63 protein-coding genes and 3 tRNA genes (1 of these 66 running past the window's edge) are annotated in these 54,551 nt (G+C 67.6%); 31 read left to right on the plus strand and 35 right to left on the minus strand.

Features of this window, described 5'->3' with window-relative positions; translation table 11 throughout:
* Window positions 1–131 precede the first annotated feature (131 nt).
* Complete coding sequence (gene rpmG, locus ABH927_RS03770; RefSeq protein WP_203881979.1) at window positions 132–296, minus strand: 50S ribosomal protein L33; 165 nt, start codon at window positions 294–296, stop codon at window positions 132–134.
* 79 nt (window positions 297–375) lie between these two features.
* Window positions 376–449, minus strand: a tRNA-Met gene (locus ABH927_RS03775).
* Between the two features lie 294 nt (window positions 450–743).
* Between ABH927_RS03775 and ABH927_RS03780 the strand changes: the two genes are divergently transcribed.
* Window positions 744–1,805 (plus strand): MerR family transcriptional regulator, encoded by a 1,062-nt coding sequence (locus tag ABH927_RS03780; RefSeq protein ID WP_370018067.1) that lies wholly within the window; start codon window positions 744–746, stop codon window positions 1,803–1,805.
* Here ABH927_RS03780 and ABH927_RS03785 read toward each other — a convergent pair.
* Complete coding sequence (locus ABH927_RS03785) at window positions 1,802–2,035, minus strand: hypothetical protein (protein ID WP_370018069.1); 234 nt, start codon at window positions 2,033–2,035, stop codon at window positions 1,802–1,804. The two genes, ABH927_RS03780 and ABH927_RS03785, sit on opposite strands and share 4 nt — an antisense overlap.
* 78 nt (window positions 2,036–2,113) lie before the next feature.
* On the opposite strand from ABH927_RS03785, the gene ABH927_RS03790 reads away from it, so the two are divergent.
* From ABH927_RS03790 to ABH927_RS03800, 3 genes are read left to right on the plus strand one after another with little or no spacing between them, the layout of a single operon-like run.
* A complete protein-coding gene (locus ABH927_RS03790; RefSeq protein ID WP_370018071.1) occupies window positions 2,114–2,491 on the plus strand; it encodes a DUF2089 domain-containing protein in 378 nt (125 codons plus the stop codon).
* Window positions 2,491–2,748, plus strand: a complete 258-nt coding sequence (locus ABH927_RS03795) for a hypothetical protein (RefSeq protein WP_370018073.1) — start codon at window positions 2,491–2,493, stop codon at window positions 2,746–2,748. Before ABH927_RS03790 ends, ABH927_RS03795 begins: the two co-directional genes overlap by 1 nt.
* Before the next feature lie 11 nt (window positions 2,749–2,759).
* A complete protein-coding gene (locus ABH927_RS03800) occupies window positions 2,760–3,182 on the plus strand; it encodes an SHOCT-like domain-containing protein (protein ID WP_370018075.1) in 423 nt (140 codons plus the stop codon).
* 217 nt (window positions 3,183–3,399) lie between these two features.
* Here ABH927_RS03800 and ltrA read toward each other — a convergent pair whose 3' ends face one another.
* Both ltrA and ABH927_RS03810 read right to left on the minus strand, forming a co-directional pair.
* Window positions 3,400–4,662, minus strand: a complete 1,263-nt coding sequence (ltrA, locus tag ABH927_RS03805) for a group II intron reverse transcriptase/maturase (RefSeq protein ID WP_370018077.1) — start codon at window positions 4,660–4,662, stop codon at window positions 3,400–3,402.
* 614 nt (window positions 4,663–5,276) lie between these two features.
* The gene (locus tag ABH927_RS03810) at window positions 5,277–6,011 is read right to left on the minus strand and encodes a helix-turn-helix domain-containing protein (protein WP_370018079.1); all 735 of its coding nucleotides are present in this window, start codon (window positions 6,009–6,011) and stop codon (window positions 5,277–5,279) included.
* 238 nt (window positions 6,012–6,249) lie between these two features.
* Between ABH927_RS03810 and ABH927_RS03815 the strand changes: the two genes are divergently transcribed.
* The 4 genes from ABH927_RS03815 (at window position 6,250) to ABH927_RS03830 (ending at window position 9,476) form a co-directional block, all read left to right on the plus strand.
* Entirely contained in the window at window positions 6,250–6,915 is a 666-nt protein-coding gene (locus tag ABH927_RS03815; protein ID WP_370018081.1) for a DUF4097 family beta strand repeat-containing protein, read from the plus strand.
* A gap of 25 nt (window positions 6,916–6,940) precedes the next feature.
* On the plus strand, window positions 6,941–7,879 hold the full coding sequence (locus ABH927_RS03820; protein ID WP_370018083.1) for an ATP-binding cassette domain-containing protein: 939 nt from the start codon (window positions 6,941–6,943) through the stop codon (window positions 7,877–7,879).
* Window positions 7,876–8,649, plus strand: a complete 774-nt coding sequence (locus ABH927_RS03825; RefSeq protein WP_370018085.1) for an ABC transporter permease — start codon at window positions 7,876–7,878, stop codon at window positions 8,647–8,649. Before ABH927_RS03820 ends, ABH927_RS03825 begins: the two co-directional genes overlap by 4 nt.
* 389 nt (window positions 8,650–9,038) lie before the next feature.
* Window positions 9,039–9,476: an enediyne antibiotic chromoprotein gene (locus ABH927_RS03830; protein ID WP_370018087.1), complete on the plus strand. Its 438-nt coding sequence runs from the start codon at window positions 9,039–9,041 to the stop codon at window positions 9,474–9,476.
* Window positions 9,477–9,909: 433 nt separating this feature from the next.
* Here the strand turns inward: ABH927_RS03830 and ABH927_RS03835 are convergent.
* Together ABH927_RS03835 and ABH927_RS03840 are read right to left on the minus strand one after the other, a co-directional pair.
* Window positions 9,910–9,982, minus strand: a tRNA-Thr gene (locus ABH927_RS03835).
* Window positions 9,983–10,085: 103 nt separating this feature from the next.
* Window positions 10,086–10,550, minus strand: coding sequence for a hypothetical protein (locus ABH927_RS03840; protein WP_370018089.1), 465 nt, complete (start codon window positions 10,548–10,550; stop codon window positions 10,086–10,088).
* A 423-nt stretch (window positions 10,551–10,973) separates the two neighbouring features.
* Between ABH927_RS03840 and ABH927_RS03845 the strand changes: the two genes are divergently transcribed.
* On the plus strand, window positions 10,974–11,642 hold the full coding sequence (locus ABH927_RS03845; protein WP_370018091.1) for a hemerythrin domain-containing protein: 669 nt from the start codon (window positions 10,974–10,976) through the stop codon (window positions 11,640–11,642).
* Window positions 11,643–11,675: 33 nt separating this feature from the next.
* Here the strand turns inward: ABH927_RS03845 and ABH927_RS03850 are convergent, their stop codons facing one another.
* From ABH927_RS03850 to ABH927_RS03880, 7 genes are all read right to left on the minus strand, one after another.
* On the minus strand, window positions 11,676–13,334 hold the full coding sequence (locus ABH927_RS03850) for a hypothetical protein (protein ID WP_370018093.1): 1,659 nt from the start codon (window positions 13,332–13,334) through the stop codon (window positions 11,676–11,678).
* Window positions 13,286–13,774 carry an ATP-binding protein gene (locus ABH927_RS03855; protein WP_370018095.1) on the minus strand — a complete coding sequence of 163 codons (489 nt, stop codon included), beginning with the start codon at window positions 13,772–13,774 and terminating at the stop codon, window positions 13,286–13,288. The genes ABH927_RS03850 and ABH927_RS03855 overlap by 49 nt, the downstream gene beginning before the upstream one ends.
* Window positions 13,771–14,601, minus strand: coding sequence for a BTAD domain-containing putative transcriptional regulator (locus ABH927_RS03860; protein ID WP_370018097.1), 831 nt, complete (start codon window positions 14,599–14,601; stop codon window positions 13,771–13,773). Before ABH927_RS03860 ends, ABH927_RS03855 begins: the two co-directional genes overlap by 4 nt.
* A gap of 55 nt (window positions 14,602–14,656) precedes the next feature.
* Window positions 14,657–15,172 carry a C40 family peptidase gene (locus tag ABH927_RS03865; RefSeq protein ID WP_370018099.1) on the minus strand — a complete coding sequence of 172 codons (516 nt, stop codon included), beginning with the start codon at window positions 15,170–15,172 and terminating at the stop codon, window positions 14,657–14,659.
* Window positions 15,173–15,261: 89 nt separating this feature from the next.
* Window positions 15,262–16,374: an AAA family ATPase gene (locus ABH927_RS03870; protein ID WP_370018101.1), complete on the minus strand. Its 1,113-nt coding sequence runs from the start codon at window positions 16,372–16,374 to the stop codon at window positions 15,262–15,264.
* Complete coding sequence (gene pnuC / locus ABH927_RS03875) at window positions 16,371–17,036, minus strand: nicotinamide riboside transporter PnuC (protein WP_370018103.1); 666 nt, start codon at window positions 17,034–17,036, stop codon at window positions 16,371–16,373. The genes ABH927_RS03870 and pnuC overlap by 4 nt, the downstream gene beginning before the upstream one ends.
* A 150-nt stretch (window positions 17,037–17,186) precedes the next feature.
* Window positions 17,187–17,435, minus strand: a complete 249-nt coding sequence (locus tag ABH927_RS03880) for a hypothetical protein (protein WP_370018105.1) — start codon at window positions 17,433–17,435, stop codon at window positions 17,187–17,189.
* A gap of 283 nt (window positions 17,436–17,718) precedes the next feature.
* Between ABH927_RS03880 and ABH927_RS03885 the strand changes: the two genes are divergently transcribed.
* Window positions 17,719–18,240 (plus strand): DUF2087 domain-containing protein, encoded by a 522-nt coding sequence (locus ABH927_RS03885; protein WP_370018107.1) that lies wholly within the window; start codon window positions 17,719–17,721, stop codon window positions 18,238–18,240.
* A 547-nt stretch (window positions 18,241–18,787) separates the two neighbouring features.
* Window positions 18,788–19,021, plus strand: coding sequence for a hypothetical protein (locus tag ABH927_RS03890; protein ID WP_370018109.1), 234 nt, complete (start codon window positions 18,788–18,790; stop codon window positions 19,019–19,021).
* A 153-nt stretch (window positions 19,022–19,174) separates the two neighbouring features.
* Here the strand turns inward: ABH927_RS03890 and ABH927_RS03895 are convergent, their stop codons facing one another.
* Both ABH927_RS03895 and ABH927_RS03900 read right to left on the minus strand, forming a co-directional pair.
* Window positions 19,175–19,507: a YnfA family protein gene (locus ABH927_RS03895; RefSeq protein ID WP_370018111.1), complete on the minus strand. Its 333-nt coding sequence runs from the start codon at window positions 19,505–19,507 to the stop codon at window positions 19,175–19,177.
* 72 nt (window positions 19,508–19,579) lie between these two features.
* Window positions 19,580–20,041: an ArsI/CadI family heavy metal resistance metalloenzyme gene (locus ABH927_RS03900; RefSeq protein WP_370018113.1), complete on the minus strand. Its 462-nt coding sequence runs from the start codon at window positions 20,039–20,041 to the stop codon at window positions 19,580–19,582.
* A gap of 124 nt (window positions 20,042–20,165) precedes the next feature.
* Here ABH927_RS03900 and ABH927_RS03905 point away from each other — a divergent pair, with 124 nt between their 5' ends.
* The 4 genes from ABH927_RS03905 to ABH927_RS03920 are packed head-to-tail and all read left to right on the plus strand — an operon-like array spanning window position 20,166 to window position 22,272.
* Entirely contained in the window at window positions 20,166–20,555 is a 390-nt protein-coding gene (locus ABH927_RS03905) for an ArsR/SmtB family transcription factor (protein WP_370018115.1), read from the plus strand.
* Window positions 20,552–21,298 carry an aquaporin gene (locus ABH927_RS03910; RefSeq protein WP_370018117.1) on the plus strand — a complete coding sequence of 249 codons (747 nt, stop codon included), beginning with the start codon at window positions 20,552–20,554 and terminating at the stop codon, window positions 21,296–21,298. The genes ABH927_RS03905 and ABH927_RS03910 overlap by 4 nt, the downstream gene beginning before the upstream one ends.
* Window positions 21,299–21,328: 30 nt before the next feature.
* Complete coding sequence (locus ABH927_RS03915) at window positions 21,329–21,742, plus strand: arsenate reductase ArsC (RefSeq protein ID WP_370018118.1); 414 nt, start codon at window positions 21,329–21,331, stop codon at window positions 21,740–21,742.
* Entirely contained in the window at window positions 21,739–22,272 is a 534-nt protein-coding gene (locus tag ABH927_RS03920) for an N-acetyltransferase family protein (RefSeq protein WP_370018120.1), read from the plus strand. The genes ABH927_RS03915 and ABH927_RS03920 overlap by 4 nt, the downstream gene beginning before the upstream one ends.
* Window positions 22,273–22,635: 363 nt before the next feature.
* On the opposite strand, the gene ABH927_RS03925 is transcribed toward ABH927_RS03920, so the two are convergent.
* The 3 genes from ABH927_RS03925 to ABH927_RS03935 form a co-directional block, all read right to left on the minus strand.
* On the minus strand, window positions 22,636–23,253 hold the full coding sequence (locus ABH927_RS03925) for a DUF6461 domain-containing protein (RefSeq protein WP_370018122.1): 618 nt from the start codon (window positions 23,251–23,253) through the stop codon (window positions 22,636–22,638).
* A gap of 501 nt (window positions 23,254–23,754) precedes the next feature.
* The gene (locus ABH927_RS03930; protein ID WP_370018123.1) at window positions 23,755–24,108 is read right to left on the minus strand and encodes a signal peptidase I; all 354 of its coding nucleotides are present in this window, start codon (window positions 24,106–24,108) and stop codon (window positions 23,755–23,757) included.
* 229 nt (window positions 24,109–24,337) lie between these two features.
* Window positions 24,338–24,670 (minus strand): hypothetical protein, encoded by a 333-nt coding sequence (locus ABH927_RS03935; RefSeq protein ID WP_370018124.1) that lies wholly within the window; start codon window positions 24,668–24,670, stop codon window positions 24,338–24,340.
* 219 nt (window positions 24,671–24,889) lie between these two features.
* Here ABH927_RS03935 and ABH927_RS03940 point away from each other — a divergent pair, with 219 nt between their 5' ends.
* Window positions 24,890–25,264 carry a hypothetical protein gene (locus ABH927_RS03940; RefSeq protein WP_370018126.1) on the plus strand — a complete coding sequence of 125 codons (375 nt, stop codon included), beginning with the start codon at window positions 24,890–24,892 and terminating at the stop codon, window positions 25,262–25,264.
* A gap of 135 nt (window positions 25,265–25,399) precedes the next feature.
* Here the strand turns inward: ABH927_RS03940 and ABH927_RS03945 are convergent.
* Window positions 25,400–25,481 (minus strand) — tRNA-Tyr (locus tag ABH927_RS03945).
* A gap of 140 nt (window positions 25,482–25,621) precedes the next feature.
* Between ABH927_RS03945 and ABH927_RS03950 the strand changes: the two genes are divergently transcribed.
* The 7 genes from ABH927_RS03950 (at window position 25,622) to ABH927_RS03980 (ending at window position 31,366) form a co-directional block, all read left to right on the plus strand.
* Complete coding sequence (locus ABH927_RS03950) at window positions 25,622–26,098, plus strand: GNAT family N-acetyltransferase (protein ID WP_370018127.1); 477 nt, start codon at window positions 25,622–25,624, stop codon at window positions 26,096–26,098.
* A 52-nt stretch (window positions 26,099–26,150) separates the two neighbouring features.
* Window positions 26,151–26,642 carry a YajQ family cyclic di-GMP-binding protein gene (locus tag ABH927_RS03955; RefSeq protein WP_370018129.1) on the plus strand — a complete coding sequence of 164 codons (492 nt, stop codon included), beginning with the start codon at window positions 26,151–26,153 and terminating at the stop codon, window positions 26,640–26,642.
* 366 nt (window positions 26,643–27,008) lie between these two features.
* On the plus strand, window positions 27,009–27,848 hold the full coding sequence (locus ABH927_RS03960) for a transporter substrate-binding domain-containing protein (RefSeq protein WP_370018130.1): 840 nt from the start codon (window positions 27,009–27,011) through the stop codon (window positions 27,846–27,848).
* A complete protein-coding gene (locus tag ABH927_RS03965; RefSeq protein ID WP_370018132.1) occupies window positions 27,845–28,678 on the plus strand; it encodes an amino acid ABC transporter permease in 834 nt (277 codons plus the stop codon). The genes ABH927_RS03960 and ABH927_RS03965 overlap by 4 nt, the downstream gene beginning before the upstream one ends.
* Complete coding sequence (locus tag ABH927_RS03970) at window positions 28,675–29,415, plus strand: amino acid ABC transporter ATP-binding protein (RefSeq protein ID WP_370018134.1); 741 nt, start codon at window positions 28,675–28,677, stop codon at window positions 29,413–29,415. The genes ABH927_RS03965 and ABH927_RS03970 overlap by 4 nt, the downstream gene beginning before the upstream one ends.
* Window positions 29,416–29,733: 318 nt before the next feature.
* A complete protein-coding gene (locus tag ABH927_RS03975; RefSeq protein ID WP_370018136.1) occupies window positions 29,734–30,771 on the plus strand; it encodes a hypothetical protein in 1,038 nt (345 codons plus the stop codon).
* Between the two features lie 19 nt (window positions 30,772–30,790).
* The gene (locus tag ABH927_RS03980) at window positions 30,791–31,366 is read left to right on the plus strand and encodes a pyridoxamine 5'-phosphate oxidase family protein (protein WP_370018137.1); all 576 of its coding nucleotides are present in this window, start codon (window positions 30,791–30,793) and stop codon (window positions 31,364–31,366) included.
* A gap of 11 nt (window positions 31,367–31,377) precedes the next feature.
* Here ABH927_RS03980 and htpX read toward each other — a convergent pair whose 3' ends face one another.
* The 7 genes from htpX to ABH927_RS04015 form a co-directional block, all read right to left on the minus strand.
* Window positions 31,378–32,226 carry a zinc metalloprotease HtpX gene (htpX, locus tag ABH927_RS03985; protein WP_370018139.1) on the minus strand — a complete coding sequence of 283 codons (849 nt, stop codon included), beginning with the start codon at window positions 32,224–32,226 and terminating at the stop codon, window positions 31,378–31,380.
* An 84-nt stretch (window positions 32,227–32,310) separates the two neighbouring features.
* Window positions 32,311–34,155, minus strand: coding sequence for an NADH-quinone oxidoreductase subunit N (locus ABH927_RS03990; RefSeq protein WP_370018141.1), 1,845 nt, complete (start codon window positions 34,153–34,155; stop codon window positions 32,311–32,313).
* Window positions 34,152–35,693, minus strand: coding sequence for a NuoM family protein (locus tag ABH927_RS03995; protein ID WP_370018143.1), 1,542 nt, complete (start codon window positions 35,691–35,693; stop codon window positions 34,152–34,154). The genes ABH927_RS03990 and ABH927_RS03995 overlap by 4 nt, the downstream gene beginning before the upstream one ends.
* Entirely contained in the window at window positions 35,690–37,633 is a 1,944-nt protein-coding gene (locus ABH927_RS04000) for an NADH-quinone oxidoreductase subunit L (RefSeq protein ID WP_370018144.1), read from the minus strand. The genes ABH927_RS03995 and ABH927_RS04000 overlap by 4 nt, the downstream gene beginning before the upstream one ends.
* A complete protein-coding gene (gene nuoK / locus ABH927_RS04005; protein WP_370018146.1) occupies window positions 37,630–37,959 on the minus strand; it encodes an NADH-quinone oxidoreductase subunit NuoK in 330 nt (109 codons plus the stop codon). The genes ABH927_RS04000 and nuoK overlap by 4 nt, the downstream gene beginning before the upstream one ends.
* Window positions 37,960–38,004: 45 nt before the next feature.
* Window positions 38,005–38,544 carry an NADH-quinone oxidoreductase subunit J gene (locus tag ABH927_RS04010; protein ID WP_370018148.1) on the minus strand — a complete coding sequence of 180 codons (540 nt, stop codon included), beginning with the start codon at window positions 38,542–38,544 and terminating at the stop codon, window positions 38,005–38,007.
* Entirely contained in the window at window positions 38,541–39,311 is a 771-nt protein-coding gene (locus ABH927_RS04015; protein WP_370018396.1) for a 4Fe-4S binding protein, read from the minus strand. The genes ABH927_RS04010 and ABH927_RS04015 overlap by 4 nt, the downstream gene beginning before the upstream one ends.
* A gap of 785 nt (window positions 39,312–40,096) precedes the next feature.
* Here ABH927_RS04015 and ABH927_RS04020 point away from each other — a divergent pair.
* The 3 genes from ABH927_RS04020 to ABH927_RS04030 are packed head-to-tail and all read left to right on the plus strand — an operon-like array spanning window position 40,097 to window position 42,765.
* Window positions 40,097–40,357 (plus strand): hypothetical protein, encoded by a 261-nt coding sequence (locus ABH927_RS04020; protein WP_370018150.1) that lies wholly within the window; start codon window positions 40,097–40,099, stop codon window positions 40,355–40,357.
* Window positions 40,358–40,381: 24 nt separating this feature from the next.
* Window positions 40,382–42,433: a hypothetical protein gene (locus ABH927_RS04025; protein WP_370018151.1), complete on the plus strand. Its 2,052-nt coding sequence runs from the start codon at window positions 40,382–40,384 to the stop codon at window positions 42,431–42,433.
* Complete coding sequence (locus ABH927_RS04030; RefSeq protein WP_370018152.1) at window positions 42,430–42,765, plus strand: hypothetical protein; 336 nt, start codon at window positions 42,430–42,432, stop codon at window positions 42,763–42,765. The genes ABH927_RS04025 and ABH927_RS04030 overlap by 4 nt, the downstream gene beginning before the upstream one ends.
* 26 nt (window positions 42,766–42,791) lie before the next feature.
* On the opposite strand, the gene ABH927_RS04035 is transcribed toward ABH927_RS04030, so the two are convergent.
* Window positions 42,792–43,004: a hypothetical protein gene (locus ABH927_RS04035; RefSeq protein ID WP_370018153.1), complete on the minus strand. Its 213-nt coding sequence runs from the start codon at window positions 43,002–43,004 to the stop codon at window positions 42,792–42,794.
* Between the two features lie 101 nt (window positions 43,005–43,105).
* Here ABH927_RS04035 and ABH927_RS04040 point away from each other — a divergent pair, with 101 nt between their 5' ends.
* Window positions 43,106–43,387, plus strand: coding sequence for a GntR family transcriptional regulator (locus ABH927_RS04040; RefSeq protein ID WP_370018398.1), 282 nt, complete (start codon window positions 43,106–43,108; stop codon window positions 43,385–43,387).
* A 91-nt stretch (window positions 43,388–43,478) separates the two neighbouring features.
* Here ABH927_RS04040 and ABH927_RS04045 read toward each other — a convergent pair whose 3' ends face one another.
* The 5 genes from ABH927_RS04045 to ABH927_RS04065 form a co-directional block, all read right to left on the minus strand.
* The gene (locus tag ABH927_RS04045; protein ID WP_370018154.1) at window positions 43,479–44,249 is read right to left on the minus strand and encodes a hypothetical protein; all 771 of its coding nucleotides are present in this window, start codon (window positions 44,247–44,249) and stop codon (window positions 43,479–43,481) included.
* A 340-nt stretch (window positions 44,250–44,589) separates the two neighbouring features.
* Entirely contained in the window at window positions 44,590–45,543 is a 954-nt protein-coding gene (gene nuoH / locus ABH927_RS04050) for an NADH-quinone oxidoreductase subunit NuoH (protein WP_370018156.1), read from the minus strand.
* Window positions 45,536–46,108 (minus strand): NADH-quinone oxidoreductase subunit C, encoded by a 573-nt coding sequence (locus ABH927_RS04055; protein ID WP_370018157.1) that lies wholly within the window; start codon window positions 46,106–46,108, stop codon window positions 45,536–45,538. Before ABH927_RS04055 ends, nuoH begins: the two co-directional genes overlap by 8 nt.
* Window positions 46,105–46,644, minus strand: coding sequence for an NADH-quinone oxidoreductase subunit B (locus tag ABH927_RS04060; protein ID WP_370018400.1), 540 nt, complete (start codon window positions 46,642–46,644; stop codon window positions 46,105–46,107). The genes ABH927_RS04055 and ABH927_RS04060 overlap by 4 nt, the downstream gene beginning before the upstream one ends.
* Window positions 46,645–46,729: 85 nt before the next feature.
* A complete protein-coding gene (locus ABH927_RS04065) occupies window positions 46,730–47,101 on the minus strand; it encodes an NADH-quinone oxidoreductase subunit A (protein ID WP_370018158.1) in 372 nt (123 codons plus the stop codon).
* Window positions 47,102–47,265: 164 nt separating this feature from the next.
* Here ABH927_RS04065 and ABH927_RS04070 point away from each other — a divergent pair, with 164 nt between their 5' ends.
* The 4 genes from ABH927_RS04070 to ABH927_RS04085 all read left to right on the plus strand — a co-directional run bounded on the left by ABH927_RS04070 (window position 47,266) and on the right by ABH927_RS04085 (window position 52,245).
* Window positions 47,266–47,343: a putative leader peptide gene (locus tag ABH927_RS04070; protein WP_370018401.1), complete on the plus strand. Its 78-nt coding sequence runs from the start codon at window positions 47,266–47,268 to the stop codon at window positions 47,341–47,343.
* Between the two features lie 184 nt (window positions 47,344–47,527).
* Window positions 47,528–49,372 carry a 2-oxoacid:acceptor oxidoreductase subunit alpha gene (locus ABH927_RS04075; protein ID WP_370018160.1) on the plus strand — a complete coding sequence of 615 codons (1,845 nt, stop codon included), beginning with the start codon at window positions 47,528–47,530 and terminating at the stop codon, window positions 49,370–49,372.
* Entirely contained in the window at window positions 49,365–50,429 is a 1,065-nt protein-coding gene (locus ABH927_RS04080) for a 2-oxoacid:ferredoxin oxidoreductase subunit beta (RefSeq protein ID WP_370018161.1), read from the plus strand. The genes ABH927_RS04075 and ABH927_RS04080 overlap by 8 nt, the downstream gene beginning before the upstream one ends.
* Before the next feature lie 271 nt (window positions 50,430–50,700).
* On the plus strand, window positions 50,701–52,245 hold the full coding sequence (locus ABH927_RS04085; RefSeq protein ID WP_370018162.1) for an MBL fold metallo-hydrolase: 1,545 nt from the start codon (window positions 50,701–50,703) through the stop codon (window positions 52,243–52,245).
* 231 nt (window positions 52,246–52,476) lie between these two features.
* Here ABH927_RS04085 and ABH927_RS04090 read toward each other — a convergent pair whose 3' ends face one another.
* Together ABH927_RS04090 and ABH927_RS04095 are read right to left on the minus strand one after the other, a co-directional pair.
* Window positions 52,477–53,067 carry a dTDP-4-dehydrorhamnose 3,5-epimerase family protein gene (locus ABH927_RS04090; protein ID WP_370018403.1) on the minus strand — a complete coding sequence of 197 codons (591 nt, stop codon included), beginning with the start codon at window positions 53,065–53,067 and terminating at the stop codon, window positions 52,477–52,479.
* A 10-nt stretch (window positions 53,068–53,077) separates the two neighbouring features.
* Window positions 53,078–54,551, minus strand: partial view of a DUF4082 domain-containing protein gene (locus ABH927_RS04095; protein WP_370018163.1) — the 3' portion only. The gene runs 224 nt beyond the window's last position; the window shows 1,474 of its 1,698 coding nt (coding positions 225–1,698); its start codon lies beyond the right edge, outside the window; it ends in the stop codon at window positions 53,078–53,080.

Consider the following 54,551-nt stretch of genomic DNA (forward strand, 5'->3'; position numbering starts at 1 on the left):
CCGTCCAAGGAACGCCGCCACAGCCCGAGACAGGGCTTAGCGGGTCTCGCGGTGCGCCTGATGGCACTTACCCAATTCGAGAGGGCACAGCGGGCAGTACTTCAGAAGTGCCGCCCAGCCGGAGACGGCGCTTAGCGCGTCTCGCGGTGCGCCTGGTGGCACTTACAGTTCGGGCAGTACTTCTTCAGCTCAAGCCGATCCGGGTCGTTGCGCCGGTTCTTCCGCGTGATGTAGTTGCGGTGCTTGCACTCCTGGCAGGCCAGCGTGATCTTCGGCCTAACGTCTGTGGCAGCCACGTGGGAGTGCCTTTCTACGTCTGGGACTACTGGACAACCCAGGCCCGGTCACCTACGAGGAGAGACCTGGCGAGGGTAGTAGCGGAGGCCGGACTTGAACCGGCGACACAGCGATTATGAGCCGCTTGCTCTGCCTGACTGAGCTACTCCGCCTGGACCGGGAAAAACAGGGACCGGCCACGCAAGGATACCCGACCTGTACGGCTCTCGCGCACACGCGCGCAGCCATGATCGAGCTCGGGTATCGCGGTGAGGAAACCCCACCACACCGAAAGCCCCACCCGAACGGCTCGGACAGGACTTCCGCGTCTCATCGTAACGCAGGGCAATCCATGCTCCCACCGTGATTTCCGTACCTTAGGAAGCCCGGGCAGCGCGCGGCATGGAGGACGAGACTGCCAAGCCCCACAAGGCGGCATGCCCCGGAACAGGCGAGGACAATCACCCGTGCTGGTGATCTGCCCAGGTCAGGCCGCCGAGCGCGATGTCATCCCCGAGGGGATCGAGGTGGTCACGCGGATGCGGCTTGAGCCTCCAGTAGGGGGAGGCGCGAGGGTGGGGGGCATGGACGGCGACGCGCTCTACTCGATCGGCGATCTGGCCCGGCGGACCGGGCTGACGGTCAAGACCATCCGGTTCTACTCCGATCGCGGGATCGTGCCGCCGACTCACCGCAGCCCGGCCGGCTACCGCCTCTACGACATCGACGCCGTCGCACGCCTGGACCTCGTGCGGACGCTCCGCGACCTCCAACTCGACCTTCCCACCATCCGGAAGGTCGTGGACCGGGAGATTTCGCTCCCTGAGGTCGCCGCGGCGCACGCGGAAGCACTGGCGGCGCAGATCCGGACGCTGCGACTGCGGCGAGCGGTGCTGACGGCGGTGGCCAGGCGCGGCTCCACCCCTGAGGAGATGGATCTCATGCACAGGCTGGCGAAGCTCTCCGAGGACGAACGGCGACGTCTCATCGGCGATTTCCTCGACGCCGCCTTCAGCGGCCTCGACCCCAACGCCGGATTCGCAGGCATCAGGCGCTCGATGACCCCCGAACTGCCCGACAGCCCCGAGACCGAGCAGGTAGAGGCGTGGGTGGAGTTGGCCGGGCTGTCCCAGGACCCGGATTTTCGTGCCGCCATTCGCCGTACGGCTGAGCAGCACGCGGCCGAGCGCGCCCAAGGCGGAGCCGGGGGGCTGCGCCGCGACGCCGCCGCGGTCGTCCGTGACCTGGCCGGCCCGGCCCTGGTGGGCGGCATCGACCCGGCCTCCGCCCAGGCGGATCCGGTAGTCGAGGCGGTCACGGCTCAATACGCGGACCTCTCCGGCCGCCCCGCCGACGCCGACCTTCGACGTCGGCTGCTGACCCTGCTTGAGACCGCGAACGATCCTCGCCGAGAGCGGTACCTCGAACTGCTCGCAGTGATCAACGGCTGGCCGGCCCCGGACAGCCTGGCGCCGGTGTTCGACTGGTTCATCCAGGCGTTGCGTGCCCGAATCCCGGGGACGGCCTAGCGACGTGCCCGGCCGCGCGGCAGCCGCCCGACCGTCGAGGGCGACAGCCCCGACCGCTTGGCCATCGGCGCGCGGGACCAGTGCGTCCCGTCCACCGGCGTGGACTCCAGGGTGTCCACCACGACCTGCTCGACCCGCTCGTCGCTGACCGTCGGGTGCTGCTGCCCGGCTCCGCGCAGGCCGGCACCAGCCGAGCCCGCCACGCGAGCGTCGAGATCCCTGCCGCGCACCGCACAAGGAAGTGCAGGTTTAATAAAATTAAGATCGACTTCTTGAAAGTTCAGGTGCGCCCGGGTATAACTTTAGATATGACAGAGCAGGCGATGGACTGGCAGGAACTCACGAACCTGACCCGGGGCCAGCCGTTCGTCGTCGAGCGGGTGCGCCTCGCAGGCAGCGGCGTCGCGATCGAGGGCGAGTTCGAGCTACCGCAACTGGCTCAGCTCAACGTCGAGGATCAGGTCTTCGTCACGGCGTTCGTGCGGTGCCACGGTTCCATCAAGGAGATGGAGCGGATCTTCGGGGTGAGCTACCCGACGATCAAATCACGACTGAACCGGATCACGCAGATGCTCGACTTCGTCGAGACCGATCCGGCGCCGTCGCGGGCCGACATCATCGATCGGTTGCGCCGCGGCGAGATCACCGCACAGCAGGCATTGTCCGAATTGGAGAGTCGTACGTGATGCCGCAGTTGTTGACCGTACGGGTCAAACGCCCGGACGGTCATCCCATCCGGATCTGGGTCCCGGTACTCCCCGTAGTGCTCGTGTTCTCACCGGTCGTGGTCCTGGCCGTACTGGTGGCGGCCGTGGCCTGCCTCGTGTACCACGTCAGTGTGGTGCGGGCACTCGGCACCGGTTGGCTCATCGTCTCCGCGTTGCCCGGCACCCGGGTCGACGTCGAGCAGGGTCGTACGGCCGTGCTCGTAACTATCCGATAGGAGAGGTTCCGATGAACGAACAGCGCAAGGACATCCTCGACATGCTGGCCGAGGGCAAGATCACCGCAGAGGAGGCGGAGCAGCTCATCACCGCGCTCGAACGGGATCAGCCGCCGGCGGCGTCGAGCCTCGACGCCCGGCCGAAGGGCAAGGCGAAGTACCTGCGGGTGATGGTGGACACCCTTGAGAACGGCGAGCCGGGGCGGGTCAACGTGCGGGTGCCGCTGCAGCTGCTGCGGGCCGGCGTACGGCTGGCGGCCCTGATCCCGGCGCAGGCACTGGGTCAGGCCAACGCCGAGCTGAACAAGTCGGGCGTGCCGTTCGACCTGACACAGCTCAAGCCCGAACAGCTCGAGGCGCTCGTGGAGCACCTCGACGAGATGACCGTGGAGGTCGACCAGCCCGATGCCAAAGTGCGTGTCTTCTGCGAGTAGGCGCCGTCCGTTGGACGGACCCCCGAGAGGGTGCTGGAACACCCTCCCGAGGCCGCGCCCGCTACAGCAGAGCACGGTTGAACTGCCGACCTGAAGTTTAGCCGCTCATCGGCGCGTAGCGGGGGTGCCACCGGTTGGGTCGCCCCGGACGTCTCAGTCCGGGCTCCCACAGAACCGTGCGTAACAATCTCTCGTTACACGGCTCTTGTCGTTCTGGTCACCAGACTGTCGGGACCGTGTTCACCCAGACCCAGTGGGCGAAGAATCTCGGCCGCGACTTCACGACCGTCTCCCACTGGGCTTGGGCCCTCTTGCGGGCCCGTAGCCGCTTGTACTTGTTGCGCGACCACCGCATCAGGTAGGCGTTGATGCGGGCCAGGAGGAGATACAGCGCGGAGCGGTAGAACGCTCCGTAGTACTGCATCCATCCCCGCACGACCGGGTTGATCCGCCGTGCGAGGTCGTGTTCAGAGGATCCAGTGCGGTGGTGGAGCCGCCAGGCCCGCACCGTCGCACTCATCTGTTTCAAGGCATTCTTGCTGACCGCCGGGTTGAAGCCGCAACGCATCTTCCCGGTCTCGGTCCGCACCCCTCGCGGCCGGAAGGTGAACCCAAGAAACGTGAACGACGTGTGCTCATACGAGCCGCGCCGTCTGTCGTCCTTGCAGTACACGATCCGGGTCTTGTCCGGGTGCAGGTCGAGCCCGACCTCGGCCATACGTTCCTTGATCGCCGCCAGTACCCGTTCGGCCTGCCCCAGGCTGGAGCGGTGCACGACCGCGTCATCGGCGTAGCGCTCGAACACCACGCCCGGGAACTCCCGGGCGATCCAGGCGTCGAACGCATAGTGCAGGAACAGGTTCGCCAGGACGGGAGAGATCGCCGATCCCTGCGGGGTTCCGCGATCTCGCTCTCGCAAGGTCCCGTCGGGCAGCGCCATCGGTGCGGCGAGCCACCGTTTCACATACAGCACCACCCACGGCAGGTCGGTGTGCGCCTGGACCGCCTTGACGATCAGGTCCCATGGCACGGAGTCGAAGAACTTGCGGATGTCGAACTCGACCACCCAGTCGTACTTCCAGCACCGCTGCCGACAGGCCCCGACCGCGTCCAACGCCGAGCGGCCCGGCCGATAGCCATAGGAGTCCGGATGGAAGATCGGCTCGACCTTCGCCTCCAGCACCCCGGCCACCACCGTCTGCGCGATCCGGTCGGCCACAGTGGGCACGCCGAGCGTTCTCGTGCCCCCACCGTGTGCCTTGGGGATCTCCACAGCTTGGACCGGTGGGGGAAAGTATGCCCCCGAGGACATCCGATTCCAGATCTTGTACAGGTTGTCCTTCAGATCCTTCTCGAAAACCTCGACCGACATACCGTCCACCCCGGCCGCGCCCTTGTTCGCCTTGACCTTCTCCCACGCCTCCAGGACAGTCCGCTTCGAGATATCGAACGGCTTGCCCGGTGCTTTCAACTCGTCCACACGACTCCTCCCGGACACCGTCCGGTTGATCGGGCAAACGGGTCACGAACGACCCGGCCCCTTCGCTCCAGCCCCATTACAGGACCTTCGCCGCTACTACGAGCCGGTCCGCCGGCGCGCTCGGCAACGGGTACTCTGACGCCTCCACCAGGACTCTCCCCGGCCGCGGCTCTCTCCTGTCACCCACCATCTGGGCGGTGTCCAAACGCGCCTTCTCCTGTTCCACTCGAACGCCGCAGACCGAGCTCGCGCCGCCTCCATGCCGGACACCGCCTGGCCAATAAGCGGACTCCCGCCAGGCTCCATCCCGGAGTCGTATTCACTCCCCGGTTTCGATGTCATCTGTTCTGCTTTCGACACGTCATCAGCGGTTCACTCGCGTTCGCCTTCTCGGTCCCCACCTGACGCCTCACAGGCGCCTTTTCCTCATCGCTCACCACGACGGTCTTCAGCCAACGCAGCATGAGGCGGTTTGGAGCCTCCCTCCGCAGGGCGACTCCGAAGGGCCACAACCTTCATCGTCCGAGCAGCATCGCTCCAGATCATTCGCCTACATCGAACTCTCCTTCACGTTCAGGACACACGAACACGGCAGAATCGGGCCGCACTCATGATCACTGGTCGTTGGGCTCGTGGGCTTCGGCTTTCGTGTGGAGGACTTCGCGGGCCTGTTCGGCGGCGCGGGTGATGCTTTCGCTGATGAAGTCGAGGAAGCGGGCGATGTTCTCCAGGCGGGTGGCGGCGGGGGTGTGGGGGCCGAGGATGGCGACGCCTTGGCGTGCGGTTTCGACGAGCTGGTCGTTGGATCGGGCGCTGGCGATCGTCGCCTGGTAGAAGAGTTCGTCGTCGACGACGTAGCGGTCGCGGCGGCGTTCGTCGCGTTCTCGGCGGACGAGGCTCTGGCTCTCCAGGAAGGCGATCGCTTTGGAGATGGACGCCGGGCTGACCTGGAGGCGCTGGGCGAGCTGGGACGCGGTGAGGCTGCCCGCGTCGGTGGTGAACAGGCAGGTCAGCACCCGGGCCGTCATCTTGGTCAGGCCCGAAGCCATGAGGACGGTGGTGAACGTCTCCTCGTACTCGGCCACGGCCTCGGCGTCGCGTCCGTGCGGTTGGGGGACTGACCCCGCCCCTTGGGAGGGGGCGGGCCTGCGCCGATGGGCGCGGCGTTCGGTGGCGCGGTGGGCCAGGTCGGCGCGGTAGGCGGTGGGGCCGCCGTTGCGCATCACCTCACGCGTGATGGTCGAGGTCGGACGGTCGAGGCGTCGGGCGATCTCGGCGTAGGGGAGGCTGTCGGCCAGCCCCAGCGCGATCTGCTGGCGTTCCTGCTGGGTGAGCCTGCCTCCCGGCATCGCGATCTCCTTGGTGATCCTTCATGGTGGTCCCTGATCCCCCCACTATAGCGTTCACTTCTCATCCATTGCAATGATCGGAGCGGTTGTCGTTGCGTTACCATCAAGACCGTTGCAACAGTTTCTCGGTCTCTACCTGCGTAGATGTCGATTCTACGCAACAGACGTGTTGCCACTATCTGGAAAGCAACGTAGCGTTTCCGGTGTCAGAAACAACGAACGAGCACGGGAGAGCACGATGCAGAAGTTCGACACCCCCGCCCCGATCTCCGCCGTCCTGGACATCCCCGCCGGACGCATCCAGTTCATCGCCGCAGACCGCGCTGACACCACCGTCGAGGTCCTGCCCGCCGACCCCTCCAAGAGCCGCGACACCAAGACCGCTGAGCAGACCACCGTCGCCTACGCCGACGGCGTCCTGCGGATCACGGCCTCGACCCCCAACAACCAGCTCTTCGGCCCCTCCGGATCCCTGGAGGTCACCGTCCAGCTGCCCGCCGGCTCCCGCATCGAGGCCAAGGCCGCCAGCGCCGAGCTCCGCGGCGTCGGACGCCTCGGAGACGTCGCCTTCGAAGGCGCGTACCGCCAGATCAAGATCGACGAGGCCGCGAGCGTCCGCCTCACTGCGATCGACGGCGACGTCGAGGTCGGCCGGCTCAACGGCCCCGCGGAGATCAGCACCGCAAGGGGCGACATCCGGATCACCGAGGCCGTGCGCGGCACGGTCGTGCTCCGCACCCAGTCCGGCGACATTTCGGTCGCCGCCGCCGCCGGCGTCTCGGCCGCCCTGGACGCCGGCACCTCCTACGGCCGCATCAGCAACGCCCTCAAGAACGATGGCACCGCCGAACTCGACATCCGCGCCACCACCTCCCACGGCGACATCGTCGCCCGCAGCCTCTGACCCGCAGCCTCTGAGGAGCACCAACATGACGAACCTGGCCATCTCAGCGAACGGGCTGAGCAAGTCCTACGGCGACAAACTCGTCCTCGGCGGCATCGACCTGACCGTCCCCGAAGGAACGATCTTCTCGCTCCTCGGCCCGAACGGGGCAGGGAAGACCACGACCGTCCAGATCCTGTCCACCCTGATCCCCGCCGATGGCGGCGCCGTCCAGGTCGCCGGCCATGACCTGGCCCGCGAGCCGGACGACGTGCGCGGCGCGATCGGCGTCACCGGGCAATACTCGGCCGTCGACAAGCTGCTCACCGGCGAGGAGAACCTGCTCCTCATGGCAGACCTGAGGCACCTGTCCCGCAGGGACGGCAAGCGCAAGGCCGCCGAGCTGCTCGAACGGTTCGACCTGGTCGACGCGGCCCGCAAGCCCGCTGGCACCTACTCCGGCGGCATGCAGCGCCGGCTGGACCTGGCGATGACCCTGGTCGGCGACCCCCGTCTGATCTTCCTGGACGAGCCCACCACCGGTCTCGACCCGCGCAGCCGCCGCACCATGTGGCAGATCGTCCGCGACCTCGTCGCCGACGGCGTCACCATCTTCCTCACCACCCAGTACCTGGAGGAGGCCGACGAGCTCGCCGACCGCATCGCCCTCCTCGACCACGGACGGCTGATCGCCGAAGGCACCGCCGAAGAGCTCAAGCGGCTCATCCCCGGCGGCCACATCCAGCTCAAGTTCGCCGACGCGCAGCTGCTCGACGCGGCTCGCCACCTCATCGGGGCCGGAGTCGCCGACCCCGAGGCGCTCGCCCTGCAGGTGCCGAGCGACGGCAGCGTCCGCACGATCCGCGAACTGCTCGCCCTCCTGGACGAACGCTCGATCGACATCGACGAGATGAGCGTCCACACCCCCGACCTCGACGACGTCTTCCTCGCCCTCACCGGCCAGCAGAAGGAGGCCACCCGATGAGCACCCTCACCCTCGCCATGCGCGACTCGTCCACCATGGTCCGGCGCCAGCTCAAGCGCCTGCTCCGCTACCCGTCCATGACGGTGCAGCTGGTCGTGACGCCCGTCATCATCCTGATCCTGTTCGTCTACGTCTTCGGCGGCACCCTCGGCGACGGGCTCGGCGGCGGCCGCGACGCCTACATCAACTACGTCGTCCCCGGCATCCTCCTCATGGCGGCGGCCACGGCCGCGACCGGAACCGCCGTCATGGTCGCCACCGACATGACCGAAGGCATCATCGCCCGCTTCCGCACCATGCGGATCTCCCGGGCCTCGGTCCTGACCGGCCACGTCGTCGGCAGCGTCATCCAGCAGCTCCTCGGCATGGCCGTCGTCATCGGCATCGCCCTGGCCATCGGCTTCCGCCCGAACGCCACCGCCGTCGAGTGGCTGGCCGCCGCCGGCCTGCTCACCCTGTTCGTCCTGGCCATCACCTGGCTGTCGGTCGCCCTCGGCCTGAAGTCCCCGACCCCCGAGGCCGCCAGCAACGCCCCGATGCCCCTGATCCTGCTCCCCTTCCTCGGCAGCGGCTTCGTCCCCACCGACTCCATGCCCACCGCCCTGCGCTGGTTCGCCGAATACCAGCCCTTCACCCCCGTCATGGAAACCGTCCGCGGGCTCCTCCTCGGCACCCCGATCGGCAACAGCGCCGCCATCGCCACCGCTTGGTGCGCCGGCATCGCCACCGTCTCCTACCTCTGGGCCAAGAACACCTTCAACAAGGCCTGACCATGAACCGGCCGAACAGGGCCGTCAGACCAATGGGTCTGACGGCCCTGAACCTTTCCGCCCGTCGCACCGGCCAGATCGCAGCGAGTCCTCGACGTAAGACATCCCGGCAGAGACGGTCTACCGCAAGCAGCTCCGGCCCTCCTGGAGGGCAGCGATGGGCGACATTCTTCCCGGGGCAGGCACGGGCGTAGTGGCATCGTGCGAGCGGACGACAGAACCCCACCCCAAATATCATCCGCCTGCCACTAGACATGACTTCGAAGTTGACAGGAAGTTGACTATGCAGGTCATCTTGCTGACCTCCGCTTTTCTGCTTTGTCGGCTCCGCATGGCGCAGAGTTGTTCTTTCAAGAGCCAGCCGATCGCCCGAGAAAAGGAGTTAGCAAATGATAAAGAAGACCAGCCTTCTCTCCAAGCTCGGTGTCGCCACCGCTGTCATGGTTGGTGGCCTGACCCTCGCGTCACAGCCCTCGGCTTTCGCCGCCGCGGCTCCCAGCTTCTCCGTAACGCCGTCCACGGGCCTGTCGGACGGCAACAACGTCACGGTGTCGATCACGGGAGCGGGGCCCGGCGAGAAGTTCAGCGTCATCCAGTGCGCGACCGTCAACGCGCAGCTCGCGTGTAATGGGGAGACCGCCAAGACGGTCACCGCAGACGCCAGTGGTTCGGTCAGCTCGTCGTTCGTCGTCCGCAGGAGTTTCCAAGGCACAGCCCCCGAGAGCGGCACCCCGGTGGGCCCAGTCGACTGTGCCACCACTGCCTGCTACGTCAGTGCCGGGAACCAGAGCGTCTTCCTCGGCTCCCAGCCGATTTCCTTCAGCTAGCTAGTCAGTAGGTCTGGTCCCCGACCGCAAAGAGCGGGGCGGGCGGAAAGCGTGTCGGGCTCGGTCGCCGGGCTGAGCCTGGCGGCCGAGCCGGTCCTGGGCGGCCTCCTGGTCAGCGGCCTCGACTGGCGGTCCATCTTCTGGATCAACGTCCCTGCCGGTATCGCCGCGATCACGCTGACCCAGCGCTTACGCGGAAGATGCGGGCAAGGCCCGCCAGATCGGCGAAGACGGCCGTACCACCGGAAAGGTCGTCCTAACTGCCGCCAATTGACCTCTGCGGGCACGGATCGCACACCGCGCTGCGGTGGGGCGAGTTGCCGGCGCCGTTCCGCGCCGGGAAAGAAGATCATCGCAGAGAAATCGCGCAAACAAGCGGAACGGCCCCATCCAGTTGATCTCTGGATGAGGCGTTTTACCTGATGAGTCCGGGAGCCCCCAAACGGAATCGAACCGTTGACCTTCTCCTTACCATGGAGACGCTCTGCCGACTGAGCTATAGGGGCGCGCCCGCCTGCGCTCTCGCGTCGCGGACAGGTGTAACCATACACGTCCACGACGACCGATGCGAAATCAATCGCGCCGCTCTTTCCGAGCCGCCGCCGTGGGTCACGGCGGCTCGGGAGGGGTCGGCAGCGTGCCCGACAAATCGGCTTTGCCCTTCTCCCCTGGGGGGAGCTTCGCCGTGATCTCATATCGGGCGAAATACCCCTTGCCCTTGACCGGGACGATGCTGCTCAGCGTCACGGTCGCGGCGTACGGCTTGTCCAGGCAGTGCGGCAGGCACCAGGTCCCGCTCAGGTTGCCGGTCCCCGAGGCCCGGGTGGGCCCCCAACTCCGCCAGGTCACCTTGTTGAGCGTGCTGAACTCGGAGAGCACCAGATCGGCGGGCTCCTGGTCGGCCCTGCCCTGCTCCGCGCCGTAGAAGTTCAGCACGTACACCTCGGTCCCGGTGGCGACAGCCGTACCGGACGAGCCGCAGGCGGTCGCGCCGAGGCCGAGCGCGCACAGGCCGGAGACGGACAGAAAGACAGCCGGCAGGCGCGCCCTGCCGGGCGTGGTGGGCAGGCGCATCGGTACCCCCTCAGGCGTCTGTTTCCCTGACGGCGCGGGGGTTACGCCTGTCGTTCCGGCTACCGAACGGCCGTCCGCAGGCCGCCGCCCCCGCGCGGGAACGGAATAACCTCACATAGGTCGGCAAGGTCGACGAACCGGGCGACTTCCTCGACCGAGAGGCAGTCGGCGACGAGCCAGCCGTTCCGCCGGACACGGAGCACCTGACGGCCGCAGCGATGCGCCGGCACGATCTCGTATCCCCTCGGTCCCACCCACCGCCTGCTCATAGGTGAACAACCTATCGAATTTCCCCATCCATTTCTTGGAATGACACAGGCCCCAGAGGGACGCCGGTTAAGTCCCGGCCTAACGAACACCAAGTGGTCCGGCGCACATTGGGCGTGACCTTCAGGAACGAGACATCACGATCGAGGAGGAACGATGTCCGCCGACCGGCCTCAGACCCGCCCCCAGCAGGAGTCCCCGCGGCAGTCCCAGTCCCCCAGCTTGCTGGGCATCCGCATCACCCACCGGGCCATGCGCGCGGACGCGCGCCGCCTCGCCGAAGCCGCCAAGGCGATCGCCGATGGCCACCGGCCCTGCGACGGGCGGCGCGCCGCGGCCATCCGCGACTTCGTCGTCCAGTTCTGCGACGGCATCCACCATCACCACACCGTGGAGGACGAGGTGCTCTGGCCCATCATCGTCCGGTCAGCGGGCGCAGAGGTGGACCTGAGCGACCTCACCGAGGACCATTCCGAGCTGGACCCGCTTCTCGACGAGATCCGGGCCGCCGCGAAGACGCCGGCCGACCTCGCCGTGCCGCTGACCCGGCTCGCGGACCTGCTCGACGAGCACATCGAGGAGGAGGAGCGCCTCATCTTCCCGATCATCGAGCGGCACGTGTCCGTGGAGGACTGGGAGCGCGTGGAGAACGCGGCCCGGGAGGGCGGCAACATCAGATTCGACCTGCCGAGGATCGAGCAGTACGCGAAGCCGGCGGAGCTGGTCGAGCTGCGCAAGCTCGCGGGTCCCGTGCTGATCGTCTTCCTCGCGCTGCTCCGCCCGGGCCACCGCCGCCGCCAGCGCCTCATCTTCGGCCCCGCCTGAGCCGTTGCCCGCGGTCCCACCCGGCGGCCGGGCTCAGCTTCCGATGGCCGAGGCCCGGGCGCGGTCGGCCGCCGCCTCCCAGTGGGGTGAGCCGACCTGCCGGGCGACCTCCGCGGCGCGCTCGTAGTGTCCGATCGCCGCCTCCGGCCTGCCGAGGAACATGGCGAGATCGCCCAGCGTGTGAGCGATCGGGCCGAGCGTGACCGATCCGGTGCTGAACCCGGCCAGCTCTCCATCCGCGGGGAGGAGCAGCCGATAGCACTCTTCGGCCGCCTCCCGGGCACCCAGCGAGATCGCGTTGTCAGACCGCATCGCCATCACGAGCAGCCAGTAGTAGTCCCGGCGCGGAAGCTCATCGGCCGGCCAGACGGCCCGGGCGTCCTCCAGGCGGCCGGCGGCGACGAGGGCCCGCGCGTAGTACTCCGCGGTCTGAGGGATGCGTTCCCATACGGGACGGACCTCGTCCATCGACTCGTGGGCGCGCCCGCACGCCAGCCGCACCGTGAACCTCGCCAGCGCGCCCATGATGGCGCCATTCAGGCCACCCGTCTGGGCCATCTGCTCCGCCAGCGCCGTGTAGACCCTCTCGGCCCGCTCGAACTCCCCCTTCACCAGCAGATGGAGTGCGTCGAGAAAGGCGAGGATCCCCAGCGCGTGGCCGAGCTGGCCGCTGGTGGAGTGCTCCGCGGCCTTGTCGGCGTGCTTCCGGGCGGTGACCCAGTCGTTGCGGCCCAGCGCGACCATGCACAGGGAGAAGTGGCCGAGCGTCTGATATCCGAGCAGCCCGGCGGACGCCGACACCTCCAGCAGTTCGTGGCCCAGCGCCTCCAGCTGGGCCCGTTTGCCTGGCTCGAAACAGGCCCAGTACGCGGCGTTGAGCGCCATGCAGAGCAGACGTGGGTCGCCGGTGCTCCGTGCGAACTCCAGCGCCTCCGCGCTCGCGGTCTCGATGCGGTCCTGGTCGTATCCCTCGATCAGGTGGCACAACGTGACCAGCATGCGGCAGCGGAGCTCCCCCGGCTCGGCCGGCATCGAGTCCTCCACGACCCGAACCAGCTCGCGATCGAGCAGGCCGTCCGGCTGGATCGTCCAGATGACAGGCGCGTCGAACGACACCACCGCCCGGGCCATGGCCTCCCGGTCGCCGATCCTCCGCGCGACGGACAGCGCCGCAGTCCTGTTCCCCAGCGCCGCCTCCACGTCACCGGCGTGGGCCTGCGCGGAGACGAGGCCGCACAGCAGGTCGAGCCGGGTCGTCGCGGGCGGATCGCTCGCCAGCTCCAGCGCGCCGAGCGCTCCCTCCAGCAGCGCGGCGGCCTCCCGGTGCGCGTACAGGCCGGACGCCTGGCGGGCCGCGCGCGCCGCGTACTCGGCCGCCGTGAGCGCGGTCGCCGTCGTCGCGGCCGCGAGGGCGTGGTGGCCCAGTGCGCCGACGTCGCCGGGCCGCACCTCCTCCAGCGCCGCGAGGACCTTGCCGTGCATCCTCGTACGGCGGAGCCGGGGAATGTCCTCATACAGGGTCTCCCGCACGAGCACGTGGGCGAAGCGGACATGCCCCGGGCGAGGCTCCTCCAGCAGCCCGGACAGCACACCGGCCTCCAGGCCGTCGAGCACGGTGTCCTCATCGGCTCCCGGCATGGCGATCAGCACGTCGGCGTCGGCCTCCCTGCCGAGGATCGCCGCGTTCCGCAAGGTCGTCTGCGCCGTCCCGGGCAGGCGGGCGACGCGGCGGCGGCCCGGTGCACGTCCTCCAGCACGATCAGCAGCGGGCCGGGAACGCCTTCCAGGTAGTCGCCGACTGCCCTGGCCAGCCAGAACTGGCCGACCGGGCCCGCGCCATCGGTCAGCAGCGGGGCCAGCCGTACGGCGATCTCGGGAGACGGGGCGGAGGTGACGGACAGGTGGCGCAGGACCTCGCTCCACGCCCAGGCGGGCGGCACGCCGCCGACGGTTTCCGGGCATCGCCCCACCACGGTCTGCCAGCCGTCGCCGGACAGGTGCCGGAGGAGGGCGCCGGCCAGCGTGCTCTTGCCGGATCCGGCGTCGCCGCCGAGCCACGCCACTCGGAAGCCCTGCCTGGCCTGATCCGCGGCCGCGACCAGCCGGGCGAGCTCCGCCGTACGGCCGATCATCTCCGCCTGCGGGGGCGAGGCGGCGCGGGCGCGGGAGTGGGGGTCTGCGTGGGCGGCGGTACGTGGAGGGAGGGGGCCTGGGCCAGGATGTCCGCCTCCAGGGCCCGCAGCGGCGGGCCGGGATCGACGCCGAGCTCGTCGGCCAGCAGTTCGCGGGTCCGGCGCAGCGCCGCGAGGGCGTCCCCCTGCCGTCCTGCCCGGTAGTAGGCCAGCGCGAGCAGCCGCACCGCGTTCTCGCGGAGCGGATGGGCCTTGACGTGGCGCTCCAGCTCGGGGATCACCTCGGCGTGACGGCCGAGCGCGAGCCCGGCTTCGGCGCGATATTCGACGGCGACCGTCCGCAGCTCTTCCAGGTGGACCACCTCGGGGACGGCCCATTCCTCGTCGGCGAACTCGGCGTAGGGCCGGCCGGTCCACAGCCGGAGCGCCTCGTCGGCCGTCTCCAGGGCCTTCGCGGGCTGTCCCTCGGCGAGCGCGGCCGCCGCGACGTCGACCAGCTTCGGGAACCGCCAGGCGTCGACGACCTCCGCGTCGAGGTCCAGCCGGTAGCCCGGGGGCGCGCTGACCAGCACGCGTGCCGCGGTCCGGGGAGCACGGCCCGGCTCCAGGACGCGGCGCAGGTTGGAGACGTAGACCTGCAGAGCGCCGAGGGCCCGCGGTGGGGGCTGCCCCTTCCACAGGTCCTCGATGAATCGGTCGGTCGAGACCACCTGTCCCTGCGCGCAGACGAGCCTCGCCATGACCGCCCGCTGGAGCGACGAGCCGAGGTCGACGGATTGGCCGGCGACGTCAGCCTCGATGCGCCCTAATACCCGCACTCGCACCATAACGGGAGAAGCATAGGACGGGAGTGGCACAAAAGGCGCTTATTGCGCAACCGGTTTAAGTCCGATAGTGGTAGTAGCCGATCAGGTCCTTCAGCACGGTGACGTCGTCCATCCGGATTCGGGTGCCCGTCGCGAAAGCGTTGATCATCTTCCCGCCGCCGACATAGACGCCGACGTGATGCGTCTTGTCGCCCATGCCGTAGAAGACGAGGTCTCCGGGCTGCGGAACGTCCACTCGGCGGAGCCTCCGGATGTGGTCGTCGGTGTTTCCTCTGCCGAGGACGTCGTCGCCGAAGGCCTGCCGGTAGACCCAGCGGGTGAAGCCGGAGCAGTCGAGCCCCCGAGTCTTCTCGGCGGGGCAGGGCCGTACCGCGCCGTGATAGCCACGGCACGTCCCCCGCGAAGGCCCGGGCCGCACCGCGTGACCGCCACCCCAGGAGTACGGCACGGCGCCCTGGCTGGCGTACGCCACCGTCACGGCCTTGGCGAGCTCGTCGTTGAGAGGCGCCGATGCGGCGGCCAGCGCGAGCACGGCGACGCCAAGAGTGAGCCACCCCCTTACCGACCCCATGAAACGTGACAATAGCCGCTAAACCGCTTTTGGGTGGCGATGGCGAATCCGGCGTCCTTTACTTCCTGCGTGTGGTCAGGCGCTTCTGGTCAGGCGAGGGGCCGGGTGAACGTCCAGCCCGCTCCCAGCAGCGCGTCGACCGCCTGTACGGCTGCCGCGAGCCGGTCGTCCGGGGAGCCGGTGACCACCACATGAGGAAGCTCCCTGTCCGCGAGCTCCTGGCGGAAGCGCCGATCCATGCCGTGGCGGATGTGCTCGCCGTCACGCCAGCCGTCCTGCTCGAACGGCACCCCCTCGACGGACGTGTGGATCCACAGGTCATGCCGCGCCCGCTCGTGCATCTGGAGGACGTCCCCGGACACCGTGCCGAGATAGCGCTCGTGCCACAAGGACGTGGTGAGGGCGTCGGTGTCGCAGACGAGAAGCGGCGAGCCCGAACGCGCCGCCGCGTCCTCCCAGGCGAGCTGCCGCTCCGCGATGACGGTGAACTCCCCGGAGTCCCATCGGAGGTCGTCGAGCCACGGCTCCGGCCGCCCGCTTTCCTTGGCCGCGCGGCGGGCCGACGCCAGCTTCTCCTCGCAGTAGGTCCTGCCGTACTCGGGAACCCAGCGGGTGGCGGCCCAGACGCCGCCGCGCGCGGCGAAGCAGGCGGCCAGCGCCCGGGCGAGGGTCGTCGTCCCGCTCGACTCGGCTCCCACGACCACTACTCGCCGGGCGAGGTAGGCGCGCACGGCAGGGCGAAGCCACGGCCAGGCGGCCCCGGGGTCCTCGCGCACCCGGGTGCCGCTCACCGGGAAGCGCTCGCGCGCCGGGTCGACGCCGACGTGGGCGGCGGCGAACCTACGGGCCAGCTCGGGCCCATAGGTCTCGGACGAGAACACCGCGTCGATCACCGGAGCCGAGCCGTACGCCAGTGCCAGCGCGTGGCGGAACACCTCCACATGCGCCGACCAGATCTCGGGGTCGTCATAGTCGATCTCGACGTCGTCGACCACGGGCGCGATGACGACATGCGGTTGCGGATGGGCCTCCCGCAGCCATGCCGTACGGCACGCGAGCGGGATGCTCTCCACGCTGGAGGCGGCGACGACGACGGTGACCTGGGCGCAGCGCTCCGCCGCGGTGTCGATGAGGTGATGGTGGCCGGCGTGCGGCGGATAGAACTTCCCGATGACCAGCCCATGGGAGAAGGCGGCCGTCATGCCGTCGTCCCCGCTGCGCCCGTCGCGGCGACCGGCAGGGAACGGGCGGCCAGCTCGCGCCGCCAGGAGAGCAGCCCCGCGACGCAGAGCCCGAGAAAGAGCACGTAGAGGGCGCTGGTGAGGTAGAGCGCCTTGTACGCGTAGAGCGGGATGTAGATCAGATCGGCCGTGATCCACAACCACCACGACTCCACCAGCTTGCGGCACTGGCCGTACGTCGCCATGAGGGACAGCGCGGTGGTCAGCGCGTCCCAGAACGGCACAGCGGAGTTGGTCCACGAGGCCAGGACGGCCGTCAGGAGGACGGTCACCGCGCCGCCGGAGACGATCAGCCACAGCCACTCCGCCGGGCGGGTGGCGGAGATGGTCAGCCTGCTCCGTTCGGCTCCGCCGTACAGCCATTGCCACCAGCCGTAGAGGCCGAGCACAACGTAGACGATCTGCAGGGCCGCGTCCGCGTACAGGCCGACGGCGAGGAAGACGAGCCCCAGAAAGACCACGTTGACGATGCCGATCGGCCAGTTCGCCATGTGCTGGCGCACCACCAGCCAGACGGTGAGCACACCCGTCGCGAAGCCGAGCAACTCGGCCCAGCTCGTGGACGCACCCATGAACGTGAAGGCGGGCTCCAGTAACGGCCCCAGCAGATCGGTCAGCGACACCCACGGCCTCCTTAATCGTCATGGTGACGATAACAAACGATCAGCTGACGGGAAACGCCTTTCGCCGGCGGTCGAGTTCTCCGCGTATACGGCTCTGCGGCATTGGGGCTCTGCGGCTTCGCGGCTGAGGAGCTCAGGCCCGAAGGGTGGTCACGGCTGGGCCCGCAGGAACGTGACCCGTCTTCCCTTGAGGTCCGGCCTGGCCAGGTAGCCGACATCCAGCCACACCGCCTGCGTGTGCTTCGGATCGCTTCCCCACCAAGCCGGGTAGTCGAATGCGCTGGGAGGAAGCTCGCCACCGATGATCCGCGCGACTTCCTCGAAGGTCATCTCGATGCGAGCGCGCCCGTCTCCTTGCAGATGACGTGCCAGCTTCTCGTACTGCTCTCGAGCGATCACGCCATCAGTCTGACGCGCGAGCGGGCTTGTCATGGATCGCCATGCCCTCAACTGCCGGCGGACGGCAGGCCTCGCGAAATCGAGTTTCCCCGGAATGGGAGTGCTCGATATGTTCCGGAACTGGAAGAAGTAGGCGGCCGATCACCCGGACATCCGGTTCAACGCTTCGCAGCTAAGGGGGATGAGGACGGCTCGCCAGAGCACCGGCCTCCAGCCACTGATGACACCAGAGATCCTCGTACGCATGCTCGCCGAACCCAGCCGAATGCGAGTCCTCGCCGCCGTGGCACTCGGCGCGAACACGGAGTCCGCGATTGTGGCGGCGTCCGGACTTTCCACGAAGGACGCGATGGTCGCCCTGCGGCGGCTTCAGGACCATGGTGTGATCACGGCCGACGCCGAAGGCCTCCTCGTGGCATACGAGCAGATCAGAAAGCTCTCGCAGGAAACGGGCACGGCCCCACGGCCTCAGAGCGATGGGCACGAACCGGAGGCCGTTCTTCACCCGTTCGTTCAGGGCAAGCGACTGATCAGGGTACCCGCGCAGCCAAGCCGGCGCCGTGTCGTGCTCGAACACGTCGTGGCGAACTCGTTCGAGCCAGGCGTCGATTACGACGAGCGGACCGTCAACGACAGGCTCCGCGAATGGTGCGAGGGCGGAGAAGTGGACCACGTCGCGATTCGCAGATATCTCATCGACATGGGCATCCTGAGCCGGGGAAACGGGATCTACCGAGTCAAGACATCGCCACCTCCAGAGCCGGGAGCGGCAGAACGTTTCGTGAAAGCTCTCGGCCTCGGCTAAAGGTCTGGCCGACGCCGAGCCTGCCGGGACCTGCGAATGTGCGCCCAAACGATCTTCCCGTGGCCCCACCACAGCACGGATCCGCTGAACAGAAAGAAGATTCCCGACGCATAGCCCCACCAGCCATTACTGATGATCAGGTCATGCGCTCCGCGGATGACCAGGAACGGCCCTCCGATGAACGTCCACCAGCCGGTCTCGAAGTCAGCGCGCTTATCGGGTTCACCAGGAGTTCCTGACATGGGCGGAGGCCTCACAAAAGGAGGACGATCACTGAAGTCAAACCAGCGGCGAGAAAGCCGACTCCACCAACGAGGTACTCGAAGATGGGTGGAACCAGCGGATTCTGCCCTTCCGGCACCGTGCGCTCCTCTTTGCTGAGGGACTGATCAGATTAGCGGCCCCGGGCCGGCGCTGGTTTGTTCTATGGCTGAGCCATACTGCTCCGATCGCGCCGCCTGGTGTCGTCGCCGCCATGCCGTACAGCAGTGCACCCATCGGGACGACCTCCGCACGGGATGTCGGAGGCACCTGACAGGCTGTCGCCATGACGGACCAGCACGCTCCAACCTTCATGCAGGTCAGCGGCCCGCAGGCGATGCCTCCCGAGCTGAGGCGGGAGCTGATCGCCTGCTGGGTCGAGGTGAGCAACGCGGGCGGCGCGGCGGGTTTTCCTTTCCCTCCGGTCACTGTTGACGAGGTGGCGCCGGTCGCCGATCAGCTGATCGCCGGCGCCCCCGGCGACGACCGAGACGAGATCCTCATGGCGCTCAAGCTCTAACCGCCCCCGTGCGTGGCGGCCCTGGAAAAGCGTACGACATGATCATGATGGGCCTTCTTGAGCACGAGCTCGTCGGCCTCTGAGCTTGAACGCCCCGTGCGCGGCGGCCGGCGCTGTGGATCACGGCCGCCCCCGCCGGCAAGTGAACAGGCACTACCCGCGAGGCGCGTACATGATGATCAGGACGCCGAGCACGCAGACGATCGCCCCGGTCACGTCCCATCGATCAGGGCGAAAGCCGTCCACCACCATGCCCCACACCAGTGAGCCCGCCACGAACACGCCCCCATAGGCCGCCAGGATCCGGCCGAAGTTGGCATCCGGTTGGAAGGTCGCCACCAGCCCATACAGGCCGAGGACGACGAACCCGGCCCCGGCCCACAGGAGCCCGCGTTGCTCCCTCACCCCCTGCCATACCAGCCAGGCCCCGCCGATCTCGGCGAGCGCGGCCAGCAGGAACAACACCAGGGAACGCGCGACGGTCACGAATGCGACTGTAAAGGAGCGCTCACCATCTCCTGGCCAGTGCGCGTGTTTGTACAAGCGTCTTCGCTCTGCTTAGCAACAGGACTTCGCCGTAGCAGGGGCGACGGTGTCGTCTACGGCCTCACCGGTAGCGCAGCAGACTGAGCCGGTCTCCTTGATGAGGGTGTCGGCGACGGCCTTCACCACGTACACCTCCCAGGGCTCGGTTCCGGGGCCGTGGACCCAGACCTTGTCCTGGAGCGCGTAGCAGCAGGTGGTGTCGTTCTCCTCGAAGGTCGCCAGGCCGGCCGCCTCCAGACGCCCGGCCGCGGCGGCGACCTGGGCGGTGTCCTCAACCTCCACCCCGAGGTGGTCCATCCGGGTTGGCTCCCCCTCCTCGCCTTCCAGAAGTACGAGCTTGAGCGGGGGCTCGGTGATGGCGAAGTTGGCGTAGCCGGGCCGCCGCTTGGCGGGCTCGACGCCGAAGAGCTTGGAGTAGAAGGCGATGGAGCCTTCGAGGTCGGCGACCCGTAGAGCGAGCTGGACACGCGACATGAGGTCCTCCTTTGGCCGTGAAGCGGCGGACAGCCGAAGTCATACTCGCCTGCTTCGATGAACTTCTAATTAAAGAGATACCCGCAGTTTGTGCGCCTGACTAGATCTGTGTCAAATTAGAGATATGTCGAAGCAGGAGCTGCCGATCGTAGACGCGGGTGTGGACGCGTCCGCCGGGGCATGTTGCGCGCCGCTGGTGTGCGAGCCGCTGTCGGAGGGCGAGGCCGCCGAGCTGGCGCCGTTGTTCAAGGCGATCGCCGATCCGGTACGGCTGCGCCTGCTGTCGCTGATCGCCTGCCACGAGGGCGGCGAAGCGTGCGTGTGCGACCTCACAACCGCCTTCGACCTGACCCCGCCCACCATCAGCCATCACCTCAAGGTGCTCAGGCAGGCCGGACTCATCGACTCCGAGCGCCGGGGCACCTGGGTCTACTACTGGATCAACCCCGCGGTTCTGGCCCGCATGTCGGCCCTGATCGGCCCGGTATCGCCCGCCCTGGCCGGCACGGCATGACCACGGGCATCGGACGAAGGGCGTTCGCCGAGTTCCTCGGCACCGGACTCCTGGTCGCCGTAGTGATCGGGTCGGGCGTCATGGCCGTGCGCGTGTCGCAGGACGCCGGGATTCAACTGCTGGCCAACAGCGCGGCCACCGCGGCTGCTCTGCCGGTCATCATCATCGTGGCCGGACCGGTGTCCGGCGCGCACCTCAACCCGGTCGTCTCCCTGGTCGACTGGCTGCTCGGGCGTCGAGACCGGACCGGGCTGACCGGCCGCGAGGTGGTCGCCTACCTACCCTCCCAGGTCGCCGGAGGTGTCGCTGGGACGGTACTGGCCAACCTCATGTTCGCCCTGCCGCCCGTGACCGCCTCCACCCACCAGCGATCGGCCCCGTCACTGTGGCTGGGTGAGGTCGTCGCGACCGCCGGCCTGGTCGCCCTCATCGTCGCCCTCGCCCGCCAGGGCCGCGCGCGTCTAGCCCCGCCGCTGGTCGGCGCCTACATCGGCGCGGCCTACTGGTTCACCAGCTCCACCAGCTTCGCCAACCCCGCCGTGACCATCGCCCGAGGCTTCTCCGACACCTTCGCCGGTATCGCCCCCGCCTCCATTCCCGCGTTCCTCGCCGCCCAACTGCTCGGCGCAGTCCTCGGAGCGGTCATCGCCGTCGTCCTGTATCCCGCGCCGGGTCCCGCTGCAGCACCTGACGCCCGCCAAGGCGACCAGGACCACGACGTCGTCGTTCCGCACCCGTCCTGACGTGCCTCACCGTTCACACAAGGAGCTTTCGTGTCCGACATCCCTGAGGTGCTGTTCGTCTGCGTGCACAACGCGGGACGCTCCCAGATGGCCGCCGCCCTGCTCGATCACCACGCCCGTGGCCGCGTACGGGTCCGCTCAGCGGGATCCGCGCCCGCCGAAACCATCAACCCCGCGGTTATCGCGGTCATGGACGAGCTGGGCCTCGACCTTTCCAAGGAGTTCCCCAAGCCGCTGACCACCGAGGCGGTCCAGGCCGCCGACGTCGTGATCACGATGGGCTGCGGGGACGCCTGCCCCGTCTTCCCCGGCAAGCGCTACCTCGACTGGCAGCTCGACGACCCCGCCGGCAAGCCCGTCGACCAGGTCCGTCCCATCCGCGATGAAATCGACCGCCGCGTACGCGACCTGCTCGCCGAACTGACCGGAGGTCGCAGCCGGTGAGCGTCCAGGCAGCCCATCCCGCACCCCCGCCCGGCACCACCATCCGCCCCATGCAGCCGATCGACGCCGCGCAGGTCCTCGGCATCTACCAGGCCGGGCTCGACAACGGCAACGCCAGCTTCGAGATCACCGCACCGACCTGGCAGGCGTTCGACGCCGCGAAGTTGCCACTCCACCGGCACGTCGCCGTCGACACCTCGACCGGGCAGATAGCCGGCTGGATCGCCGCCAGTGCCGTCTCCGACCGATGCGTCTACTCCGGAGTCGTCGAACACTCCCTCTACGTCCACCCCGACCACCACGGCCGCGGAATCGGAACCGCAATGCTGCACGCCTTCATCCAGTCCACCGAGGCAGAGGACATCTGGACCATCCAATCGGGGATCTTCCCTGAGAACGTCGCCAGCCTTCGACTTCACGAAAAGGCGGGCTTCCGCGTCGTCGGCACCCGCCACCACATCGGCCGCCATCACGACCGGTGGCGCGACGTCGTCCTCGTCGAACGCCGCAGCACAGTCACAGGTCTCTGACCAATGCCGGTACGGTCATCCAGGACCGTCAGGCGGAGCATCACGCCGAGGATGGCCAATTGCCTTGCCGAACCATCCTCATAGGGATCAAGGCCGGCGCTTTGCGGCCTGTGCCCGCTCGGCGGCCGGGAGCCTGATCGTCCCGCCCGCCACGACCCAGGCAAGCCCAGCAGACCGGGTGCTGCTTCGCGGTGGGTCGAGGCAGACTGGACGGACATCAAATCCACGCGCGACGCGCGCGCTTCCGCGGGCTGATCGCGTGCCACACCCGTGCCATATCCCACAGGGAACAGCGGGAATGAGGGCACTCACCGATCAAGAAATGAAGAAGCCCCCGACCTGCACCTCTGACTCGGCCGTAAATCAGTTATTGCTGATCACGGCTCCCAGGAGTCGCATGTCGAGCATGTCCTTGGAGAAGGGAAAGCCGGTGATCTTTCTTGCTAGGGCGAAGGAACCTGGGAATTCGGAGCCAAGGTCTCGGTCGTCCAGATCAAGATCCAGATCAGGGTCTAGTCCAACTTCGCGCATCATGTCGACCAATCGGTCCGGATCGCTGCCGCCGCGTGCGTCAGGGCCCAGCAAGTCGAACCATGTGATCAATTCGCCGTCAGCGGCGTATATGAAGTAGTTCGTGGCATGGATATTGCGGTCGATCGACACGACCTCGGTCGCTTGAGAAAGCCGTATCAACAGGTGACGGTTGACTGCGATTGATCCGCCCCAGAGCTGGATGAGCACTGTCCAGCCATCCGTCTCCAGTGCTCCTACGTAACTGGTGCGCATGTTATCCGAGTCAATGGACTTCATCGTCCGTTCCTGCAGTTCTTCGAAGGTCGCTTCTTCGAGCGCATCGATCTCCGCTCCGAGACGGGTCAGCGCCTCAACAGGGGAGAGGGACCGAACGAAGGACACGCAGGAGACGTGGTAGAACGGCCCGAGGTCCGAAAGCCAGTTGAACTCCTCGTACGGGTCTGTCACTGCAACTCCCTTGATCAGGGACGCCACCAAGCCCTGAAAACTTCGGCACGTATTCGGCACGATCACCCGTAGCGAGCTGTTGGCCGCCAGACACACAGCAAGAGGCCGCCACCGCGTTTCCGCTGGTGATGGGCCTCCTTAGGCTGGTGTGGCAGGTGCAAGGTTCGAACTTGCGTAGGCTGAGCCGACGGTTTGCAATCCTACTGCAAAACCCGTACGACCTGCATATCTACAGGGGGGAGGACCGATTTCCCCAAGCATTCTCCAAATGATCACCTTGGCTCCCCCGTCGTCTCCCCCAAGTACTAAGGAGATTAGAGTACCGTCGATGCAGAGTTGGGGCATCGTTCTCATAGTTCAGCAGCGTGGACGAGGGTCGTTCCCCGATGAGATGCCCCTGGGTGAGAAACTCGGTATGGATCGTCCCGCCACCTTCGACCATCCCGAGCCGCCAGCGCCGAGTCCCGCCGGTCTCTGCTCTAGTGACAGTTCCCAGCGTGTTCAAGGCACCGATGGCCAACGCACAGTGATCACAACGGAGTCTTCCTCCGCCTGCCATGAATGGTCAATGCCAGGTCCCCACACGACGTAGTCGCCTTGACGTTCAAGGGTGATGCTGCCGACGCTCAGGTCAAGCCGGAAGCAGCCTTGCACGAGGAGTAGAAGCGCCGTCCGCTGGTCGTCAGAAACCCATTCCGGCCGCTGCTGGCCCTTGGGATGAATCCCCCACTTGATCTCTAGCGCCTCGGTCCTGCGCACGGCCCCGCGCGACGGATCGATGAAGTGGCCAAGCAGCCACCCACGGTGCTGATCGGCGTCGTCTGTAGCATTGCCGGTGTACCAGTTGTCAGCCAATCTCAGATCTCCAACTCGATTGCCGGTCGGTCTACCCGGTTGTCGCCGACTTCGGCGAGCCGCCGGAAGCCCTGGAGTAGGGCAAAGAGTCCTTCGTTGCTCCATTCTGGATCGTGAGCTAACGCCGTAAGGACACCTGCGTCCAGGCTTGAGTACCGCCGTAGGCCCATCGATTCCCAGTTCGCCCGTACGTGGCCGCCGTAGCGATCCCACCATTCTTCATCCTCGATCACGACAAGACTCGCGAACTCGAAATTCCGCTGACAAGGTTGCAGCCAAAGCCCGTGCACTCCATCCGCCAGTGACCGCCGGCCGTACGCTCGGCAAGCCAGCGCATGGGCTCTGACAGGCGGCTTATGTGCAGTGGGTCAGCCTGCACCAGGTCTTGAAGCGTGGAATCCACGTCATCGCGCCCGAAGAGCTCTTCTTCCATCTCGCGTTCCAGCGTCGCACCGATCTGGGCGTCTTCGCTGAAGTCGGCGAGCGGCCCGTGGAAGGATTTAGGGATAACTGCAAGGCGACCGGCCGCGTTCAACACACGGCCCGAACGCTCTTGCACCAAGAGCAGATAGTCGGAAGCCCCGCGGCGAGATCGTGTCGCAGGTCTGGCGATTGCATATAGCGCCAAGGCACCACCTGCGCAGAGTCTCCCCCGTACATCCAATGTAGCCGCCACATCGGGCAGGTAGCGGTCATGTAGCGGCAGCGTTCCCCGGCCGATCGGTCGGCCGGCGGCCACAGCGTCCACCAGCTCGCCCTCTAGGAGATCCATCGTTAGGGCATGGCTCACGAAGTCCGTAAGCCCGACCTCTCCCGTGAGTTGCTGACCAAGTTGGACGGCGAGCAGCCGATAGGTGCAAGGGGAAGCGTGCGGGTTTCGCCGCAGCCCTACGATCAGTTCATGCGTGCTGCGTATAACGAGGCGTTGGTGATGCTTGGGTACGTGCTGGGCATGGTCATCACGCCTGTCGTCGGCGATTGGGCGAGTGAGTGGGTCGGCGGGAAGTTGCTCAACGAGACCATGCTCATGTGTGCCCTGCTGTTCAAGGTCGCGTTCCTCTTCGGCCTTGCTCGGCTGCTCTTACGAGGGTCGCGCTGGCTTGTCCGCACCTCTGCACGGCGTTGGCAGACGCCGAAAGCGCAGGAACCCTCATGATCAGCCCTTGATCGCGTGCCCCATGCGTGCCCTTTAGCCGCGCTCAATGAGGGGCAATCACGGGTACTCGCGGATCAAGAAACGAAGAAACCCCCGACCGGCATCTCTGCTGATCAGGGGCTCTTCATGCTGGTGTGGCAGGTGCAAGGTTCGAACTTGCGTAGGCTGAGCCGACGGTTTTACAGACCGCTCCCTTTGGCCACTCGGGCAACCTGCCGTGTCTTCCGCTTGCCGCGGCGACAGGTAGAAGAATAGCGGACTTCCACGGTGCCTGTGACACCGGTTTGTCCTGGGACGGCTAGGCGACCAGGGAGGCCGTCTCCCTCGGCTGCCGGGCGTACAGGCCATAGTGGAACGGTGATCCGATGGGCCGAGGCCGATGACCTGACGGCGCTGGCGAAGATCGAGCTGGCCGCTGACGAGATGTTCGCTCCACTGGGCATCGTCTTTCCTCCGGGCGCGACGATGATCGAGGAGTGCGGCGATCCCGCACAGGTGATCGTCGCGGGCCGGCCGCCGGTGGGCTTCGCCCTGCTCGGATCGGTCGACGGGGAGGTGCATCTCGAGCAGCTTGCCGTACATCCCGATCACCATGGCCGGGGCATCGGCACCGAACTGCTCAACGCCGTGTGCGACACGGCGGCCGCCCAAGCGAGGGCGGTCACGCTGACGACCTTTCGCGACGTCCCCTGGAATGCCCCCTGGTATGCGCGCCGCGGCTTCGCCGTACTGCCTCCTGCGGAGTGGGGGGCGGAACTGGCCTCGCTGGTGGAGCATGAGCGGGCTCTCGGCATCGAGTTGGCACCCCGTGTTGTCATGCGCAAAGACCCCTGATCACGCGCGGGCCACTAATCTCGGAGGCAACAAGGAGAGGACACGGACACCGATGGCCGACAGCAGTTTTGACGTGGTCAGCAAGATCGACCGGCAGGAGGTCGACAACGCCCTGAATCAGACAGTCAAAGAGGTCGGGCACCGCTTCGACTTCAAGGGCACCGGGGCGGCGATCTCCTGGTCGGGCCAGAACGACATCGAGATCAAGGCGAACAGCGAGGAGCGGGCGAACGCCGTCCTCGACGTATTCAAGGAGAAGCTGGTCAGGCGCGGCCTCTCACTGAAGGTCCTCGACGCGAGTGAGCCGAAGCTGTCCGGTAAGGAATATCGGCTGATGATCTCCCTCAAGGAGGGCATCGACCAGGACAACGCGAAGAAGATCTCCAAGCTCATCCGGGACGAGGGGCCGAAGGGCGTCAAGGCACAGATCCAGGGCGATGAGCTCAGGGTCAGCTCCAAGAAGAAGGACGACCTCCAGGAGGTCATCTCCCTGCTCAAGGGAAAGGACCTCGACATCGCCCTGCAGTTCACGAACTACCGATAACGGGCGGTCTCGCCTGCCGTACGAGGCACATCCGGGGCACACGGCCGAGGGCGTCCGCCCTGTACGCCGGTGCCTCGGGCCACTTCTTCTCCGCACGTTCTCCGCACGCGGCACGTCTGCCCCGCCGGCAGGGCATGCGCCTCAGGCCACAGCCGCACACCGCCATAACTGAGGCCGCAACAAACAGCACGCCCGCGCGGCTCCGGGACGGGGACGCGACGTGACCGATTTGTCCGCTGTGTTCCTTGTTTCCTCAGAGACATCCACTCGACAAAGATCTTTACTGGCGGAAACAAAACTCTCTCAATGTGGCTCTAAACTCGCGTACCAAGACGTACGGCTAGGCACCACATTGAGGAGGTCCGCGTGGCTCCCTGGTCCACTTATCGGCAAGCGGCCGCGATCGGCGCGACGGCGCTCGCCACGGCGCTCATGGTCTCCGCCTGCGGTGGGGGGTCCACCGGCACGACGTCGGCCGCCTCGAACGCGGCCGGCGGAGTCCAGCTCGTCAACGCGGGAAAGCTCACGACCTGCACCAACATTCCTTACGAGCCCTTTCAGTTCAACAAGGACGGCAAGGTCGTCGGCTTCGACGTGGACATCGTCGATCTCGTCGCCAAGAAGCTGGGCGTGACGCAGGACATCGTCGACATCGACTTCGCGGCCATCAAGAGCGGCGCGGCGCTCAACGCCCGCAAGTGCGACGTCGCCGCGGCCGGCATGACCATCACCGACGAGCGCAAGCAGCACATCGACTTCTCCGAGCCCTACTTCAACGCCACCCAGGCGCTCATGACCAAGAAGGGCAGCGGGGTCACCTCGCTCGACGACATCAAGGCCAAGAACCTCAAGCTGGGCGCCCAGGCGTCCACGACCGGCCTCGACTACGTCAAGAAGCAGGGTCTGAGCCCGATCGAGTTCGCCGACTCCCCGAAGGAACTGCTCGGCCTCCAGACCGGCCAGGTCGACGTGATCGTGCAGGACCTCCCGGTCGTGCTGACGTGGCTGAAGAAGCCGGAGATCGGCGCGAAGTTCGAGCAGGTCGCCAGCCTGGACACCAAGGAGCAGTACGGCATCGGCATGAAGAAGGGCAACACCGCCCTGGCCAAGGTGATCAATGAGGTGATCACGGCCGCGAAGTCGGACGGCACCTACAACGCCATCTACAAGAAGTGGTTCGGCGTGGAGCCGAGCCCGGCCTCGTGACCTCCGTGTCCGACCAGCAGACCGCCCTCCCCCGCCGGGGAGGGCTCAGCCCTCGCAAGAGGCAGCGGATCAGTCGCGGCATTCAGTACGGCCTGCTGGTCGTGGTCGTGATCGTCCTCGCCTGGCTGGCCGACTGGCCGGCCATCCGGCAGTCGTTCCTGAACGCGGACGTGGCCGCCAAGGGCCTGCCCACGCTTTTCACCGTGGCGCTGAGGAACACGGTGATCTACACGCTCACCGGATATGTCCTCGGCTTCGCCTTCGGCATGCTGCTGGCGCTGATGCGGCAGTCCTCCGTGGCTCCTTACAGATGGATCGCCGCCGTATACGTCGAGGTGTTCCGCGGCCTGCCCGCACTGGTCATCTTCCTCATGATCGTGAGCCTGCCGTTGGCATTCCCCGGGTTCCAGGTGCCCGGTCAGGTGTACGGCCAGGCGGCGCTGGGGCTCGGCCTCGTCTCGGCCGCGTACATGGCCGAGACGTTCCGGGCGGGTCTGCAGGCCGTTCCCAAGGGTCAGATGGAGGCGGCGCGGTCGCTCGGCATGCCGTACATGCGGGCGATGGTGTCGATCGTCATCCCGCAGGCGGTCCGCATCGTCATTCCCCCGCTCACGAACGAGCTCGTGCTGCTTTTCAAGGACTCGTCGCTGGTGCTGTTCCTCGGCGTCACCGCGGAGCAGGTTGAGCTGGCGAAATTCGGCAACGACCAATCGTCGACCTTCGCCAACCCCACCCCCATTCTCGTGTCCGGTCTGACCTACCTGCTCATCACAATCCCGCTGGGATACGCGGCGCGGCGGCTGGAAGCCCGTCAGGGAGCGGCCCGATGAGCACTGTCGAGATCAGGAAGCTGCACAAGTCGTTCGGGAAGCTCGAAGTGCTCAAGGGCATCGACTTCACCGTGGAGAGCGGCCAGGTGGTCTGCGTGATCGGGCCGTCCGGGTCCGGCAAGTCGACGCTCCTGCGGTGCGTGAACCTCCTGGAGCAGCCGACCTCGGGCCAGGTCATCGTCGACGGAACCGAGCTCACCGACCCCGACGTGGACATCGACGCCGCGAGGCGACGGCTGGGCATGGTGTTCCAGCAGTTCAACCTGTTTCCGCATCTCACTGTGCTGCGGAACGTCACGATCGCGCAGGAGCGGGTGCTGAAGCGGGGCCGGGCGGAAGCCGTGCGGGTCGCCCGGGAGAACCTGGAGAGGGTCGGCCTCATCGAGAAGGCGGACTCCTACCCGGCGCAGCTTTCCGGCGGCCAGCAGCAGCGTGTGGCGATCGCCCGCGCCCTGGCCATGAACCCGTCGCTGATGCTCTTCGACGAGCCGACTTCGGCGCTGGACCCGGAGCTCGTCGGGGACGTGCTGTCGGTCATGCGGCAGCTCGCGGAGGACGGCATGACCATGCTGGTCGTCACGCACGAGATGAGCTTCGCCCGCCAGGTGGCGGACCGGGTGGTGTTCATGGACAAGGGCGTCATCGTGGAGGACGGCCCGCCCGAGCAGGTCATCGCCGATCCGCAGCACGACCGGACACGGGAGTTCCTGCATCGGGTGCTGCATCCCGGGGTCTGATGATCGGGTGCTGCATCCCGGGGTCTGACGTATCCCAGGGGCCTGCCGCATCCAGGTCCAAGGGGCGTTTCGCGCAGACCTTCTGCCCGCTTCGCCATGCCCAGATCGCCGCTCTCTACGGCAGGACCCGCGGGACGTTCCCAAGCCACGTTTAAGCGCGCACGCCCTCATGCCCGGCGGCAGCGCGCCCCTCGCATGCCGTACGAGCGCTCCTCGCATGCCGTACCAGCGCGAAATCGGCATGGCCTGTCGTGGCCTATTCGTAACGCAACCTTTCGTCCGAGCGCCGCATCTATCCAGGTGACGAAAGGAAATGAGATGAAGAAGCTCGCCATTCTGGCCCTGGCGGCAGCGGCCACCACCGCGTTCGCGGGCGCCGGGCAGGCCGAGGCGCGGACGGGAGCCGCCTCGGCCACCACGAAGACCGCCACCGCCACCGGCGCCTCCAAGGCCCAGGTGCGGTACGCCTGGGTGAAGTCCTGCCGCAAGAAGGACTACACCGTTCCCTGCGGGCCGTGGACCCTGTCTCTCAGGAACGGCAAGACCCTCCCGCTCACCGACGCCCGGGTCTTCCCGGTGACCTACGAGGGCAAGGGCGACAAGGAGTCGTCCACGTCGATCGCCGTCAGCGGCAACGGACGGAAAGTCGCGTACTTCCGCAAGTCGGACGGCAAGCTGGTCGTGCGGGATCTCGCGTCCGGCAAGGTCAACGCGCTGCCGGGCAAGGCCGCGAGGCTGCCCAAGGGTGTGGGGATGGGCGACCTCGACATCTTCCTGTCCCCCGCCGGCGACGCCGCGGTGATCGACTACTTCGACCAGGACGCCAAGGCGCCCTCGCTCATCGTCGACCTGAAGAGCGGGAAGATCCGCAAGCTCGCGGCGCACTCCGTCGTGCAGGGCTTCAGCCCGGACGGTACGCGGGTGCTGGTCACCGACGCCACCGCCGAGAACACGACCGAGTTCGCGGTCTACGACGAGATCGGGCACAAGACGAACAGCCAGATCGTCCCGCAGGTCGTGGCCAACAACACGCCCATCGCGCTCGGCGACGACGGGACGTCGGTGGCGCTGATCATCACGACTCCCGCGGGCAAGCAGCGGCTCCGCGTCTACGACCTGGCGAGCGACACGGTGGGCGACGCGGTGAACGTCAAGGTGCCCGCGAGCGAGACCGCGAACCGGCTCGAATGGGCCTCCGACGACAGCCTGACGATCTGGGAGCTGCTGAACGACTCCAACGGCAACGCGGTCGGCGCGACCGCCCGGCATCTGGACCCGAGCTCCGGCAGCACCTCGAAAATCGACTCTTTCAAGATCAAGTCCAAGGCTTGGGCATGGTGGTTGCCCGGAGAGTGACCCGGGAAATGGTCATGATATGGGCAAGGTTTATGAAAGGCTCACAGACCGGTTGTGCGAGTTCATTTCCGCACAGCCGGTCTATTTCATCGCAACGGCCCCGGAGCACGGTGGCCATGTCAACGTCTCCCCCAAGGGATACGCCGACACGTTCGCCGTCATCGACGACACCACGGTCGCCTATCTCGATCTCGACGGAAGCGGCGTCGAGACCATCTCCCACATCCGCGACAACGGCCGCGTGACCTTGATGTTCGTCGCCTTCGGCGGTCCGCCCAACATCGTCCGCCTGTACGGCACCGGCCGCGTGGTCACCTCTCACGATCCCGGCTTCGATGACCTGATCACACTGTTCGGACCGCACCCCGGGGTTCGCTCAATCATCGTCGTGAGCTGCGACCGGATCTCTGACTCGTGTGGATTCGGAGTGCCGTTCATGTCGTTCGACCGGGACAGGACGCTCCTCGACGAATGGGCCGGCCGAAAGGACGTCCAGCAGAAGCGTGCCTACCGGGCCAAGAACAACCGCGAGAGCATTGACGGCCTCCCGGCCTTGCGAGCCGACGAGACGGATCCCGCCACGCACCATTCGTGATGGCCCGGCCGTCAGCGGCGGTAGCCGGCCATCCGCTCCAGGCGGGAGATCCGCTCGGCGATCGGCGGGTGCGTGGAGAACAGCTTGCCGATCCCGGCGCCCCGGAACGGGTTGGCGATCATCATGTGGCTCGCCGAGGCCAGCCGCCCGTTCTCCATGAGCGGCAACTGCCGGACGCCCATCTCGATCTTCCGCAGGGCCGAGGCCAGCGCGAGGGGGTCGCCGGTCAGCCGGGCCCCCGTCTCGTCCGCCGCGAACTCGCGCGAACGGGAGATCGCCATCTGGATCATCGACGCGGCGACCGGTCCGAGGATCATGACGAGGAGGGCGCTCAGGAACCCGGGCCCCTCGTCGTCGTCCGACCCGAAGAACAGCCCGATGTACCCGAAATAGGTGATCATCGTGGCCAGGGCGCCGGCGATCGAGGAGATCAGGATGTCGCGGTTGTAGACGTGCGCCAGCTCGTGTCCGATAACCCCCTTGAGCTCCCGCTCGTCGAGCAGACCGAGGATGCCGTGGGTCACGCAGACGGCCGCGTTGCGAGGGTTGCGTCCCGTGGCGAACGCGTTGGGCTGCATGGTCGGCGACACATAGAGCCGGGGCATCGGCTGCCGGGCGTCATAAGACAGATCCCGCACGATCCGATAAAGAACCGGCTGCTCCACCTCGGCGACGGGCCTGGCCCGCATGGCCGAAAGCGCGATCCGATCGGAGAAGAAGTAGGAGACCCCGCTCGCCGCCAGCGCGATCACAAAAGCGATCCGCAGCCCCGAGCCACCCCCGAGCCAGGCCCCCACCACCAGGATGAATGCGGAAAGAGCCCCCAGAAGGATCGCGGTTCGCAGACCGTTGTGGTGCACGCCTCCTCCTCACGGTTTGGTTCGCTCAGCCTTACCAACGCGTATGGCCTGGTCGAACGTTCCCCGGCGTAAGGAGGTGCCCGCTCAGCCCACGGCGGACAGGACCACCTGCGGAGCGACGGAGAAGACGACCGTGATCAGGATCGCCACACCGATGGCCACCACGACAGGCGCCGATCTCGTACGGCTCTCGCCCCCGGGAAGCGGAGTGAACAGCTTGGCCGTCCAGGCGATGTAGTAATAGAGCCCGATGACGGTGTTGACCGCCATCACGACGGCGAGCCAGCCGAGACCCCCATCGACGATCTCCCGGAAGACCACGATTTTCGCGAAGAGCCCGGAGAGCCCGGGCGGGAGCCCCGCGAGGCAGATGAGCGAGAAGGCCAGCGCCAGCGCCGCGCCCGGACTCCGGAACGCCAGCCCTCGGTAGTCGTCCAGCTCGTTTCGCTGCCGCTCTCTCGAGATCAGCATGACGACGGCGAACGCCGCCAGGTTCATCGCCGCGTAGAAGACGAGATACGCGATAGACGCGTTGGCGACGGGCTCGATCGCCATGTCGACTGTCCGGGGAAGTTCGATATTTCGCGACTTCGTCAGCGGCATGACCTCGGCGGGGTTCAGCGAGAACGCCGGGCGGGCGACGGATCGGGAGACGTTCAGGACCGCTTCGCGAGCCGTCTCAAGCTGGTGCTCGATCCGCACGCGGGCGTGTGCGCGTTGCACCACGTTGGCGAAGACGGCCAGCGGGGCGAGGATGTAGCCGGACTGGGCGACGGACGACCAGGCGAGCAGCCGTACGGCGTTGCGTTGACGCATCGCGAGGACGTTGCCGACGGTCATGGTCAGCGCCGCGATGACGGCGACAACGGGGGCCCACACACCGGCCTGACTCGGCAACGCCGTCGTAAGGATCAGGATGAGCCCGGCGAAGCCCGCCGCCTTCGAGATCACCGACAGCAGCGCCGCCACCGGTATGGGGGCGCCCTGGTAGACGTCACCCGCCCAGAAGTGGAACGGCACCGCAGCGATCTTGAAGGCGAAGCCGGCCAGCACGAGCACGACGGCGACGGTCGTGATAGCTGATCCGGTCGACGAGGGCACCCCGGCGAACGAGATGTCCAGCGTGGACGTGTAGGCACCCGAGCCGCCGCCGAACTCCAGGCCGCGCCCGGCCTCGTAGAACTCCGCGATCCGGTCGAGGTGCACGGAGCCGGTGATGCCGTAGAGCAAGGAGACGCCGAAGAGCATGATCGCGGTGGAGACCACGGAGACGAGGAACAGCTTCAGCGCCGCCTCCGACGCCCGGCCGTCGTAGCGTTTCAACGCGGTCAGCGCGAAAACGGGGAGGGACACCAGTTCCAGGGACACGACCAGCATGATCAGGTCCCGAGAGGCCGCCAGCAGGATCGCCCCGACGAGCGCGCTGAGCAGCAGGAAATACCACTCCCCGACCGGGATCCGCCCACCGGCCAGCTCCCCCATAGACAGCAGCACCACGATGGCGCCGGCGACGAGCACGAGCGCGGCGAAGATCAGTGTGAACCGGTCGACGACGAACGAGCATGACACGGACGCCGAGACGGGCGCCGAGACCTGACCGGACGGGCCGCCGCCAGTAAGCGCCGCGCCACCAGGAAGCACCGGGCCACCAGTAAGCACCGCGCCACCAGTAAGCACCGGGCCGCCTGCGAGTGCCCGGCCTCCCCCGAGTGAGGCCGGAACGCAGAACGTGCGCCGCTCGACCCCCGCGGCCGCCTGCGCGGCGAGGACGGCGAGCGCCGCGAGGACGCCGCCGAGCGTGACGAGCCCGAGCAGCCGCCCGCCGCCAGGACGGTCGGGCAGGAAGGCGTCGAGCACTAGGACCAGCCCGGCCAGCAGGGTGAGGATCAGCGGCACGGCCAGAGCGGCATAATCGATCGACTGAATCATGGGGCCACCCCGGACGCGAAGATCGCCTGCACGGCGGGCGTGGTGACGGCCAGCAGGGCCTTGGGCCAGACCCCGAAAAGGATGGTGAGAGCCACCAACGGCACCCACGCGGCCAGCTCGTAGGCGGTCACGTCGGCCAGCCGGCCCCGGCCCGGCACATCACCGACCAGCGCTAGCGGCCCGGGGGGCACGGTGTCGATCGGCCGCCCGTGGGTCACCCGCGACAGCATGACCAGGAAGTACGCGGCGGTCAGCACCGTGCCGGCGCCCCCGACCGCCATGAACGTCAGGAAGAGCGGCCGGGACAGCACGGCGGCCGGTTTGTACGCCCCGAGCAGGGCGAGCATCTCGCCCCAGAACCCGGCGAGCCCCGGCAGGCCGAGCGAGGCGATGCAGGCGAAGGTCAGCAGGGAGCCGATGTACGGCAGGCGACGGAGCATGCCGCCTCCGAGCCGGGCCATGTCGGCCGTGCCGTACCGCTCCTTGATGGCCCCGGCGATGAAGAACAAGAGGCCGGTGATGAGGCCGTGGGCGACGTTGCCGAACAGGGCGGCGTTCATGCCCACGGGAGTGAGAGTCGCGAAGCCCAGCAGCACGAAGCCCATGTGGCCGACCGACGAGTACGCGATCATCCGCTTGAGATCCCGCTGGGCGAGGCAGGCCAGCGAGCCGTAGACGATCCCGATCACGGCGAACGCCCCGAGCCAGGGGGCCAGCGCCGCCGCGCCCTCCGGCAACACCGGGATCGCGATCCGGGCGAAACCGTACGAACCCATCTTGAGCAGCACGCCGGCCAGCAGCACAGAGCCGACGGTCGGCGCCTCGGTGTGGGCGTCGGGCAGCCAGGTGTGCAGCGGCCACATGGGCGTCTTGACCGCCAGGCCGACGCCGATGGCGAGGAACGCCACGATCTGGGCCGATCGGGGGATGCCGGACCCGTGCCGCGCGGCCAGGTCGACCATGTCGAGCGTCCCGGCCTGCGCCCAGACGGCCAGCAGGCCGAGCAGGAGGACGGCCGAGCCGAGCAGCGTGTAGAGGATGAACTTGACCGCCGCCCGCCGCCGGTCGCGGCCGCCCCAGACGGCGATCACGAAGTACATCGGGATCAGCACGACCTCGAAGAACACGAAGAACAGCAGCAGGTCGAGAGCGAGGAAGGTGCCGATCATCCCGACTTCGAGGACCAGCAGCGTGAACACCAGAGCCCGTCGCCGCCCGCCCTCCGGCCGATGCCTGGCCAGGTAGACGAAGCACAGGAACGTGAGCAGCGCGGTCAGCACGACGAGCGGCAGCGAGATGCCGTCCAGCCCCAGGTGGAACCGAAGGTCGAGCCCGGGGATCCACGGCCGGTCCGTCTGGAACTGCATCCGGCCGGGACGACCGTAGTCGAAGGCCACCGCCACGGCGACCGCGACGGCCAGGGTCACCCCGGACACGGCGATGCCGTACGCGCTGACTCTCCCGAGCGCGGGCGCGATCAGAAGGACGGCGGCCCCGATCAGAGGCACCGCCAGCAGGACGATCAAAAGCCAGCTCATCCGAAGACCACCGCCGCCACCGCGATCAGCAGCAACCCTGCCAGGAGGCCGGTGACGTAAAGCTGGGCGTTGCCGTTCTGGGCCAGCCGTACCAGACCGGACAGGCCGACGGTCAGCCTGCCTGAGCCGCGCACGGCGCCGTCGACCACCTTCTCGTCGGTCCGGACGACGCCGCGGGCCAGCCGGAAGACCGGCCGGGCGAACAGCGCGGCGTACAGAGCGTCCACGTAGAACGCCCGCTCGCACGGCACGCGGAACGGGCCGAGCAGCCGCGCCGGGTCGATGTGTGGCGAGCTCCGCCACAGCGCGTAGACGATCCCGGCGCCCAGCAGCGCGACGACCAGGCTCACCACCGCCGACGACCAGTCGACGCCGCCGAGCCCGGCGATCCCGAGCCCGGCGAATCCCAGCAGCAGGGCCGGCACGGCGAGCAGGCCGATCGGCCAGAGCATCGACCTCGGCGCCTCCCGGCCGTCGAAGACGTGCGCCGTGCCCGGCGGCGGCTCCGGCAGCGCTTCGACCCGGGCCGGTCCGAAGAAGGTCCGCAGCCAGGCGCGGGCGGCGTAGGCCCCGGTCACCCCCACCGTGAGCAGTGCCGAGCCGTAAAGGAACGGCTGCGCCGGGCTGTGGGAGTGCTCGATGGCGGTGATCACGGCGTCCTTGCTGAAGAAGCCGCTGGCCGGAGGCAGGCCCATCAGCGCCGCGAAGCCGATCGTCATCCCCGCGAACGTCACGGGAAGCCCGGCGCGCAGCCCGCCCATGTGACTCATCAGGTTGGACCCGACGTGGTGGATCACCGCGCCCGCGCAGAGGAACAGCAGCGCCTTGAACGCGCCGTGCGTCAGCAGGTGGAAGATCGCGGCCTTGTCAGACCCGGCGGCGAGCGCTCCGGCCATGTAGGCGAGCTGGCTGATCGTGGAGTAGGCCAGCACGCGTTTGAGATCGTCCTGGGCCAGCGCCGCGAGGGCCGCGCCGAGCATGCCGATGGCGGCGATCACCGCCAGCACGTCGAGCGTCGGCTGGGCGCCCAGAAAGAGCGGGTAGAGCCGGGCGACGATGAAGATGCCCGCCGCAACCATCGTCGCCGCGTGGATCAGCGCGCTGATGGGGGTCGGGCCCGCCATCGCGTCCGGCAGCCAGGTCTGCAGCGGGACCTGTGCGCTTTTGCCCGCGACCCCGGCGAGCAGCAGCAGGGTCGCGGTGATGAGCGTGCTTCTGGGCAGGTCGGCACTGAGGACGTCGTCGATCCGGAAGCTCCCCGCCGCGACCCCCAGCGTGAAGATCCCGAAAAGGAAGCCGACGTCACCCAGGCGCGTGACCAGGAAGGCTTTGACCGCCGCCCGCGAGTTCGCCCGGTCCTCCCACCAGTGCCCGATCAGCAGGTAGGAGCACAGGCCCATGATCTCCCAGCCCACGTAGAGGACGATCAGGTCCCCCGCGTAGACCACGAGCAGCATCGCGCTGGTGAACAGGCTGATGAAGGCGCTGTAGGACGGGTAGCGGGGATCGCCCCGCATGTATCCCACCGAGTAGACCTGCACCGCCAGCGCCACCACGACGACAAGGATGCCGACCAGCACCGACAATCCGTCGGCCCGCAGCGTTACGGAGATCGGCACCGATCCCGTCTCGATCCGTGTGAGCGTGCCCTCGGCCTTCCCCGGAAGGACGCCGGCCCAGAACGGCCCGCCCGGCGCCCCGGCCCTGCCGCGCGACAGCTCGTACGCGAGCCATACCGTCAGGAGCAGTGACCCGGTGCCGGCCACGATCGCGAACCACGCCGCCCTGCGCGAGGCGGACGCGTTGTCCCTTTCCGCCCGGTCCCGTTCTGCACGGTCCCGGTCTGTACGGCTTGCGCCGCGCGGCCACCGGGATCCGAGCAGCCCGGCCGCGGCGGCGGCGAACGGCAGCAAGATGATGAGGGCGGTCACCGCGATCATGGCCGGGCCTCCTCGGGATCGGCTTCCGAGAGGTCACGGAGACGATCGACGTCGATGGTCTTCCGGTTACGGAAGACGGCCAGCACGATGGCCAGCCCCAGGCCGACCTCGGCGGCGGCGATCACGATGACGAAGAGGGTGAGCACCTGCCCGCCGTGCAGCCGGTCCCTGAGCCACACGTCGAACGCGACCAGGTTGAGGTTGACCGCGTTGAGCATCAGCTCGACCGACATCAGGACCAGGATCGCGTTGCGCCGGGCAAGCACGCCGTACACGCCGATCGAGAACAGCAGGGCAGAGACCACGACGGGATAGACGATGTGCACGTCAGCTCACCGCCAGGCGCCTGTACGGCATGCGGTTGTGGTGTGTCATTTCCGCCCCTGGATGTCGGTGCGAGACAGGACGATGGCACCGATCAGGGCGGCGAGCAGGAGCACGGAGAGGGCTTCGAACGGGAGCACCCAGGTTCTGAAGATGCTCGACCCCAGCGGTTTGGCCGCGCCCTGGCCCGGGTCCAGCGGTGCGTAAGCCGTACGGAACCCGGAGACGACCACGGTGACCAGCACGGCGGCGGTGGCGAGGGCGACGAGCGCAGCGGCCCAGCGGTTGCCGGAGTCCAGGTCGGCCGAGCGGCCGATGGGCGCGCGGGTCAGCATGATGCCGAACAACAGCAGCACCACGACGGCCCCGACATAGATCAGCACCTGCACCCAGGCGACGAACTCGGCCGTCAGCACGAGGTAGCCGCCGGCCAGCGCGCCGAAGCAGACGACCAGCCAGAGCGCGGCGTGGACGAGTTGACGGGTCGCGACGACCAGCAGCGCGGAGCCGAGCGCGACGACGCCGAGCAGCAGGAAGACGATCTCCGGCCCGGTAGGCGGCCAGAAACCCGGCGCCTGCAACGTCACGCTTCCTCCTCTGGCCCGTCCTTCGTCGTGGGCTTCCTGGGCAGCGACCCCGGAGGCCGGATGGACCGGATGTCCCGCATGGGCCTCGGCGGCTCGCGGCGGGGCGCTTTCTCCTCCCGCGGCGCGCCGGCCGTGGCCTCGTCCGGAGTGCCCTGGGGCTGCCTGGCTTGGGAGGGACTGGCCTCGGGCGGGGCTGCCTGAGACGGGGCGGCCTGAGACGGGGCACCCTGAGGAGGCCCTGCCGTACGGGCCGGGCGGGCGGGCCGCGAGGCGGCGGACAGTTCCTTGGGCGGCTCGGCGCCGACCTCGTGCGGCGGAGGCGGGGGCACGGTCCCGGCCCACTCCCCGAGCCGGTCCTTCTCGTGAATGAGGTCCCGGATGTCGTATTCGGAATATTCGAACTCGGGCGACCAGAACAGCGCGTCGAAGGGGCAGACCTCGATGCAGATGCCGCAGTACATGCAGAGGGAGAAGTCGATCGCGAACCGGTCGAGCACGTTGCGCGCACGTGGCCGGCCGCCCTCGGGCGCCGGGAGCGTCTCCTTGTGCGAGTCGATGTAGATGCACCAGTCGGGGCACTCGCGGGCGCACAGCATGCAGACGGTGCAGTTCTCCTCGACCAGCGCGATCACGCCCCGGCTGCGTGGAGGCAGGTCAGGGTGAACCTCGGGGTACTGCTGGGTCTCCGATTTGCGCAGCATGTGCCGCAGCGTGACCGCCAGCCCCTTGGCCAGTCCTTCTCCTGGTATGCGCGCCACATTGAACATCATGGCGCACTATGGCCGACAGGTGAATGCGGTGGCCCCCGCCGTCGGTTTTCCACAATGTCCACAGGCTTGTCCACCGGTTGTCCACACGCGCCCTTCACTGTGGGCTACGCGGCGGCGCGGCTCCGGAGCAAGGTCAACGCGGCGGCGGCCGTCCTCTACGCCGGCTGCCTGGTGGTGTGGGTGGGAGTCGACCTTTCGGACTCCAAGCACGTCTCGTTCAAGGACGGACTATCATCCTCGCGGCGATCGCGCCCTGCTGGGCGCGACGATTCACTCGCTCCTCATCCGCAGCCAGGTCTTCTCCCCGAGGGCGTTCGCTCCCCCGCCAATCGCTCCCACGGCCAACGAGGCCGCCATTCGCATGGCGGAGCACCGGCGCGGCCTGCGGAGGGAGGCCCGCGATCTCGCGCAGCGCGACCCGGCGCTCGCCTTCGAGCTCCGGATCGGACGGCCCGACCTCCCCCGGCATTACGACGACGGCGGCCTGATCGACATGAACCACGCCCCCGCCGAGGTGATCGCCACGGTGCCCAGAATGCGGCCAGAAACTGGTCGAACGGACCCTTCAAGCCTGGGAGGCAGTCGGCGTCTTCGCCTCCGCCGACGAGTTTGTCGATCACGGCGAACCTGCCCATCGACCTGAGCGACGAACTCGCCGAATACACCGTCTATCTCCCCCAGCAATCAGGTAATCCTCATTGTCGGCACCCGTATCCCTGGCTGATCGCCCGCGCTTCCCTAGGCTTTACACGGCGTCAACCACATCGCTGGAGGGACGACATATGGCACCGTCCGAACTCGTCGCATGCAAAGCGGACATGGCTGAGGCGGCGAGGGCGGCGGACGAGATCCTTCGTGCGCTTGGCGCCGTTCCTCCGATGTTCGGAGACAAGACCTGGCAAGGATTGGCGGCCGAAAGCTGGGCCGCGAGTTGGAACGCTCGAAAGACGCAGCTGACCACGCTGCTGAACGCCGTTCTCGCCGAGCAGCCGCACCTGGTCGCCCGTGTGGAGGAGGCAGAGCGCCGGAAAGTCGCCTCGTAGGTCGCCGTACCGGAAGGGGATGCCGTGGGGGAATTCGTCGGAGTCGATCCCGCCAACCTTCGAGAGCTGACGCATCGGCTGCAGGCGCTGCATGACATGCTGGCCAAGAACAGCCCGATAATGCAGCAAAAGATGCAGAAATGGGGCAGCGATGTCAGCTTCGCCGTACTGCCCCGCCTGATCGACGAGGCGCTCAACGACGCCCGCGACATGGACGCCCGCACGTCCAGGGCGTACGAACTGGCCCATGAGAAAGGCTGGGACCCGCTCGCGGGCGCCCCGGGCAAGGACATGCCGTTCTGCGCGGTACCGCAGCGCGCGCCTATAGTGCGACTCGACTGGGATGCCACCGGACAGAGCGGCTACCAGGCCCACCAAGACGCCGCCGAGCTATCCAAAATCCTCTCGGGTACCGACCCGGCCACAGTCATGGCGACGTACGGCAGGGACAAAGGGGCCATTCGCACCCTTCTCGCTCCCCTTGCCGAGAGGCTGCGCAGCCATCTCAACGACAAGGAGTACCTCGGCGTCTTCTGGCAGTCTGTCGGGCCCCTCGCCGCGCACCTCGCCAAGACCTTGCACGACAACGGCTCCGCCACCGACCCCGTGCTCACCAAGAAGGACACGGCGATCCTCGCCGCCTTCGGCGCCGCCCTCGCCGCAGCCACGCGTCTCCGCACCGTCTCGGGCAACGGCAAGGCCGGCGAGCCGTTGATCTCCGACTCGGTCAAGTCTGCGCTCAAGTCCGGCGACCCGTGGTCAATCGGCATGCTCCTCAAGTACGGCCCGCACGGCACGGCATGGGACACCGATTTCCTGACCGACGTCACCCGCCTCATGCTCGACGCCCGCCAAGCGGGAAAGATCGACTGGCCGTCCTCCCATCAGCAGCTCGTGACCGATATGGACGTCAACCACCATCAACGGGCCCTCGCCGAATTCGACGCGATGGGCGCGGTCCTGGACCGCGCCGCCGAGAACGGCGTGGCCGCGCGACACGTGCTCGGCAACCCCACCACCGGCCTCGTGTACACCCGCATGCTGGTAAACGATTCCTGGCACACCCCCGGCTACGATCCCGCCGCATACTTCAGCAAGTATGTCGACGCCACGAGCAGAAGAGCCGATCCCGACTACCTCCCGGATCCGGGAAAGATCGACCTGTCTTCTCACGCCGCTGCTTTCCTGCAAGCGGCGGTTTCCGCCGACCGCGGCACCACACTCGATGCCAAGGAATCGGCTTGGTCCGTTGTCAATATTGTCCAGTCGACATCCGAGTTCTCCAAGGTCCACCCTGACATCGTCCTCCCTCACGAAATCCGCAAAGCCCTTATCTTCACCGCTGACCGCTATCTCCCCGACTTCGCCGCATCGGTGAATCACGATTTCACGTCGGCTGCCATGCAGAAAGCGAACAACCCCTCCAATCCTTGGACACCTATAACTAAGGCCAGTGAGCTTGAGGCATTCTTCAACCAAGCCCTACAAGACCCGAAAGAGTTCGGCGCCTTTCAGGGAACAATGGACGGCCGCATAAGCATAGCCGTAGCTGCGACGATCAAGGACCCCTCCGATGAGAACTATCTGGTGGAGATGGGCAGCCTTTATGGCTTGATCGAACGACTCAAAGGTCAACGTCACTTCGCGGCCGAACAACTGGCAGACGAGGAGGCAGCGCGGCGGCAAACGGCACTCTCAATAATCACCGGAGGTTTCGGCGCACTGAGCTTCAACAAGGCCCTGGGCATAGGAACGGTCAGCCAGGTTATTGTGGCGCTCGCCACACCGCCGGCCAGCGGCATGTTCGACACAGGACACGCCCTGCAAGCGCTAAGGGATAACGCAGACGCCTTCCGCGCACAGGTTCTCCACGTAGAAGTGCCTGTGATACAAGGGCTAATAACCGCGGGAGCAGTGCTTCCACCAGCGAACGCAAGCTGGATAAGGCACGGTGTCGTCACTCCTGACGCGGCTTTGGCCGACTGGATCAGCCAACACGCCGATACCGAATATTCCCGGAAGACGCTTACCGAGTGGATTAGAGATGCCCAGAACGCCATGAGGTTGCAGCAGTGAGCAAGCGTAATTTTGCTGGTACCATGATCTTGACTGGACTTGCCCTTATATTGGTTGGATGCACAGATGAAAAGCCGCCATCCATCCAAGATGAGGCCCGGCGCCGTGATGCCGCTCTTGTCGCCATCGTGCAGTGTTTTATTGACCGCGGCGCCATACCAGCAGCGGAAGTGAAAAGCCAGCCATGGCTGCAGAACGGCAAAGTACTGCCGAGCGCAGAACTCCTCACCTGGGCGAACGGTCACGAGGAAACCGTGTACCACGGGAAAACCCTCATCGGCTGGGAAGATGAGGCGACAGCGGCGTGGCCGAACTGGAAGTGTCCGCTGTGATGTCCGCCGTTGGGCGCGCCGGAGGATCATCTCAGCATCGCCTGCTCTCGGAGGAGTTCAACGAGCGTCGGCAGGTCCTCCGCGACTACGGTCTTGTGGCTGCCCGAATTGAGCTGCTCGCTCGTAAGGATCACGCCGCGCCTGGTCGCATAGAAGGTGCCCTCGTCGCTACGGAACACCGCCCACGCGGGAAACTCTGCACGAAGCTCGTCGAGACGGCTCTCCCTTGGAGTTGTCATGTCACGCAGCGTACTTCAGCCTGTACATGCCTGTCCATGCCATGGCAGACCATGGTCTGGTTGATGGTGCCTGGACATGAATTCATACGGTTGCCCACGTGATGGAGTTCGAGCCGGATCGCTACGTGTGGGTTCAGGTCGCCGAGCGACTCCGAAGTCGCATCGTCGATGGCACATATCACCCCAAATATCTCCTGTCCGAGGTACAGCTCATGCAGGAGTTCGGGGTGGCACGGGGCACACTGCGCAAGGCGATGAAGCAGCTGAGAGAGGAAGGACTCCTCTATACGGTGCCCAACCTGGGCAGCTTTGTCAGCGCGCCGGGGGACCGGGCGGAGGGTGAGGGTACCGAGTCGACGGGCTTGGAACCGGGTCCCACATAGATGATCGCCCAGAGGCTCGTCTCCGGTCTGCCAGGCTGGGGACCTCGATTCCCCGCTGCTGGCGACTCGCATCCCCGTTAACGACCCGGTTCTAGGGTGAGGCGTCGCGGGCGGCGTTGGCGAGGGTGGCGTATTCGGGGCGAGGCAGGTCGCGGACCTCGTAGGTGATGCCGTGCCGTACGGCGAAGCGGTTCACGTCCGCGGGGGTCCATCGGCCGGGGAAGTGGTACAGCGGCACGCCGGCAGTATCGAGGATGAACAGGCCCGCCAGGTCCTCGCAGCGGTAGCGCAGCAGCCCGATGTGGTCGATCCGGTGGTTCCTCAGCCGGATGGCCTGGCGGTCCGGGCCGAGGCCGCCGATCTCGAGCCTCTCTCCGTTGACGGCGATACGCGGCCTCGAAGGCCGGTCAACGGCGGCGAGGGCCTGGCCACGCCCGACCCTTCTCCCGAGCAGCGCCCGGTCGATCCGCCGGAACGCCGGGGCGAGCACCGCCCCGAGCGGGCTCACCATGAGGGCCAGCCACTTGAGCTCCAGGACGTCGGCCACGCTCATGACGGCCGATCGGATCCAGCGCCAGGTGTGCGGGGGCAGCAGGTGGATCGCATAGGCGGCGCACACGACCCCCGCGATCACGAGGGCCCACCGGGCGATCCGCTGCCGCCGGGTCGGAGGCGGGCGGACGGGCAGCCCGCGGAGGATCCCCCATCCGGGCGCCCGCCGGGAGAGGAACTGGCGGGCCTGGATCGGCGTGAAGTCCCACGCGCGGAACTCAAGGCCGTGCCGTGCCGCGAACGCGAACCCGAGGCCGGTCGGCCACTCACCCGGCAGATCAGCGAGCACGAGCCCATCCGCGTCCGCCACGGCAAGGCCGTGAACGGCCTTTTGTCCTTCTGCTTCGCCCCCTTGGACGGGTCCCGCGTGAACCGGTAGCAGATCAGCGTCCGAGGAACTCCGTGCGGAAGCCGTACGGAACGTCCCGAAGCGGCGTCGGAGGCCACCAGTTGGCCGTTGTCCCAGGACAGACGGGTGGCCGGGCAGGGCCCGGACCCGGGGACGGCACCGGCGCGGGGCGCCAGGCCACCGGCCGACGATAACCCCGGCCCCGGAAGGGCACCACCGTCCGCAGGCTCCGGCCCGGGAGCCGCGCCGCGCCGGGATGCCCAATCGCCGGGCGGGGAGTCGCCGGGCGGGGAGTCGGCGGTCATGCGATGAGGACTTTGACGACCCCCGTCAACGCGAGTTGCAGCAGAGCCAGTGGCACGAGGCCGATCCAGGCGAGCTTCTGGAGCTGGTCCTCACGGAGCCGGGGGTAGCTCACGCGGACCCAGATCACCACGAACGCCAGGACGAAGATCTTGACCAACGTCCACACCAGCCCGGGCAGGAGCGGGCCATGCCAGCCGCCCAGGAACAACACGGTCGTCAGCGCGGAGAGCACGACGATCCCGGCGTACTCCGCGAGCATGAACAGGGCGAACCTGATCCCGGCATACTCGGTCATCGGGCCCATGATGATCTCCGAGTCGGCGATCGGCATGTCGAACGGCGGCCTGCGCAGCTCCGCCAGCCCGGCCACGAAGAACACCACGGCTCCGATGGCCTGCCACGGCAGCCACCACCATCGCCACTGCTCGACGATGCCCTGCAACGACAGTGTGCCCGCCGCCATCGCCACGCTGGACGCCGCCAGGACCAGCGGCAGCTCGTACGACATGAGCTGGGCCGCCGCCCGGATGCCGCCGAGCACGCTGTACTTGTTGGCCGACGCCCATCCGGCCATGATCGCGCCCAGGACGCCGACGCCCATCACGGCCAGCACGAAGAACAGCCCCGCGTCGAGGTCCACGCCCACCAGGCCCGGGGCCACGGGGATGACGATCAGCACCACGAGGTACGGCACGAGCGCCACGGCCGGGGCGATGGCGAAGACCCGGCGATCGGCGGCGGCCGGGATCACGTCCTCTTTCTGGGCGAACTTCACGCCGTCCGCGATGAGTTGCGCCCAGCCGTGAAAGCCTCCGGCGTACATCGGCCCGAGCCGGGACTGCATGTGGGCCATGGCCTTGTGCTCCATCTGCCCGACGATCAGCGGCAACACCAGGAACGCCGCCACGATGGCGATCAGCCGGACCGCGATGTCGAGCACGTCAGCCATCGCCCTCCTCCTGTACGGCAGGCCCGCCCGCCCAGTCGGCGGGGACGCCGGGAGGCAGCATCTTGCGGCGGCTCGGGGAGCCGTGGTCCGACTCGCCGGGCTCCTTGGCCCCCGGCCACGCCTTCGCCACGCGGGCGGCGAGCACGAAGTCCTTGCGCAGCGGATGGCCCTCGAAACCGTCGGGCAGCAGCAGCGGACGCAGGTCGGGATGGCCGTCGAAGATCACACCGAACATCTCGAACGTCTCCCGCTCGTGCCAGTCGGCTCCGCGGAAGACGCCCGTCGCCGTCGGCAACCGGGGGTCTGCGCGCGGCACACGGGTACGGATGAGCAGGTGGGCCATCTTGACCGGGTCGAAGACGTGGGCCACGACCGAGAAGCCGTCCGGCGGCTCGTCGACCCCCGTCAGCCAGTCGAAGAACTCGTACCCCTTCGACCGGGCGAAGGACAGCGCGTCGATCCAGTCGGCCGGCCCCACGTCGACCACGATCTCGCCGAACGAGTCGGAGATCTCGGCGCGCGAGCCGTACCGGCCCTGGATCGAGGTCGCGATGGCGGCGCTCACGAGGGCCGCTCCCCCAGCTCGCCGGCCCCCAGCTCGCCGCGCCTCCCGCGCTCGCCGGCGTAACGATCGCTCAGCGTCTCGCCCGCGATCTTCTCCTGGAGCTTCATGATCCCGTGGAGCAGCGCCTCCGGGCGGGGCGGGCAGCCGGGGACGTAGACATCGACGGGGATGATCTGGTCGACGCCCTTGGTCACACAGTAGGAGTCCCAGTACGGCCCGCCCGAGTTGGAGCAGGCCCCGAACGAGATGACGTACTTGGGATCAGGCATCTGCTCATAGAGCCGTTTGACGGCCGGGGCCATCTTGTCGGTCACCGTGCCCGAGACGATCATGAGGTCGGCCTGCCGCGGCCCGTTGGCGAACGGGATCACGCCGAACCGGATGAAGTCGTGCCTGCTCATCGACGTCGCGATGAACTCGATCGCGCAGCAGGCCAGCCCGAAGTTGAACACCCAGAGCGAATAGCGCCGGCCCCAGTTCAGGACGAACTTCATCGGCTTGGGCGCCAGCCGGGACGCGGGCCCAACCGTGGGCATCGGGAGATCGCTCACCGCCATACGGCCATTCTCCTCCCGTCGCCGCCTCCAGGCGAGCGCCCATCACGTCGAAGCGAGCCGCCCGTCACGTCCAGGCGAGCACCCGTTTGCGCCAGGCATAGAGGATGCCCAGGGCGATGAAGGCCAGGAAGACGAACATCTCGACAAGTGTGGTCATTCCGTACCCAGGTGCGGCGAAGATCGTCGCCCACGGGAAGAGGAAGACGGCGTCCACCGCGAAGACGACGTAGAGATAGGTGAAGACGTAGTAGCGGATCTGGGACTGGGCCCAGCCCTCGCCGACGGGGTCGACGCCGCACTCGTAGGTCATCAGCTTCTCGGGCGTCGGCCGGTTCGGCCGGAGCAGCCGGTTGGCGAACAGGCCCCCGGCGAAGATCCCCAGGCCGATGAGGAGGAGGACCATGACAACGGCATAAGATCCGAAATACTCGTTCATCTCCACGCCTCCTCCTCCCGATCATAGGCCGCGCGCCCATCGGATCCCAGTCACCGGCGGCGACCTGGGAAGACGAACCGTGCGCGAGCCACGATCTCACCAGCCGGTCAGGTGACGGCCGAAGGGCGGCCGCCAGCATATAGTTGAGGATCGTGACCCGAAACATGCTCTTCGCTCGCTTGCACGTCGACCTGTGCCGGCTCGCGGCGGGGCTGTGTCGTCCGGGCCGTTCACGAGCGTGATGACGCCGTCGCCCCGGCGGCCGTCGACCCCCAGCTCGTCTCCCCGCGTACGCGGCGAGCAACGGTAATTTCGCACGTCAATAACTCGCACGACAAAACAAGAGCGTGGCCCCGATGGATCTAGCATGGATATAAGAACGTGCCAGCACAGACGCCTGGGCGCGTCGAGGAGGACTGAGCAACTGTGACCAAGCAGGTTCAGCAACTCGACCGCGTGATCATCCGGTTCGCCGGTGACTCCGGCGACGGCATGCAACTCACCGGCGACCGATTCACCGCGGAGACGGCGCAGTTCGGCAACGACCTGTCGACGCTCCCCAACTTCCCGGCGGAGATCCGCGCCCCTGCGGGCACTCTGCCCGGAGTGTCCAGCTTCCAGCTGCACTTCGCCGACCACGACATCCTCACACCCGGCGACGCGCCCAACGTCCTGGTCGCGATGAACCCCGCCGCGTTGAAGGCCAACCTCGGCGACCTGCCCCGCGGCGCCGACATCATCGCCAACACCGACGAGTTCACCAAGCGCAACCTGCAGAAGGTCGGCTACGACGGCAACCCCCTCGAGGACGACTCGCTGAGCGAATGGCGGGTCCACTCGGTGCCGCTGACCTCGCTCACCGTGCGGGCCCTGGAGGGCTTCGAGATCTCCAAGAAGGACGCGGAGCGCGCGAAGAACATGTTCGCGCTCGGCCTGCTGTCCTGGCTCTACCACCGGCCGACGGAGGCGACGGTCGCCTTCCTGGAGGCGAAGTTCGCCAAGAAGCCCGAGATCGCCAAGGCCAACATCGCGGCCTTCCAGGCGGGCTGGAACTACGGCGAGACCACGGAGTCGTTCTCGGTCTCTTATGAGATCAAGCCGGCCCAGCTCGCCCCCGGCGTCTACCGGAACATCTCGGGCAACCAGGCGCTGGCCTACGGCCTGATCGCGGCGTCGGTGCAGTCGGGGCTGCCGCTGTTCCTGGGGTCCTACCCGATCACCCCGGCGTCGGACATCCTGCACGAGCTGTCCAAGCACAAGCGGTTCGGCGTCCGGACGTTCCAGGCGGAGGACGAGATCGCGGGCGTGGGCGCCGCGCTGGGCGCGGCCTTCGGCGGCTCTCTCGGCGTGACCACCACCTCCGGGCCGGGGGTCGCGCTCAAGGCCGAGACCGTCGGCCTGGCGGTGACGACCGAGCTTCCGCTGATCGTCGTGGACGTCCAGCGGGCCGGGCCCTCCACCGGCATGCCGACCAAGACCGAGCAGACCGACCTGCTCATGGCCCTCTACGGCCGCAACGGCGAGTCGCCGGTCCCTGTCGTGGCTCCGGCCACGCCGTCCGACTGCTTCCACGCGGCCGTCGAGGCCGCCCGGATCGCCCTGCGGTACCGCACGCCGGTCATGCTGCTGTCGGACGGCTATCTGGCCAACGGCTCCGAGCCGTGGCGGGTCCCGGAGATCGACGACCTGCCGGACATCTCGGTCGAGTTCACCACCGAGCCCAACGGCGACAACGGGGCGTACCTGCCGTTCAAGCGCGACCCGCAGACCCTGGCCCGCCCCTGGGCGGTCCCTGGCACGGCGGGGCTGGAGCACCGCATCGGCGGCATCGAGAAGGCCGACGGCACGGGCAACATCTCCTACGACCCCGACAACCACGACAAGATGGTCAGGCTGCGCCAGGCCAAGATCGACGGGATCGACGTCCCGGACCTGGACGTGGACGACCCGGACGGCGACGCCCGCGTTCTGGTGCTCGGCTGGGGCTCCACCTACGGCCCGATCGCGGCGGCCGCACGGCGGGTCCGCAAGGCCGGGTCCAAGGTCGCCCAGGCCCACCTCCGCCACCTCAACCCGTTGCCCGCCAACACCGGCGACGTGCTGCGTTCCTACGACAAGGTGCTGCTGCCCGAGATCAACCTCGGCCAGCTGGCGCTGCTGCTCCGAGCCCGCTTCCTGGTCGACGTGATCAGCTACAACCGCGTGCGCGGGCTTCCGTTCAAGGCCGAGGAACTGGCCGCCGTCATCCAGGACGTGATCGACAGTGACTAGCACCGAATCGCTCAACGGCAAGGGCCTGGCCCTGGTCCCCAGGGCGGAGGCCACCCAGACCCTCAAGGACTTCAAGTCCGACCAGGAGGTGCGCTGGTGCCCCGGCTGCGGCGACTACGCCATCCTGGCCGCGGTCCAGAGCTTCCTGCCCGAGCTCGGCCTGCGCCGGGAGAACATCGTGTTCGTCTCGGGCATCGGGTGCTCGTCGAGGTTCCCGTACTACCTGAACACCTACGGCTTCCACTCGATCCACGGCCGGGCCCCGGCGATCGCGACCGGGCTGGCCTCCTCCCGGCCCGACCTGTCGGTGTGGGTGATCACCGGTGATGGCGACGCGCTGTCGATCGGCGGAAACCACCTGATCCACGCCCTGCGCCGCAACGTCAACCTGAACATCCTGCTGTTCAACAACAGGATCTACGGTCTGACCAAGGGGCAGTACTCGCCGACGTCCGAGGTCGGGAAGATCACGAAGTCGACCCCGATGGGCTCGCTGGACAAGCCGTTCAACCCGATCTCGCTGGCGCTGGGGGCCGAGGCCGGGTTCGTCGCCCGGACCATCGACTCCGACCGCAAGCACCTCCAGAGCGTGCTGCGCGAGGCCGCGGCGCACCGGGGCACGTCGCTGGTGGAGATCTACCAGAACTGCAACATCTTCAACGACAACGCCTTCGAGGCGCTGAAGGACCCGGCCACCCGCGACGAGATCACGGTGAAGCTGGAGCACGGCAAGCCGATCGTCTTCGGCACCGGCGAGAACGAGAAGGCGGTACGGCTCTCGCCGTACGGCGGCGTGGAGGTCGTGCGCCGCGCGGAGGTGGCCGAGAGCGAGATCATCGTTCACGACGCGCACAACCCGGACCCGTCGCTGGCGTTCGCGCTGTCGCGGCTGGACGACCCGGCGTTCGAGCACGTGCCGATCGGGATCTTCCGCTCGATCGACCGCCCGGCCTACGACCAGCTCATGCGGGAGCAAATGGAGGCCGCCACCGCCGACAAGGGCAAGGGCGACCTTCGTGACCTCCTCCTCGCTGGAGACACCTGGCGAATCGGCTGAAAAACACTTGAATACGGCCTGCGGCCCCGGCACTTTCCTGTGCCGGGGCCGCGGCCGATTCCCGGCGGTGAAGCGGCCGTCCCCCCGGACAGCAAGCGGCCGTTTCCTCACGCCGAAGCCTCCGGTTCCCGTAGCCGAAGCCTCCCGGCTACGGGAGCGGAAGCGTCCCCATACGGCCCCATTTATAGGGGCATCGATGGCATACTCGAACCGCGCCGCACGGCGGTGAGCTGGGCCGGACGAGTGTGAACGCTGTGAAGGGGATCTCTCAGTGGACCTGTACCGCCGCGCGCCCGAGACAGGGCTGCGCTATCTGGGTCACGCCGGGTTCATCGCGGAGAACAGGGGCGTGCGGCTGCTCATGGACCCCTGGTTCTACCCGGCGTTCCTCCACTCATGGTTCCCGTACCCCGACAACCGGCGCCTTCTGGACGTGGTGAGCGGCGAGCGGTTCGACTACCTCTACATCTCGCACGCGCACGAGGACCACTACGACGAACGCCTGCTTCGCACCCTGGACAGGTCGATCACGGTGATCGTCCCCCGCTATCGCTCGAAGATCATGGTGAAGCGGTTCGCGGCGCTGGGCTACGAGAACGTCGTGGCGCTGGGCCACAGGGAGTCCTACGAGCTGGGCCCCGGCTTCACCGTCACCATGTACCTCGACACCAGCCACAAGGAGGACAGCGGGCTCCTGCTCGACCTCGACGGCTTCCGCTTCCTCGACCTGAACGACTGCAACACCCCGATGTCCGAGCTGCCCTGCGACGTCGATCTGCTCGCCGCGCAGTTTTCCGGTGCCATGTGGTACCCCAACTGCTACGACTACCCGCCCGATGTGATGCGGAAGAAGGTCGAGGCCGTCCGGGGCGACCTGCTGGACACGCTCTATCGCAAGGTGCGGATCACCGGGGCCTCGGCCTACCTGCCGTCGGCGGGCCCGGCCTGCTTCCTCGACCCGGTCCTCGAGGCGTACAACGACCGCGACGCTACGATCTTCCCGCAGTGGGAGGACGTGGCCGACCAGTTCGCCGAGGCCTGCCCCGGCGTCGAGGTGCTGCGCCTCTTCCCCGGCGACGCCGTACGGCTCGGCGAGGCGGGCGGCGGCGGACTCGGCGAGGGACACGGCGGCCGCCCGGTCGTGGAACGTGACACCGACGCGCCGGCCTCGGAAGACCGTGCCTCCGAGGATCTGGCCGCCTACCGGGAACGCCGCCGCGACGAGTGGAGCGCGTTCTACGACGAGCCGGCCGAGCCGGTGACCGCCGAAGAGATCGAGGCGTACTTCGCCAAGCTCCAGAGCTGGAACAAGCGCTTCCTGAGCGACTTCACCAAGGACGTCCGCCTGGTGGCCGACGGCCGCATGTGGGACGTACGGCTGGGCCGCCTCGCCGAGCGGTTCGTGATCGAGGGTGAGGAGCCGTACGACCCCGAATACACGCTGCTGCTGTGCCCTCGGACCATGAGGGCCGTCATCGAGGAGCGGACCGGCTGGGAGGAGGCCCTGCTGTCCATGCGGGTGGGCCTGCACCGCGAGCCCGACGTGTTCGACCTGACCTTCATGAGCCTGCTGCGGTACGGCAACCAGCCGGTGCAGACGATGCAGATGCTGCGGGAGCGGCAGAACACCGAGACGATCGAGCGGGACGGCCTGCGGATGCAGCGGTTCTGCCCGCACGCGGGCGAGGACCTCACCCATGCCACCGTCTGCGGCGGCATCATCGAATGCCCTCGGCACCACTGGAAATGGGAGGCGGCCACGGGCAAGTGCGTCGACGGCGGCACGCTGCCCCTACGCGTGGAGCCACTGCCTTAGAGACCCGGTCAGGCAACCCGCCGCCGTGATCATGCAGGGTTTCCCCGGAAGCTCGGGGACGTGGGGTTCCCCGGATCGTGATCATGCATGGATTCCGCCGTACGCGGTCTGATCAGTGGCGGCACCGTTTGTGATCATGCAGTGTCCGTCCATCGGGGCGCACCCTCGTCATGCATGATCACGCCGCACAAAGCACCAGGTAGGACGGTGCGTGCGGGAACACGTGCATGATCACGCGGGGGAGCGGAGCTTGTCGTAGTAGGCCAGGCATTCCTGGTAGTCGGGCAGGATGCCGCCGGAGAGCGCCTCGGAGAGCGTGGGGGCGGCGGCGTCCTTGGGTGACAGGAGCGGCTCGACCCCGCTCGGCCAGGCGATCCCCAGCTCGGGGTCGAGCGGGTGCACCTCGTGCTCGCGTCCCGGCGCGTACGGCTCCGAGCACAGGTAGACGATCGTCGCCTGCTCGCTGGTCGCCATGAAGGCATGCCCGAGCCCCTCGGCGATGTAGACGCCCTTCCTCGTCACGTCGTCGAGCTCGACGGCCTCCCAGCGGCCGAACGTGGGCGACCCGACCCGGAGGTCGACGACGACGTCGATGACGGAGCCGGCCACACAGGTGACGTACTTGGCCTGCCCGACCGGCACATCGGCGAAGTGGACGCCTCTGAGCACGCCGCGGCGGGAGACCGAGCAGTTGGCCTGGGCCAGGCCGAGGGGATGCCCGATCACCTCGGTGAACCGCTCGGCCTTGAACCACTCCAGGAACGTGCCCCGGTCGTCACCGTGGAGGACGGGGGTGAAGACGTAGGCCCCGCCGATGGACATCTCCTCCACGTCAGGGCTCGATCGTCGTGCGGGTGCCCTGCCAGACGTTGTTCTGCCAGACGTTGCCCGGCCCCTTTACGTCGAAGTAGGCCACCGGTCCGTACGTGCCGCACTTGGAGAAGATCGACCGGCTGAACACGTTGTCGCGGACGACCACGTTCCTGCTCGACCCGGCCTTGTCGCCGCCGCCGTAGAAGCAGTACCCGCCGCCGCCGATCAGGTTGCCCTGGATGAGGACGTTGGTGACGGGACCGAGGCTGGTGGCCAGCATGATCGCGCTCGTCTGGTCGACGGGGTTGAGGATCGTGTTGTTCTTGATCACCAACGGCTGGCTGCCCGAGGAGCCCTCGGTCTGGATGCCGTCCACGTGGTCTCCCGAGAACGCCCGCAGATCGTGGATGTAGTTACCCTCGATGGTCCCACGGCCGGTGTTGATCGCGTCGGTCGCGTCGTGGATGTCGTTGCCGCGGATCGTGATGTCGCCGTCGCCGATGTTCTTGACGGCCACGGCGAGCTGGTGCCGCCCGTCGCCGGCGATCTCGCAGTGGTCCACGACGAGGTTGGTATGCCCGTTCCTGAGCTGGACGCCCCACTCACCGGACGCGACGATCTTGCAGTTGCGGATCGTCACATTGTCCGCGTAGACGTCGAGCCCGTCGGTCAGCACGACGCCGTCGAGGACCGCGCCGTTCTGGCGCAGCTCGCCGCCCTTGTAGCTCTTGAAGACCGTGCCGCTCGGCGGCCCGGCGCTCCCCTCGTCGGGGAAACCGCCGACCGGCGGCGCCGACGACGAGGGCTGGGCCGTGACGGGGGAGGTCGGCGTGACCTTGGGGGTGGGGGTCGGGGTCGGGGTGTGGGCCGGAGTGGGCGTGACCGTCGCCGTCGGCGTCTCCGTCGCCGTGTCCGTGGGGCTCACCGAAGGGCTGAAGGAAGGGCTGACCGTGGGGGCCGGCGTCGGAGTGGCGGCCGGGACCTCCGAAGGCGCCGGGCTCGCCAGGACGGGCGGGTCCGACTGGGTGGCCGTCGCCGATGGGGCGGGCCGCACCGTCGCGTAACGGAAGACGACGTCGACGAAGTAGTTGTAGCCCGCCGAGTTGGAGCGCGTGGGGAAAGCCGGCCGGCCGTACGAGAAGACGCCGTTGCGCTCCCCCGGTGCGGTCAGCGGCCCGACCTTCAGCGGGCCGCCGGCGAAGGCTCCGCGCTGGGCGACGTACCCGCCGCGGCTGCTGTTGTAGGAAACCGTGTAGGTCTGCCCGGCCTTCAGAGCCACCGGGGACGACAGGCGGGCCTGCTGCCAGCCGGAGCGCGTCTCCGACCCGAAGGTCACCCGGCCGAGCAGCGCGCCGGAGTCGCTCCACAGGCTCCCGACGTGACGGCCGCGATCGCCGTACGCCTTGAAGAAGCGCAACGCGACGACCTGGCCCGCGCGGTCGGGGACGAACCGCATGCCGACTTCCACCGGCACCCGGTCGGAGCGGGTCCTG

Origin of the sequence: Planotetraspora sp. GP83 (assembly GCF_041262585.1) — a bacterium.
Lineage (GTDB): Bacteria > Actinomycetota > Actinomycetes > Streptosporangiales > Streptosporangiaceae > JAOEGB01.

Excerpts from the sequence above, each read along its gene's own strand:
- ABH927_RS03790 (WP_370018071.1), top strand. The coding sequence starts at position 2,114 with ATGACAGAGCAGGCGATGGACTGGCAGGAACTCACGAACCTGACCCGG.
- ABH927_RS03795 (WP_370018073.1), top strand. The coding sequence starts at position 2,491 with ATGCCGCAGTTGTTGACCGTACGGGTCAAACGCCCGGACGGTCATCCC.
- ABH927_RS03800 (WP_370018075.1), top strand. The coding sequence starts at position 2,760 with ATGAACGAACAGCGCAAGGACATCCTCGACATGCTGGCCGAGGGCAAG.
- ABH927_RS03810 (WP_370018079.1), bottom strand. The coding sequence starts at position 6,011 with ATGCCGGGAGGCAGGCTCACCCAGCAGGAACGCCAGCAGATCGCGCTG.
- ABH927_RS03815 (WP_370018081.1), top strand. The coding sequence starts at position 6,250 with ATGCAGAAGTTCGACACCCCCGCCCCGATCTCCGCCGTCCTGGACATC.
- ABH927_RS03820 (WP_370018083.1), top strand. The coding sequence starts at position 6,941 with ATGACGAACCTGGCCATCTCAGCGAACGGGCTGAGCAAGTCCTACGGC.
- ABH927_RS03825 (WP_370018085.1), top strand. The coding sequence starts at position 7,876 with ATGAGCACCCTCACCCTCGCCATGCGCGACTCGTCCACCATGGTCCGG.
- ABH927_RS03830 (WP_370018087.1), top strand. The coding sequence starts at position 9,039 with ATGATAAAGAAGACCAGCCTTCTCTCCAAGCTCGGTGTCGCCACCGCT.
- ABH927_RS03840 (WP_370018089.1), bottom strand. The coding sequence starts at position 10,550 with ATGCGCCTGCCCACCACGCCCGGCAGGGCGCGCCTGCCGGCTGTCTTT.
- ABH927_RS03845 (WP_370018091.1), top strand. The coding sequence starts at position 10,974 with ATGTCCGCCGACCGGCCTCAGACCCGCCCCCAGCAGGAGTCCCCGCGG.
- ABH927_RS03855 (WP_370018095.1), bottom strand. The coding sequence starts at position 13,774 with ATGATCGGCCGTACGGCGGAGCTCGCCCGGCTGGTCGCGGCCGCGGAT.
- ABH927_RS03860 (WP_370018097.1), bottom strand. The coding sequence starts at position 14,601 with ATGGTGCGAGTGCGGGTATTAGGGCGCATCGAGGCTGACGTCGCCGGC.
- ABH927_RS03865 (WP_370018099.1), bottom strand. The coding sequence starts at position 15,172 with ATGGGGTCGGTAAGGGGGTGGCTCACTCTTGGCGTCGCCGTGCTCGCG.
- ABH927_RS03870 (WP_370018101.1), bottom strand. The coding sequence starts at position 16,374 with ATGACGGCCGCCTTCTCCCATGGGCTGGTCATCGGGAAGTTCTATCCG.
- ABH927_RS03890 (WP_370018109.1), top strand. The coding sequence starts at position 18,788 with ATGACGGACCAGCACGCTCCAACCTTCATGCAGGTCAGCGGCCCGCAG.
- ABH927_RS03900 (WP_370018113.1), bottom strand. The coding sequence starts at position 20,041 with ATGTCGCGTGTCCAGCTCGCTCTACGGGTCGCCGACCTCGAAGGCTCC.
- ABH927_RS03905 (WP_370018115.1), top strand. The coding sequence starts at position 20,166 with ATGTCGAAGCAGGAGCTGCCGATCGTAGACGCGGGTGTGGACGCGTCC.
- ABH927_RS03910 (WP_370018117.1), top strand. The coding sequence starts at position 20,552 with ATGACCACGGGCATCGGACGAAGGGCGTTCGCCGAGTTCCTCGGCACC.
- ABH927_RS03940 (WP_370018126.1), top strand. The coding sequence starts at position 24,890 with ATGGCTCACGAAGTCCGTAAGCCCGACCTCTCCCGTGAGTTGCTGACC.
- ABH927_RS03955 (WP_370018129.1), top strand. The coding sequence starts at position 26,151 with ATGGCCGACAGCAGTTTTGACGTGGTCAGCAAGATCGACCGGCAGGAG.
- ABH927_RS03970 (WP_370018134.1), top strand. The coding sequence starts at position 28,675 with ATGAGCACTGTCGAGATCAGGAAGCTGCACAAGTCGTTCGGGAAGCTC.
- ABH927_RS03975 (WP_370018136.1), top strand. The coding sequence starts at position 29,734 with ATGAAGAAGCTCGCCATTCTGGCCCTGGCGGCAGCGGCCACCACCGCG.
- ABH927_RS03980 (WP_370018137.1), top strand. The coding sequence starts at position 30,791 with ATGGGCAAGGTTTATGAAAGGCTCACAGACCGGTTGTGCGAGTTCATT.
- ABH927_RS03990 (WP_370018141.1), bottom strand. The coding sequence starts at position 34,155 with ATGATTCAGTCGATCGATTATGCCGCTCTGGCCGTGCCGCTGATCCTC.
- ABH927_RS03995 (WP_370018143.1), bottom strand. The coding sequence starts at position 35,693 with ATGAGCTGGCTTTTGATCGTCCTGCTGGCGGTGCCTCTGATCGGGGCC.
- ABH927_RS04000 (WP_370018144.1), bottom strand. The coding sequence starts at position 37,633 with ATGATCGCGGTGACCGCCCTCATCATCTTGCTGCCGTTCGCCGCCGCC.
- ABH927_RS04015 (WP_370018396.1), bottom strand. The coding sequence starts at position 39,311 with ATGTTCAATGTGGCGCGCATACCAGGAGAAGGACTGGCCAAGGGGCTG.
- ABH927_RS04020 (WP_370018150.1), top strand. The coding sequence starts at position 40,097 with ATGGCACCGTCCGAACTCGTCGCATGCAAAGCGGACATGGCTGAGGCG.
- ABH927_RS04035 (WP_370018153.1), bottom strand. The coding sequence starts at position 43,004 with ATGACAACTCCAAGGGAGAGCCGTCTCGACGAGCTTCGTGCAGAGTTT.
- ABH927_RS04040 (WP_370018398.1), top strand. The coding sequence starts at position 43,106 with ATGGAGTTCGAGCCGGATCGCTACGTGTGGGTTCAGGTCGCCGAGCGA.
- nuoH (WP_370018156.1), bottom strand. The coding sequence starts at position 45,543 with ATGGCTGACGTGCTCGACATCGCGGTCCGGCTGATCGCCATCGTGGCG.
- ABH927_RS04060 (WP_370018400.1), bottom strand. The coding sequence starts at position 46,644 with ATGCCCACGGTTGGGCCCGCGTCCCGGCTGGCGCCCAAGCCGATGAAG.
- ABH927_RS04065 (WP_370018158.1), bottom strand. The coding sequence starts at position 47,101 with ATGAACGAGTATTTCGGATCTTATGCCGTTGTCATGGTCCTCCTCCTC.
- ABH927_RS04070 (WP_370018401.1), top strand. The coding sequence starts at position 47,266 with ATGCTCTTCGCTCGCTTGCACGTCGACCTGTGCCGGCTCGCGGCGGGG.
- ABH927_RS04090 (WP_370018403.1), bottom strand. The coding sequence starts at position 53,067 with ATGTCCATCGGCGGGGCCTACGTCTTCACCCCCGTCCTCCACGGTGAC.